Source organism: Streptomyces sp. NPDC033180 (assembly GCF_055577645.1).
This window is the reverse complement of sequence record NZ_JBVIPU010000022.1, coordinates 1-53,906: the sequence shown is the minus strand read 5'-3', so window position 1 is coordinate 53,906 and position 53,906 is coordinate 1. Positions and strand designations below refer to the sequence as shown.

Annotated in this window: 59 protein-coding genes and 1 riboswitch (1 of these 60 running past the window's edge); of the genes, 31 read left to right on the top strand and 28 right to left on the bottom strand. The window is 70.5% G+C overall.

The window, feature by feature from the left end; all coding sequences use genetic code 11:
- A protein-coding gene (locus tag ACZ5WE_RS36415; RefSeq protein ID WP_467695670.1) for a hypothetical protein crosses the window boundary here: on the bottom strand, positions 1–349 show its 5' portion. Its footprint begins 8 nt before the window's first position; only the first 349 of its 357 coding nucleotides appear in the window; it begins with the start codon at positions 347–349; the stop codon falls past the left edge of the window.
- 124 nt (positions 350–473) lie between these two features.
- Between ACZ5WE_RS36415 and ACZ5WE_RS36410 the strand changes: the two genes are divergently transcribed.
- The 4 genes from ACZ5WE_RS36410 (at position 474) to ACZ5WE_RS36395 (ending at position 4,428) form a co-directional block, all read left to right on the top strand.
- The gene (locus ACZ5WE_RS36410) at positions 474–1,397 is read left to right on the top strand and encodes a MurR/RpiR family transcriptional regulator (protein WP_399390403.1); all 924 of its coding nucleotides are present in this window, start codon (positions 474–476) and stop codon (positions 1,395–1,397) included.
- A gap of 57 nt (positions 1,398–1,454) precedes the next feature.
- Positions 1,455–2,447: an N-acetylmuramic acid 6-phosphate etherase gene (murQ, locus tag ACZ5WE_RS36405; protein WP_467695668.1), complete on the top strand. Its 993-nt coding sequence runs from the start codon at positions 1,455–1,457 to the stop codon at positions 2,445–2,447.
- A gap of 63 nt (positions 2,448–2,510) precedes the next feature.
- Entirely contained in the window at positions 2,511–4,034 is a 1,524-nt protein-coding gene (locus ACZ5WE_RS36400; RefSeq protein WP_467695666.1) for a PTS transporter subunit EIIC, read from the top strand.
- 118 nt (positions 4,035–4,152) lie between these two features.
- Positions 4,153–4,428, top strand: a complete 276-nt coding sequence (locus ACZ5WE_RS36395) for a type II toxin-antitoxin system Phd/YefM family antitoxin (RefSeq protein ID WP_467695664.1) — start codon at positions 4,153–4,155, stop codon at positions 4,426–4,428.
- A gap of 159 nt (positions 4,429–4,587) precedes the next feature.
- Here the strand turns inward: ACZ5WE_RS36395 and ACZ5WE_RS36390 are convergent, their stop codons facing one another.
- Positions 4,588–5,778, bottom strand: a complete 1,191-nt coding sequence (locus tag ACZ5WE_RS36390) for an MFS transporter (protein WP_467695662.1) — start codon at positions 5,776–5,778, stop codon at positions 4,588–4,590.
- A gap of 191 nt (positions 5,779–5,969) precedes the next feature.
- Between ACZ5WE_RS36390 and ACZ5WE_RS36385 the strand changes: the two genes are divergently transcribed.
- Positions 5,970–6,731: a polysaccharide deacetylase family protein gene (locus ACZ5WE_RS36385; RefSeq protein ID WP_467695660.1), complete on the top strand. Its 762-nt coding sequence runs from the start codon at positions 5,970–5,972 to the stop codon at positions 6,729–6,731.
- Between the two features lie 24 nt (positions 6,732–6,755).
- Here ACZ5WE_RS36385 and ACZ5WE_RS36380 read toward each other — a convergent pair whose 3' ends face one another.
- The 4 genes from ACZ5WE_RS36380 to ACZ5WE_RS36365 form a co-directional block, all read right to left on the bottom strand.
- A complete protein-coding gene (locus ACZ5WE_RS36380) occupies positions 6,756–7,181 on the bottom strand; it encodes a PIN domain-containing protein (RefSeq protein ID WP_467695658.1) in 426 nt (141 codons plus the stop codon).
- Positions 7,178–7,402, bottom strand: a complete 225-nt coding sequence (locus ACZ5WE_RS36375; RefSeq protein WP_399390417.1) for a type II toxin-antitoxin system VapB family antitoxin — start codon at positions 7,400–7,402, stop codon at positions 7,178–7,180. Before ACZ5WE_RS36375 ends, ACZ5WE_RS36380 begins: the two co-directional genes overlap by 4 nt.
- Before the next feature lie 86 nt (positions 7,403–7,488).
- Entirely contained in the window at positions 7,489–7,716 is a 228-nt protein-coding gene (locus tag ACZ5WE_RS36370) for a hypothetical protein (protein WP_367043201.1), read from the bottom strand.
- Positions 7,713–7,925, bottom strand: a complete 213-nt coding sequence (locus ACZ5WE_RS36365; RefSeq protein ID WP_367043204.1) for a hypothetical protein — start codon at positions 7,923–7,925, stop codon at positions 7,713–7,715. The genes ACZ5WE_RS36370 and ACZ5WE_RS36365 overlap by 4 nt, the downstream gene beginning before the upstream one ends.
- A gap of 115 nt (positions 7,926–8,040) precedes the next feature.
- On the opposite strand from ACZ5WE_RS36365, the gene ACZ5WE_RS36360 reads away from it, so the two are divergent.
- From ACZ5WE_RS36360 to ACZ5WE_RS36340, 5 genes are all read left to right on the top strand, one after another.
- Entirely contained in the window at positions 8,041–8,880 is an 840-nt protein-coding gene (locus ACZ5WE_RS36360) for a helix-turn-helix domain-containing protein (RefSeq protein ID WP_467695655.1), read from the top strand.
- Positions 8,864–9,127 (top strand): DUF397 domain-containing protein, encoded by a 264-nt coding sequence (locus ACZ5WE_RS36355; protein WP_467695653.1) that lies wholly within the window; start codon positions 8,864–8,866, stop codon positions 9,125–9,127. The genes ACZ5WE_RS36360 and ACZ5WE_RS36355 overlap by 17 nt, the downstream gene beginning before the upstream one ends.
- 234 nt (positions 9,128–9,361) lie before the next feature.
- Entirely contained in the window at positions 9,362–10,249 is an 888-nt protein-coding gene (locus tag ACZ5WE_RS36350; RefSeq protein ID WP_467695651.1) for a hypothetical protein, read from the top strand.
- A 59-nt stretch (positions 10,250–10,308) separates the two neighbouring features.
- The gene (locus tag ACZ5WE_RS36345) at positions 10,309–10,992 is read left to right on the top strand and encodes a Uma2 family endonuclease (RefSeq protein ID WP_467695649.1); all 684 of its coding nucleotides are present in this window, start codon (positions 10,309–10,311) and stop codon (positions 10,990–10,992) included.
- Positions 10,993–11,398: 406 nt separating this feature from the next.
- On the top strand, positions 11,399–12,652 hold the full coding sequence (locus tag ACZ5WE_RS36340; RefSeq protein ID WP_467695647.1) for an esterase/lipase family protein: 1,254 nt from the start codon (positions 11,399–11,401) through the stop codon (positions 12,650–12,652).
- Between the two features lie 104 nt (positions 12,653–12,756).
- Here the strand turns inward: ACZ5WE_RS36340 and groL are convergent, their stop codons facing one another.
- The 4 genes from groL to thrC form a co-directional block, all read right to left on the bottom strand.
- The gene (gene groL, locus ACZ5WE_RS36335) at positions 12,757–14,382 is read right to left on the bottom strand and encodes a chaperonin GroEL (protein ID WP_467695645.1); all 1,626 of its coding nucleotides are present in this window, start codon (positions 14,380–14,382) and stop codon (positions 12,757–12,759) included.
- 324 nt (positions 14,383–14,706) lie between these two features.
- Entirely contained in the window at positions 14,707–14,910 is a 204-nt protein-coding gene (locus tag ACZ5WE_RS36330; RefSeq protein ID WP_005315736.1) for a cold-shock protein, read from the bottom strand.
- A 423-nt stretch (positions 14,911–15,333) separates the two neighbouring features.
- Entirely contained in the window at positions 15,334–15,609 is a 276-nt protein-coding gene (locus ACZ5WE_RS36325; protein ID WP_453636630.1) for a MoaD/ThiS family protein, read from the bottom strand.
- Positions 15,610–15,713: 104 nt separating this feature from the next.
- The gene (gene thrC / locus ACZ5WE_RS36320) at positions 15,714–17,021 is read right to left on the bottom strand and encodes a threonine synthase (protein ID WP_467695643.1); all 1,308 of its coding nucleotides are present in this window, start codon (positions 17,019–17,021) and stop codon (positions 15,714–15,716) included.
- A gap of 17 nt (positions 17,022–17,038) precedes the next feature.
- A riboswitch (SAM riboswitch) is annotated at positions 17,039–17,173 on the bottom strand.
- Between the two features lie 168 nt (positions 17,174–17,341).
- On the opposite strand from thrC, the gene ACZ5WE_RS36315 reads away from it, so the two are divergent.
- From ACZ5WE_RS36315 to ACZ5WE_RS36305, 3 genes are all read left to right on the top strand, one after another.
- Positions 17,342–18,286: a glucosyl-3-phosphoglycerate synthase gene (locus ACZ5WE_RS36315; protein WP_467695641.1), complete on the top strand. Its 945-nt coding sequence runs from the start codon at positions 17,342–17,344 to the stop codon at positions 18,284–18,286.
- 70 nt (positions 18,287–18,356) lie between these two features.
- The gene (locus ACZ5WE_RS36310; protein ID WP_467695639.1) at positions 18,357–18,662 is read left to right on the top strand and encodes a hypothetical protein; all 306 of its coding nucleotides are present in this window, start codon (positions 18,357–18,359) and stop codon (positions 18,660–18,662) included.
- A gap of 109 nt (positions 18,663–18,771) precedes the next feature.
- The gene (locus ACZ5WE_RS36305) at positions 18,772–20,172 is read left to right on the top strand and encodes an alpha,alpha-trehalose-phosphate synthase (UDP-forming) (RefSeq protein ID WP_467695637.1); all 1,401 of its coding nucleotides are present in this window, start codon (positions 18,772–18,774) and stop codon (positions 20,170–20,172) included.
- Between the two features lie 140 nt (positions 20,173–20,312).
- Here the strand turns inward: ACZ5WE_RS36305 and otsB are convergent, their stop codons facing one another.
- The 3 genes from otsB to ACZ5WE_RS36290 are packed head-to-tail and all read right to left on the bottom strand — an operon-like array spanning position 20,313 to position 22,741.
- On the bottom strand, positions 20,313–21,173 hold the full coding sequence (gene otsB, locus ACZ5WE_RS36300; RefSeq protein WP_467695635.1) for a trehalose-phosphatase: 861 nt from the start codon (positions 21,171–21,173) through the stop codon (positions 20,313–20,315).
- A gap of 16 nt (positions 21,174–21,189) precedes the next feature.
- A complete protein-coding gene (locus ACZ5WE_RS36295; RefSeq protein ID WP_467695633.1) occupies positions 21,190–21,465 on the bottom strand; it encodes a DUF3263 domain-containing protein in 276 nt (91 codons plus the stop codon).
- 10 nt (positions 21,466–21,475) lie between these two features.
- The gene (locus ACZ5WE_RS36290) at positions 21,476–22,741 is read right to left on the bottom strand and encodes an ABC transporter substrate-binding protein (protein WP_467695709.1); all 1,266 of its coding nucleotides are present in this window, start codon (positions 22,739–22,741) and stop codon (positions 21,476–21,478) included.
- A gap of 132 nt (positions 22,742–22,873) precedes the next feature.
- Between ACZ5WE_RS36290 and ACZ5WE_RS36285 the strand changes: the two genes are divergently transcribed.
- From ACZ5WE_RS36285 to ACZ5WE_RS36265, 5 genes are all read left to right on the top strand, one after another.
- Positions 22,874–23,767, top strand: coding sequence for an SIS domain-containing protein (locus tag ACZ5WE_RS36285; protein ID WP_467695631.1), 894 nt, complete (start codon positions 22,874–22,876; stop codon positions 23,765–23,767).
- A gap of 144 nt (positions 23,768–23,911) precedes the next feature.
- A complete protein-coding gene (locus tag ACZ5WE_RS36280; RefSeq protein WP_467695629.1) occupies positions 23,912–24,886 on the top strand; it encodes an ROK family protein in 975 nt (324 codons plus the stop codon).
- Positions 24,886–26,028, top strand: a complete 1,143-nt coding sequence (gene nagA, locus ACZ5WE_RS36275) for an N-acetylglucosamine-6-phosphate deacetylase (RefSeq protein WP_467695627.1) — start codon at positions 24,886–24,888, stop codon at positions 26,026–26,028. The genes ACZ5WE_RS36280 and nagA overlap by 1 nt, the downstream gene beginning before the upstream one ends.
- Before the next feature lie 168 nt (positions 26,029–26,196).
- Positions 26,197–27,129, top strand: a complete 933-nt coding sequence (locus ACZ5WE_RS36270; protein WP_467695625.1) for a 1-phosphofructokinase family hexose kinase — start codon at positions 26,197–26,199, stop codon at positions 27,127–27,129.
- Positions 27,130–27,208: 79 nt separating this feature from the next.
- On the top strand, positions 27,209–28,057 hold the full coding sequence (locus ACZ5WE_RS36265) for a class II fructose-bisphosphate aldolase (RefSeq protein WP_467695624.1): 849 nt from the start codon (positions 27,209–27,211) through the stop codon (positions 28,055–28,057).
- A gap of 168 nt (positions 28,058–28,225) precedes the next feature.
- Here ACZ5WE_RS36265 and ACZ5WE_RS36260 read toward each other — a convergent pair whose 3' ends face one another.
- Positions 28,226–29,182 carry a carbohydrate-binding protein gene (locus ACZ5WE_RS36260; protein ID WP_467695622.1) on the bottom strand — a complete coding sequence of 319 codons (957 nt, stop codon included), beginning with the start codon at positions 29,180–29,182 and terminating at the stop codon, positions 28,226–28,228.
- Between the two features lie 75 nt (positions 29,183–29,257).
- Positions 29,258–30,931, bottom strand: coding sequence for a diguanylate cyclase CdgB (cdgB, locus tag ACZ5WE_RS36255; RefSeq protein WP_367043256.1), 1,674 nt, complete (start codon positions 30,929–30,931; stop codon positions 29,258–29,260).
- 405 nt (positions 30,932–31,336) lie between these two features.
- Between cdgB and ACZ5WE_RS36250 the strand changes: the two genes are divergently transcribed.
- Positions 31,337–31,861, top strand: a complete 525-nt coding sequence (locus ACZ5WE_RS36250; protein WP_467695707.1) for a flavin reductase family protein — start codon at positions 31,337–31,339, stop codon at positions 31,859–31,861.
- A gap of 66 nt (positions 31,862–31,927) precedes the next feature.
- Here ACZ5WE_RS36250 and arfB read toward each other — a convergent pair whose 3' ends face one another.
- On the bottom strand, positions 31,928–32,365 hold the full coding sequence (arfB, locus tag ACZ5WE_RS36245; protein ID WP_467695705.1) for an alternative ribosome rescue aminoacyl-tRNA hydrolase ArfB: 438 nt from the start codon (positions 32,363–32,365) through the stop codon (positions 31,928–31,930).
- 197 nt (positions 32,366–32,562) lie between these two features.
- Here arfB and ACZ5WE_RS36240 point away from each other — a divergent pair, with 197 nt between their 5' ends.
- Positions 32,563–33,138 carry a TerD family protein gene (locus tag ACZ5WE_RS36240; protein ID WP_249589187.1) on the top strand — a complete coding sequence of 192 codons (576 nt, stop codon included), beginning with the start codon at positions 32,563–32,565 and terminating at the stop codon, positions 33,136–33,138.
- Between the two features lie 123 nt (positions 33,139–33,261).
- The gene (locus tag ACZ5WE_RS36235) at positions 33,262–33,777 is read left to right on the top strand and encodes a GNAT family N-acetyltransferase (RefSeq protein WP_467695620.1); all 516 of its coding nucleotides are present in this window, start codon (positions 33,262–33,264) and stop codon (positions 33,775–33,777) included.
- A gap of 2 nt (positions 33,778–33,779) precedes the next feature.
- Here ACZ5WE_RS36235 and ACZ5WE_RS36230 read toward each other — a convergent pair whose 3' ends face one another.
- From ACZ5WE_RS36230 to ACZ5WE_RS36220, 3 genes are all read right to left on the bottom strand, one after another.
- Positions 33,780–35,228: a M1 family metallopeptidase gene (locus tag ACZ5WE_RS36230; RefSeq protein WP_467695618.1), complete on the bottom strand. Its 1,449-nt coding sequence runs from the start codon at positions 35,226–35,228 to the stop codon at positions 33,780–33,782.
- A gap of 24 nt (positions 35,229–35,252) precedes the next feature.
- The gene (locus ACZ5WE_RS36225; RefSeq protein ID WP_467695616.1) at positions 35,253–35,426 is read right to left on the bottom strand and encodes a hypothetical protein; all 174 of its coding nucleotides are present in this window, start codon (positions 35,424–35,426) and stop codon (positions 35,253–35,255) included.
- Between the two features lie 226 nt (positions 35,427–35,652).
- Positions 35,653–36,210, bottom strand: coding sequence for a GlcG/HbpS family heme-binding protein (locus tag ACZ5WE_RS36220; RefSeq protein ID WP_467695614.1), 558 nt, complete (start codon positions 36,208–36,210; stop codon positions 35,653–35,655).
- Positions 36,211–36,502: 292 nt separating this feature from the next.
- Between ACZ5WE_RS36220 and ACZ5WE_RS36215 the strand changes: the two genes are divergently transcribed.
- The 3 genes from ACZ5WE_RS36215 to ACZ5WE_RS36205 all read left to right on the top strand — a co-directional run bounded on the left by ACZ5WE_RS36215 (position 36,503) and on the right by ACZ5WE_RS36205 (position 38,983).
- A complete protein-coding gene (locus tag ACZ5WE_RS36215) occupies positions 36,503–37,717 on the top strand; it encodes a sensor histidine kinase (protein WP_467695703.1) in 1,215 nt (404 codons plus the stop codon).
- A complete protein-coding gene (locus ACZ5WE_RS36210) occupies positions 37,714–38,409 on the top strand; it encodes a response regulator (protein WP_467695613.1) in 696 nt (231 codons plus the stop codon). Before ACZ5WE_RS36215 ends, ACZ5WE_RS36210 begins: the two co-directional genes overlap by 4 nt.
- A 76-nt stretch (positions 38,410–38,485) precedes the next feature.
- Positions 38,486–38,983, top strand: coding sequence for a hypothetical protein (locus ACZ5WE_RS36205; RefSeq protein ID WP_467695611.1), 498 nt, complete (start codon positions 38,486–38,488; stop codon positions 38,981–38,983).
- A 439-nt stretch (positions 38,984–39,422) separates the two neighbouring features.
- On the opposite strand, the gene ACZ5WE_RS36200 is transcribed toward ACZ5WE_RS36205, so the two are convergent.
- A complete protein-coding gene (locus ACZ5WE_RS36200; protein ID WP_467695609.1) occupies positions 39,423–40,115 on the bottom strand; it encodes a pentapeptide repeat-containing protein in 693 nt (230 codons plus the stop codon).
- A gap of 113 nt (positions 40,116–40,228) precedes the next feature.
- Here ACZ5WE_RS36200 and ACZ5WE_RS36195 point away from each other — a divergent pair, with 113 nt between their 5' ends.
- Both ACZ5WE_RS36195 and ACZ5WE_RS36190 read left to right on the top strand, forming a co-directional pair.
- On the top strand, positions 40,229–41,410 hold the full coding sequence (locus ACZ5WE_RS36195; protein WP_467695607.1) for an FAD-dependent oxidoreductase: 1,182 nt from the start codon (positions 40,229–40,231) through the stop codon (positions 41,408–41,410).
- Between the two features lie 58 nt (positions 41,411–41,468).
- Positions 41,469–42,491, top strand: a complete 1,023-nt coding sequence (locus ACZ5WE_RS36190) for a zinc-binding dehydrogenase (RefSeq protein ID WP_467695605.1) — start codon at positions 41,469–41,471, stop codon at positions 42,489–42,491.
- Between the two features lie 18 nt (positions 42,492–42,509).
- Here the strand turns inward: ACZ5WE_RS36190 and ACZ5WE_RS36185 are convergent, their stop codons facing one another.
- Positions 42,510–43,016 (bottom strand): GNAT family N-acetyltransferase, encoded by a 507-nt coding sequence (locus ACZ5WE_RS36185; RefSeq protein ID WP_467695604.1) that lies wholly within the window; start codon positions 43,014–43,016, stop codon positions 42,510–42,512.
- A 43-nt stretch (positions 43,017–43,059) separates the two neighbouring features.
- The gene (locus tag ACZ5WE_RS36180; RefSeq protein ID WP_467695602.1) at positions 43,060–43,947 is read right to left on the bottom strand and encodes an aminoglycoside phosphotransferase family protein; all 888 of its coding nucleotides are present in this window, start codon (positions 43,945–43,947) and stop codon (positions 43,060–43,062) included.
- A 52-nt stretch (positions 43,948–43,999) separates the two neighbouring features.
- Between ACZ5WE_RS36180 and ACZ5WE_RS36175 the strand changes: the two genes are divergently transcribed.
- Positions 44,000–44,659 (top strand): rhomboid-like protein, encoded by a 660-nt coding sequence (locus ACZ5WE_RS36175; RefSeq protein WP_467695600.1) that lies wholly within the window; start codon positions 44,000–44,002, stop codon positions 44,657–44,659.
- On the opposite strand, the gene ACZ5WE_RS36170 is transcribed toward ACZ5WE_RS36175, so the two are convergent.
- Positions 44,637–45,395 (bottom strand): DsbA family protein, encoded by a 759-nt coding sequence (locus tag ACZ5WE_RS36170; protein ID WP_467695598.1) that lies wholly within the window; start codon positions 45,393–45,395, stop codon positions 44,637–44,639. The two genes, ACZ5WE_RS36175 and ACZ5WE_RS36170, sit on opposite strands and share 23 nt — an antisense overlap.
- 125 nt (positions 45,396–45,520) lie before the next feature.
- On the opposite strand from ACZ5WE_RS36170, the gene ACZ5WE_RS36165 reads away from it, so the two are divergent.
- Positions 45,521–46,915 (top strand): NAD(P)/FAD-dependent oxidoreductase, encoded by a 1,395-nt coding sequence (locus ACZ5WE_RS36165; protein WP_467695597.1) that lies wholly within the window; start codon positions 45,521–45,523, stop codon positions 46,913–46,915.
- On the opposite strand, the gene ACZ5WE_RS36160 is transcribed toward ACZ5WE_RS36165, so the two are convergent.
- Positions 46,912–47,487: a TetR/AcrR family transcriptional regulator gene (locus ACZ5WE_RS36160; protein ID WP_467695595.1), complete on the bottom strand. Its 576-nt coding sequence runs from the start codon at positions 47,485–47,487 to the stop codon at positions 46,912–46,914. The genes ACZ5WE_RS36165 and ACZ5WE_RS36160 overlap by 4 nt on opposite strands.
- A 158-nt stretch (positions 47,488–47,645) precedes the next feature.
- Between ACZ5WE_RS36160 and ACZ5WE_RS36155 the strand changes: the two genes are divergently transcribed.
- Positions 47,646–48,128, top strand: coding sequence for a DUF1453 domain-containing protein (locus ACZ5WE_RS36155; protein WP_467695593.1), 483 nt, complete (start codon positions 47,646–47,648; stop codon positions 48,126–48,128).
- Positions 48,129–48,221: 93 nt separating this feature from the next.
- On the opposite strand, the gene ACZ5WE_RS36150 is transcribed toward ACZ5WE_RS36155, so the two are convergent.
- From ACZ5WE_RS36150 to ACZ5WE_RS36140, 3 genes are all read right to left on the bottom strand, one after another.
- On the bottom strand, positions 48,222–49,004 hold the full coding sequence (locus ACZ5WE_RS36150) for a carbon-nitrogen hydrolase family protein (RefSeq protein ID WP_467695591.1): 783 nt from the start codon (positions 49,002–49,004) through the stop codon (positions 48,222–48,224).
- Positions 49,001–50,449, bottom strand: coding sequence for a class I adenylate-forming enzyme family protein (locus tag ACZ5WE_RS36145; RefSeq protein WP_467695589.1), 1,449 nt, complete (start codon positions 50,447–50,449; stop codon positions 49,001–49,003). The genes ACZ5WE_RS36150 and ACZ5WE_RS36145 overlap by 4 nt, the downstream gene beginning before the upstream one ends.
- Before the next feature lie 111 nt (positions 50,450–50,560).
- The gene (locus tag ACZ5WE_RS36140; protein ID WP_467695588.1) at positions 50,561–51,151 is read right to left on the bottom strand and encodes a thioesterase II family protein; all 591 of its coding nucleotides are present in this window, start codon (positions 51,149–51,151) and stop codon (positions 50,561–50,563) included.
- A gap of 417 nt (positions 51,152–51,568) precedes the next feature.
- On the opposite strand from ACZ5WE_RS36140, the gene ACZ5WE_RS36135 reads away from it, so the two are divergent.
- Positions 51,569–52,540 carry an ATP-binding cassette domain-containing protein gene (locus tag ACZ5WE_RS36135; protein WP_467695586.1) on the top strand — a complete coding sequence of 324 codons (972 nt, stop codon included), beginning with the start codon at positions 51,569–51,571 and terminating at the stop codon, positions 52,538–52,540.
- 2 nt (positions 52,541–52,542) lie between these two features.
- Complete coding sequence (locus ACZ5WE_RS36130) at positions 52,543–53,292, top strand: ABC transporter permease (RefSeq protein WP_467695585.1); 750 nt, start codon at positions 52,543–52,545, stop codon at positions 53,290–53,292.
- A gap of 105 nt (positions 53,293–53,397) precedes the next feature.
- Here ACZ5WE_RS36130 and ACZ5WE_RS36125 read toward each other — a convergent pair.
- Positions 53,398–53,906: acyl-CoA carboxylase biotin carboxyl carrier protein subunit (locus tag ACZ5WE_RS36125; protein ID WP_467695583.1), on the bottom strand; the 509-nt coding region annotated here is incomplete at its 5' end.

Sequence of the window (53,906 nt, the reverse complement as noted above, 5' to 3'; positions counted from 1 at the left end):
GGCCGCCCACCGGGGCCACGACGACGCCCGCCTTGCCGCACACCCAGTGCGGGTCGGCTCCCAGTTCGGGCTCCACGTCCAGGGCGTGCGGGTCGCCCGAGCCGCAGACCGGGCAGAGCGGCCAGCGGCCGTACCGCTCCAGGAGCGCGTCCTGGACGTCCTGGGCGACCAGGCCCGCGACGAACTCCACGCCCTCGGGCCACTGCTCGACCCACCAGCGGCGGTGCGCCACCGACTCCTCGACCAGCGAGACGACCTCGGCCTGGGCGACCTCGCGCGCCACGAGATCGGCGAGGACAAGTGCACGAGCGGCATGCAGCGCCTGCTCCAGGGGGTCGATCGCGTCCATGCAGCCATTGTCCACCCCACGCGCAACCCGCCGAAGATCCACCCGGACCGCGAGGCACACGGTGCGGCGAGATCGGGACCAAAGGGGTCTTGACCCGTTCGGGGTCCGAAAATATCTTTCAAGCGTGACCAATGACGTGAAGGAAATTTTCGCGGGCACGGCGCCCCCCGCCCCGGCCGCCCTGGCGGCCAAGGTGCGGACCCTGGCGCCGTCCATGACCCGCTCCATGCAGCTCGTCGCCGAAGCCGTCGCCGGCGACCCCGCGGGCTGCGCGGCCCTCACGGTCACCGGCCTCGCCGAGCTCACCGGCACCAGCGAGGCCACGGTGGTCCGCACCGCCCGCCTCCTCGGCTACCCCGGCTACCGCGACCTGCGGCTCGCCCTCGCCGGACTCGCCGCCCAGCAGCAGTCGGGCCGCGCGCCCGCCGTCACCGCGGACATCGCCGTCGACGACCCGATCGCGGACGTCGTGGCGAAGCTGGCGTACGACGAGCAGCAGACCCTCGCCGACACCGCGGGCGGCCTGGACACCGTCCAGCTCGGTGCCGCCGTCGCCGCGCTCGCCGTCGCGCCCCGCACCGAGATCTACGGCGTCGCCGCGTCAGGCCTCGTCGCCCAGGACCTCGCGCAGAAGCTGCTGCGCATCGGCCACATCGCCCACGCGCACTCCGACCCGCACCTGGCGGTCACGAACGCCGTCACCCTGCGCTCCAAGGACGTGGCGATCGCGATCACGCACTCCGGATCGACCGGTGACGTCATCGAGCCGTTGCGGGTCGCCTTCGAGCGCGGGGCGACGACCATCGCGATCACCGGACGCCCCGGCAGCCCTGTCTCGCAGTACGCGGATCACATACTGACCACCTCCACCGCCCGCGAGAGCGAGCTCAGGCCCGCCGCGATGTCCTCCCGCACGAGCCAGCTGCTCGTCGTGGACTGCCTGTTCGTGGGCGTCGCCCAGCGGACGTACGAGACGGCGGCCCCCGCACTCGCCGCCTCCTATGAAGCTCTCGCGCACCGCCACAGTCCCCGCGGCGGCACCCGCTGACCTCCCGCCACTAGAACGCCCCCTCACCCCCCGCCGCACACGAAAGAGCCGCACCTCATGACCTCCACGACCGACGCCACGGACTCCCCCGCCCCCGGAAGCGGATCCGGGGACACGTACGGCGAACTCCGCGCCCAGCTGGACACGCTCACCACGGAGGCGTTCCGCCCCGAGCTCTCCGAGATCGACCGGCAGCCCACGCTGGAGATCGCGAAGATCATGAACGGCGAGGACGCCACCGTGTCCGCGGCCGTCGCCGAGCAGCTCCCGGCGATCGCCGCCGCCATCGACGGCACCGCCGAGCGCATGGCCCGCGGCGGACGGCTCATCTACGCGGGGGCCGGGACTGCAGGACGGCTCGGGGTTCTCGACGCCTCCGAGTGCCCGCCCACCTTCAACACCGACCCGGCCGAGGTCGTCGGCCTCATCGCGGGCGGCCCGAGCGCCATGGTCACGGCGGTCGAGGGCGCGGAGGACAGCAAGGAGTTCGCGGCCGAGGACCTGGACGGGCTGCGCCTCACCGCGGACGACGTGGTCGTCGGGATCTCCGCCTCCGGCCGGACGCCGTACGCGATCGGCGCGGTGGAGTACGCGCGCTCCCGCTACGGAGCCCTCACCATCGGCCTCTCCTGCAACGCGGACAGCGGTCTCGCGGCAGCCGCAGACCACGGCATCGAGGTCGTCGTCGGCCCCGAACTCCTCACCGGATCAACCCGCCTGAAAGCGGGCACGGCCCAGAAGCTCGTCCTCAACATGCTGTCGACGATCACGATGATCCGCCTCGGCAAGACCTACGGAAACCTGATGGTGGACGTGCGCGCGTCGAACGAGAAGCTGCGCGCCCGCTCGCGCCGGATCGTCTCCCTCGCCACCGGCGCATCCGACCAGGAGATCGAGGCAGCACTCGCCGCCACCGACGGGGAGGTGAAGAACGCCATCCTCACCATCCTCGGATCGGTCGACGGCCCCACGGCCGCCGATCTGCTCTCGTCGTCGGACGGCCACCTCAGGGCGGCCCTCGACGCCGCGCGCACGACCCGTACTGCCTGACCCCAGCACCGCTGGAAGAACAGCGCCACCGTCACCCCGCACGCACAGCAAGGCACCCCGCACATGGCAACTGACAAGAACCGCGCCACAGCCGCCGCGATCCTCCCCCTCGTCGGCGGTGCCCAGAACGTTACCTCCATCGCCCACTGCATGACGCGCCTGCGCCTGAGCCTCGCCGACCGCTCGCTGGTCGACGACGAGGCCCTGAAGGCGCTGCCCGCCGTGATGGGCGTGGTCGAGGACGACACGTACCAGATCGTGCTCGGTCCGGGCACAGTCGCCCGCGTCACGCCGGAGTTCGAGGCCCTGGTGACGGAGGGCCGCACCGATGCCCCCTCCGAACTCACCCTCACCGCAGAGGAGTTGGCGGCACAGGGCGCGGCGATCAAGCAAGCCAGGAAGGCGAAGAACGCAACTCCCTTCAAGCTCTTCCTGCGCCGCATCGCGAACATCTTCGTGCCCCTGATCCCGGCCCTCATCGGCTGCGGCATCATCGCGGGCATCAACGGCCTGTTGATCAACCTGGAGTGGCTGCCGGGCATCACTCCGGCGCTCGCCGCGATCGCCTCCGGCTTCATGGCGCTGATCGCGGTGTTCGTGGGCTTCAACACGGCGAAGGAGTTCGGCGGTACGCCGATCCTGGGCGGCGCGGTGGCGGCGATCATCGTCTACGCGGGTGTCGCGAACATCGAGGCGTTCGGCCAGAAGCTGTCGCCCGGGCAGGGCGGCGTCCTGGGCGCGCTCGGCGCGGCAGTCCTCGCCACGTACATCGAGAAGTGGTGCAGGCGCTGGGTCCCGGAGGCGCTCGACGTCCTCGTCACCCCCACCATCACGGTCCTGCTCTCCGGCCTGGTCACGATCTTCGGCCTGATGTTCCTGGCGGGCGAGGTCTCGACGGGCATCGGCACGGCGGCGAACTGGCTCCTGGACAACACGGGCGCGTTCGCGGGACTGGTCCTCGGCGGACTGTTCCTCCCCCTGGTGATGCTGGGCCTGCACCAGGCCCTGATCCCCATCCACACCACCCTGATCGAGCAGCAGGGCTTCACGGTCCTGCTGCCCATCCTGGCGATGGCGGGCGCGGGCCAGGTGGGCTGCGCGATCGCGGTCTACAAGCGCCTGCGCCACAACAAGTCGATCCGTACGACGATCAAGTCGGCGCTCCCCGCAGGCTTCCTGGGAGTCGGCGAACCCCTCATCTACGGCGTCTCGCTCCCCCTCGGCCGCCCCTTCGTCACGGCGTGTGTGGGCGGCGCGGCGGGCGGCGCGTTCATCGGCTTCTTCTCGATGATCGGCGAGAAGGTCGGCTCCACGGCGATCGGCCCGTCGGGCTGGGCGCTGTTCCCTCTCCTGGACGGCAACAAGGGCCTGGGCCTGACGATCGCGATCTACGGCGGCGGCCTCCTGGTCGGCTACGCGGTGGGCTTCTTCGCGACGTACTTCTTCGGCTTCAGCAAGCAGATGCTGGTGGAACTGAACGCGGATGTGGACGCGGGCGAGTCGGTGGCGGCCCGGAGCGAGGCCGCCCCCTCGGCACCGACGCCCGCCGAAGGCGACGGCAAGGACAGGCAGCCGGCAGCGGTCTGATCCTCCCGGGCCCCTGGGCCCTCAACGCCCGAGGGCGGCACCCCGCACGTGACGGGGGCCGCCCACGGCCGATCTCGGGATCACGCCGCGTGTATCCGTTGATGCGTACGCTCGCGTCATGAGCGAGTACGTCACCGTCCGTGAAGCCCGCGCCCATCTCGCCGAGGTCGTCGACAAGGCCGAGGCGGGCGAAGTGACCGTGCTGACCCGTAAGGGGAAGCGCGTAGCGGCCTTGGTCCCCATTGAGGTCCTGGACGCACTCGACGAGGCGAGCGACGAGCAGGCCGCGCGCGAGGCCGAGCAGCATCGCGACGACCCCACCGTCAGCATGATCGAGCTCCTCGTGGACCTTTTCGAAGCGGACGGCGGCAAGGGCGAGGGCGACGCCGCGTGAACACGCCTTCCGCTTCACCCGCATCCTGACGACCCTCACCGCACTCGGTGACGACCCGCGTCGCGAAGACGCGGACAGCAAGAAATTCCCAGGCCATGACGGCCTGTACCGACTGCGCGGCGGTAGCCGGCGTGACGTCTACCGCAACCTGTAGCGCGCCTACGTCCCTGCGCCCACCGGCCGCCGCAGCAAGTAAACCCCCGCGCTGGACACCAGGACCGCCATGCAGGCGATGAACACGAGCCCCGCGCCCTCCAGGCCCATCGGCCCCGTCAGCAGGCCCACCCCGATGACCGGCAGCGAGATGCCCGTGTACGCGACCACGAACAGGGTCGAGATAACCGCCGCGCGCCGGTCCGCGGGCGATGCCGCGGCCACCGCCGACAGCGCCCCGCGGAACGCCAGACCTTGCCCGCATCCGCCGACCACCGCGCTGAGCACCACCAGGGCCAGCAGATCCCAGTGCAGCGCACCCGCGAGCAGCGCGAGGCCGGCGAGGAGTGCGGCGCAACCCAGTGGCAGCGATCGCGCCACCCCCACCCGGCCGATCGCCAACTGCCCGGCGGTCGAGGCGAAGAAGGCAAGCGCGACGACCAGGCCGCTCACGGCGTGGTTCTCCACGTTCAGGGACTCCGCGAGGAACGCCGGACTGACCGAGGTGAACACCCCGAACAGCGCGAACCCCACGAACGACGCGATCCCCGCGGGCACGAACACCGCCCGCACCTGCGGCGGCACCCCGGGCCGCTGCGGCCGTACCGTGCTCAGCGGCCTCGGCTCCCGCACGGTCTCCGGCAACCGCAGCAGGACGACGGCCGAGACGGCGACCAGCGCCAGGTGCACGGCGAACGGCAGGTACAGCGGCCAGTCCGCGTACTGCGCGAGCACACCTGCGAGCAGCGGCCCGCAGCCGAGGCCGCCCATGTTGGCGGCCGTCGCCACGAACGTGGCCCGCGAGGCGCCGACGTGCGGTGCCGTGTCCATCACGTACGCCGTGGCCGCCCCCGTGAACAGCCCGGCGGACAGGCCCGAGAGCAGCCGCCCCGCGTACAGCCAGCCCATCCCGACGGCGCACAGGAAGCAGACAGCGCTGGCCGCCGCGCAGCCCAGGCCCCACAGCAGGACCGGGCGTCTGCCCACGGTGTCCGAGACGTTGCCCGCGAGCAGCAGCACGCCGATGACCGCGAAGGCGTACACCGCGTACACGACGGTGACCGTCAGCTCGGAGAACCCGAACTTCTCCTGGTAGAGGCTGTAGAGGGGAGTCGGCAGCGTGGTGCCCGCCATACAGACGGCGAACACCGCCCCGCTGAGGAGACACTGCCGCCAACGTCGTTGATCAACGTCCATGCCGCCGACGCTAACCCCACCGGCCACCCCGCCCACGCCGCCGCTCGGAGTTGTCCGCGAACTTCCCCGGAATTGTTCTTGATCGGTAACGGACCGGCCCCTGACGCATCCCCGCGCCCCCGTTCCTCGTCCTGCCGGGTGGCCGCGAGTGACCGGGACGCGGCGCGGGACGGTACGCAAAGGGGCGGGCTATGGCACGGCACAGCGGTGGGCGGGGCTGGTACGGCAAGGTCATCGGAGCCGCGCTCGGGGTGACGATGCTCGCCACCGGCGCGGGGGTGTGGAGCGCCCAGGCCGGCACCACGGAGAGTTCCTCACCCGCGGCGAAGAAGCCGAGCGCCGTCAAACCGGTCTCCGCGGCCATCGCGCACTCCTCGGAGGCCGGGAAGCGCGGCATCAACCTCACCATCGACGACGGCCCCGACCCCAAGTGGACACCCGAAGTCCTCGCCGTCCTGCGGGAGTACGACGTGAAGGCCACCTTCTGCATGGTGGGTACGCAGGCCGAGGCGCACCCGGACATGGTGAAGAAGGTCGTCGCCGCCGGGCACCGGCTGTGCGACCACTCGGTGTCGCACGACACCGGCATGGACAAGGACTCCAAGGCCTACCAGTCCCGGCAGATCCTCGACGCCGAACGCATGATCACCAAGGCGTCCGGCGGCGTACGGCCCCTGTACTACCGCGCGCCCGGCGGCGCCTTCACCCCCCACAGCCGCAAGCTCGCCGCCGAGCGCGGCATGCGCCCCCTGGGCTGGAACGTCGACACCAAGGACTTCGAGCGCCCCGGCACGGACGCGATCGTCGCCACGGTCCAGCGGGAGCTGCCGAACGGGCCCACGCTCCTGTTCCACGACGCGGGCGGCGACCGCACCCAGACGGTCGAGGCCCTGCGCACACTCATCCCCCAACTGAAGGAGCAGGGTTACGCTTTCGGCTTTCCGGTGCGCTGAGCCGGGCCGCCCGCCCCGGCCGGGTCAGACCGCCAGGGGGCCTTCGCGTACGTTGCGCTGACGCATTTCCGCAGCGAACCTCTCGGCCGTCACGAAGTCGTTGTCGTCGTGCACGACGACGAGACCGTGGTGAGCGGCAGTCGCACAGACCTGGAGGTCGACCGCCGACAGCGACTTGTGCGCGCCCTGCTCGGCGGCGCGCAGCTGCACGGCGCCGACCCACTTCGCCGCGCTCTTGGGGACGGAGACATCCTCGTAGATCTCCGCGAACATCGACCTGTAGGCCTCGTACTCCCCCAGGTCGCGGGCCGAGAGCATGAATTCCACGCGCTGCGGATAGCACGAGCGGACCGTGCCGTCCATGAGCTCGGAGTGCCACGCCTTGTACAGCTCCTTGTCGCGCAGCAGCCGCCACAGCGCCGAGGAGTCCAGCAGATAGCCGCCGCTCACTCGCGTCCTGCCTCCTTCGCGGCACGACGCGCCGCCTCCGCACCTTCAAGATCCCAGCCTTGCGCGAGCTCGAAGTACTTCTCGAGCGCGGCGGCCCGCTTGAGCCGCTTGTTGTACTCCTCCAGCGCATGCGCGACAGCCGCCGTCTTCGTCCGGTGGCCGCCGAGACGCTTGGCGGTCTCCAAGGCCTCGTCGTCGATTTCGATGTGTGTCAGCGACATCTCGATCTCCCGCCATGTACATAGAGGGCCCACTTGTACCCCTCTGAGTGTACATAGCAGGGCCCCACCCTGCCGGTGCGAGCCGCTCACGGCAGCCGCCTCTCCCGGTTCAGCCTGCGCACCCGCTCCCGCAGCACGTCCCCCGCCGGCGCCTCCCCGATCGACTCCGGCGGGCAGTCCCACTCCCGGCCGCCACCGAGCGGCCTCAGCTGTACGAGGCCGCCCTCGCAGCCCATGACCTGGCCGACGCTGCCGTCCCGGTAATCGACGGCGTACGTACCCGCCTCCGGAACCCCGGGGTCCTCCTCGTTCACCGGGAGCCCTCCACCACGGCGGCCAGGCGCAACGCCGTGTCGAGATTGCAGCGCCCCAACTCCACCAGCGGCAAGGCCCCTTCCGCCGCCGCCGTCAGCGGGTCCATCCGCAGGGACGGCAACGTGACCCCGGCCTCTTCGAGCCCCGCCCTCAACTGCCGCACGACCTCCTCCACCGCCCGCACCCGTTCCTCCGCCGTCAGCGCCATGACCTCTGCCTCTCACACTGGGTGTTGCCGTTTCCTCACTAAGCGTGTCCGGTCGTGCGTAGCCTGAGAAGCAACGGCGTCCCAACAAACCGGCTTGTTGGATGAGGAGTTGCACATGACCCGCCGCAAGGACCTGGACCCCTCATCGAACCCCCGCGCACTCCTCGGCTGCGAGTTGCGACACGCGCGTGAGCGGAAGGGGATCAGCCAGGAGGCGCTGGGTGCGCCCCTGTTCGTCAGCGGCTCGTTCATCGGGCAGCTGGAGGCGGGCACGCGTCGCATGCACCTGGAGTACGCCCACCACTTCGACGAGGTGCTGGATACGGGGGGCTTCTTCGCCCGCAACTGCCGGGCGGTCGCCAAGTCGAAGTACCCGGATCATTTTGCTGAGGCGGCGGAGGCGGAGGCGGTTGCGACCGCCATCAGGGAGTACGCGCCGCAGTTGATCCCGGGGCTGTTGCAGACTCCGGAGTACGCAAGGGCGGTGTTCCGCGCGTACCGGCCAACCGCGACAGAGGACGTGGTCGAGGAGTTGGTGGCCTCCAGGCTGGAGCGTGCACAGATCCTGCGGGATCCAACAACGCCCCTGTTGTGGTCGGTACTTGACGAGGCGGTGCTGCGCCGGAAGGTGGGCAGCGCTGCCATCATGGCGGAGGCTTTGCGGCACGTCGCTGACCTCGCACGCAGCCATCGACTCATCATGCAAGTGTTGCCGTTCACCGTCGGGGCTCACCCGTCGATGGGTGGCTCGGTGAAGCTCATGACTTTCGAAGACGCTCCTACGCTCGTGTACTTCGAGGGCCCTGGCACAGGACGACTGGAAGACGATCCGCCCACTGTTGCCCGCCACGAACTGGCTTACGATTTGGTTGGGGCCAACGCAGCGTCACCGGCAGAATCCCTGGCCTTGATCGAATCAGTGGCGGAGGATTACGCCCATGAGGACCAGCCCTGAGTACGACCTGAGCGCAGCTACTTGGCACAAGTCCACGTACAGCGGCCCTGACGGAGGCAACTGCCTGGAGATGGCCTGCTGGCGCAAATCCACCTACAGCGACGGCAGCGGCGGCAACTGCCTCGAAGTGGCCGACGGGCACCCGAACCTCGTCCCCGTCCGCGACTCCAAGAACCTCGCCGGCCCGAAGCTCGTGTTCCGGGCCACGGCCTGGTCCGCGTTCCTCGCGGACCTCAAGGACAACTGACCCCGAAGCTCAAGCGCCGAGCCCCGAGCCCTCTTTTCAAGGAACGGGAGGCGGGCCTCAACCCGCCTCAACCCGCCCTCCCTCCCTAGGAGTTGGCACAGTCGATCACTTTCGGGCTTCGACTTGCCACGCAACGTGACGACGCTCTAGCGTGCCCGAATAACGAACAACCCCCGCCAGGTGCTGCGAACACCTGCGGGGGTTTAACCATCACGATCGAGAAAGAGTCGATCCATGGCTGACGCCAAGCTTAGTACCGCCCTCCGCCCCGCGCACGCAGACCCGCACCCTGCGGCCAACCCGGGTTACGGAAAGCGTTCGGCACCCGAACAACTCCCCCGCACAAACAACGACTTCACCCACCTCCCACCCCGCGAAGCCGCCATCGCAGCCCGCATCGACCGGCTTCCCGACGGCGCGGACATCTCCGTAAAGACCCTGGCCAAGCACCTCCCATACGGCCAGTGCGCCCTCCGTACCGCCCTCAACAGGCTCCAGGCGGCAGGGCACTTGAGGCGGGGCAGGGAACACGTATACGGAAGCGGCAGTGCTCGCTGGATCACCCGAACGTGGTTCTCGCGGACGGCGCGGGACGACACTTGGTGGGCGGCATTCACGCGCGGCGACGTACCGGAACCGAACCCCGAGCCGGGGCGGGAGCCGGACAGACCCCAACGCCCCACCCGCAGCCGCGCGTTCATCCTCCTCGCGGCCCTCGGCCGGACGGCCCCCGCACTGTCCCTCTCGTACGCGGACTGCGTCGCCCTGGAACCCCAGCTCACGGAGTGGTTCACGCGCGGCGCCACGGAGCCGGACATCCTCCGCGCCCTCACGGCAGGACTCCCCACCCCGGTCCACAGCCCGGCGGCCCTCATCCGCAGCCGCCTCACGACCAAGCTCCCGCCCGCACCAGCCCCCCGCCCCGCGCTCCGCGTCCTGGAGTGCGGGAGTTGCGGAGCCCCCGGCCGCCCGGAGGCCCTGCCCGGCGGCACCTGCGGCCCGTGCCGGGGCGAGCCGGGCCCCGCGAGGCCCGACCGGCCGCTGACGGCCGCAGCGGTCCGCGCCCACGCGAAAGTTGCCCGCGCGGCGACCAGCCGTCCCCAGGAAAGGACACACGCATGACCGCTCCATCGATCAGACGGCACTCAGCAGGGGCACCATGAAGAGGAGGAGGCAACAACATGACCCCTGGCACCGCCGAACGCCCGCAGATGTCCGTCGAGGAGTTCGAAGAACTCGTCCGCCGCGCCCCGGAGACTGTTCGCAACAAGCTTGAGTTCTACGGCGGCAGGCTGCATGTCAAGCATGGCCCCATCGACGTCGAAGACTTTGAAGAGCTCGCCCGCGTGGCGCCCGAGACGGTCACCCTCGAACTCATCAACGGAAAGCTTGGGGTCAAGCCCGTGCCGGACCATCTCCACGGGGCCATCGTCATGTGGCTGCTGCGGCAGTGCATGCAGCAGCGGCCCGAATTGGCCCTGTACCCGGAGCAGGGGCTCAAGGTTCCGACGTATCGCAAAGGGCGAGCCAGGCCGGACGGCACCCTGGCGCCGCTGGACCACTTCATCGCCCAGGACGGCGAATGGGCCTCCCCCGAGGGCGTCCTCATGACCGTAGAGGTCACCTCGCACGACAGCGACACAGACCGACGCGACCGCCAGGAAAAGGGCCGCGCCTACAGCTACGTCGGCATTCCCGTGTTCCTCCTCATCGACCGGGACAACGACACCCTGGTCGTCCACAGCCTTCCGCAGGACGGCGTCTACCAGAAGCGTCGCTCCTACCACTACGGCGCCACCGTCCGCCTCCCTGCCCCAGTAGCCATCACCCTCGAAACCGAAAAGCTCAAGGACTACGCCAACTGATCCCACTCCCTGGCCCCGGCAGGCAGGTCCCCGCCGTCCACCGAGGGCCCAGGCCGCGTCTGAGGAGTACGCGAGCGGTGGCGGCATGCGGCACAGTCAAGGACCCCCGCGCGAACGCTGAACCGGCCCCCTCCCCGGTCGCCTTCGCGACATACTTCCCCGGCCCCGGCAGGCCCCCTCAGGCCCCGCTGACCGAGTTCCGCCGCTGATACGACCGACGCCCGGCCGTCGACCACGCGGCCCTGAAGACTTCCCGGCCCACGCAGTGCAAATGCCGCCATTTCCCTTCTGTCCGAAAGGACCCCGCCCCCCGCGTGGAAACCCCGGACCACCTTCCGGCACCTACATGACGTAACGAGGATGACACCGAACGTCATCGAAGCGGCACAACCGGAGGGGACCCTTCATGACCGAGCTCAACGAGCCCAACGACCCCAACGCGCCCACCGAAGAGCAGATCATCGAGGCCTGGCGGTCCGCCGCCCACATCACCCTGGCACCCGGCCCCCAGGAGGTGTCCGAGGCGGCCCCCACCCCGGACCAGGAGTGGACGCTGCCGGGTGGCAGGGCCTGGGTGTACCTCGCCGATCCCCAGCAGGGCCTGACCCGGCCGGTGATCCTCGCCGACGGCTTCAGCACGGGACCGAGTGACCTGGACTTCCTCTACGAGGGCCTGGACCGGGGCGAGTACGCGCTCATCAGCGAGCTGCGGACGCGCGGCAGGGACGTCGTCATCCTCGGCTTCGACGAGCGCAGCGCCTCCATCCTGGACAACGCCGTGGCCGCACGGTCGGCGATCCAGGAGGCGATCGCGCGGCGCACCGGCGACCACCCGCTGACGGTCGGCGGGTTCAGCATGGGCGGTCTGGTCACGCGGTACGCGCTCGCCAGGATGGAGCGCGACGGTGTCGACCACCAGACCGCGCTGTACGTCTCCTACGACAGCCCACACCGCGGGGCCTGGATCCCGATCGCGCTGCAGTCGTTCGCGCACTACATCCGGCGGCTCAACGCGGCCTTCTCGAACCAGATGAACAGCCCGGCCGCGCGCCAGTTGCTCTGGCAGCACATCTCCGAGTGGGACGACAGCCCCGAGACCGACAAGGAGCGCGTCGAGTTCCTCGCCGAGCTGGAGCGGGTCGGCGGCTGGCCGAGGCGCCCGAAGAAGATCGGCGTCGCCAACGGCGTACGCAGCGGCGTGGCCAACGGCATCACCCCCGGGCAGCGGGCGTTCCGCGGCAAGGGCCTTGCCATCACCGGCACCCACCTCTACACGCAGTCGGTGGGCGAGGACCAACTCGTCGCGCAGCTGCGGGTGGTGACCCTGCGCAAGCCGCAGATCCACACGTCCGGCATGCCCGAGATCGACGGCGCCCCCGGCGGCACCCTGGAGGGCTTCGGCATCCTCGCCGACGAGCTGAACAAGATCCCCGCCATCATCGGTCTCGGCTCCGAGGCCGAGATCCGCGAGCACTGCTTCGTACCCGCCGTGAGCGCGGTGGCCCTGCGCGACATCGACACCCACGAGAAGCTGCACGACCCGCTCCCGGAGCAGTCCGAGGACAGCGAGTTGGACGAGTACCTCTGCGCCACCCACAACGAGGCCCACACCCTGATCACGCAAGAACTCTGCACCTGGCTGCTCGACCGCCTGCCGTAGTCACGCACGGCTCCTGAAACGCCCGAGGGCGGCACCCCTTCGTGAGAAGGAGTGCCGCCCTCGGTTCGCGTGAAGCGATGAACCGCTGATCAACCAGAGGTCGATCAGAAGTCCATGTCACCGCCCGGCATGCCGCCGCCGGCCGGGGCAGCGCCCGCCTTCTCCGGCTTGTCGGCGATGACGGCCTCGGTGGTGAGGAACAGCGCGGCGATGGACGCGGCGTTCTGCAGGGCAGAGCGCGTGACCTTCGCCGGGTCGAGGATGCCCTCGGCGATCATGTCGACGTACTCACCGGTCGCGGCGTTCAGGCCGTGGCCGACGGTCAGGTTGCGCACCTTCTCGACGACGACACCACCCTCGAGGCCGGCGTTGACCGCGATCTGCTTCAGCGGGGCCTCAAGGGCCAGCTTCACAGCGGCGGCACCGGTGGCCTCGTCGCCCTCGAGCTCAAGCTTCTCGAAGACAGCGGCGGCCTGGATGAGGGCCACGCCACCACCGGCGACGATGCCCTCTTCGACGGCAGCCTTCGCGTTGCGAACGGCGTCCTCGATGCGGTGCTTGCGCTCCTTGAGCTCGACCTCGGTCGCGGCACCGGCCTTGATGACCGCAACACCGCCGGCGAGCTTCGCCAGGCGCTCCTGCAGCTTCTCGCGGTCGTAGTCGCTGTCCGAGTTCTCGATCTCGGCGCGGATCTGGTTGACGCGACCCTGGACCTGGTCGCTCTCACCGGAGCCGTCGACGATGGTCGTCTCGTCCTTGGTGATGACGACCTTGCGGGCGCGGCCGAGCAGGTCGAGACCGGCGTTCTCCAGCTTGAGGCCGACCTCCTCGGAGATGACGGTGCCACCGGTGAGGATGGCGATGTCGCCGAGCATGGCCTTGCGGCGGTCACCGAAGCCCGGGGCCTTGACGGCGACGGACTTGAACGTGCCACGGATCTTGTTGACGACCAGGGTCGACAGGGCCTCGCCCTCGACGTCCTCGGCGATGATCAGCAGCGGCTTGCCGGACTGCATGACCTTCTCGAGGAGCGGAAGGAGGTCCTTCACGTTCGAGATCTTCGAGTTCAGGATCAGGATGTACGGGTCGTCGAGCGACGACTCCATACGCTCCATGTCCGTGGCGAAGTACGCCGAGATGTAGCCCTTGTCGAAGCGCATGCCCTCGGTGAGCTCAAGCTCGAGCCCGAAGGTCTGCGACTCCTCGACCGTGATGACGCCTTCCTTGCCGACCTTGTCCATCGCCTCGGCGATGAGCTCGCCGATCTGGGTGTCGGCGGCGGAGATGGAGGCCGTCGAAGCGATCTGCTCCTTGGTCTCCACGTCCTTGGCCTGCTCGAGCAGGGCGCCCGAGACGGCCTCGACGGCCTTCTCGATGCCACGCTTGAGGGCCATCGGGTTGGCACCGGCGGCCACGTTGCGAAGGCCCTCGCGGACCAGCGCCTGCGCCAGGACGGTCGCGGTCGTCGTGCCGTCACCGGCGACGTCGTCCGTCTTCTTCGCGACCTCCTTGACCAGCTCGGCGCCGATCTTCTCGTACGGGTCCTCGAGCTCGATCTCCTTGGCGATGGAAACACCATCGTTGGTGATCGTGGGGGCGCCCCACTTCTTCTCGAGGACGACGTTGCGACCCTTGGGGCCCAGGGTCACCTTGACGGCGTCGGCGAGCTGGTTCATGCCGCGCTCGAGGCCGCGCCGTGCCTCCTCGTCGAACGCGATGATCTTGGCCATGTGAAGTGGTCCTCCCGGACAGGGGTGGCATGCTCCGGATCGCGCCAGTGCCCGCGACGGACGGCCTGCAAACCTTGTGGTTCCTTGCCCCACCCGGCCTGCGGGCCTCACCGACCCGATCCAAGTTCTGTCACTCTCACTCGGAGAGTGCTAAGCCCAATGATTAGCACTCGACCCCTACGAGTGCAAGCGCCTCTCACGGATCCCCGACGTACGAGGGGGCGCGCGCCCGGGGGTGTGCCACGGGACGCACGGGGGGCCCGCACCCCTGTCGGGATACGGGCCCCTCGTCGCTCTCTAAGTCGCTGGCCGATCGCGCCGAGATCAGACGGCGAGCTTGACCATGTCCGCCTGCGGACCCTTCTGGCCCTGCGAGATCTCGAACTCCACTCGCTGACCTTCTTCAAGGGTGCGGTAGCCGTCCATCTGAATCGCGCTGTAGTGGACGAAAACATCCGCACCACCGTCGACCGCGATGAAGCCGTACCCCTTCTCCGCGTTGAACCACTTGACGGTGCCCTGAGCCATGCCTAACTCCCCTATTACTGGCCCTTGCACGGGCCCGCACTTCGCGGACCCGGGTCAGACCTCACCCCCCCAATGGGTTGTGGAGGCGTGCGCCGGAACGCGTCGACCGCGGCTGAATGTATCTGTCCAACTGCCCTCTGCAACAGGTCAATCGGACGAGAATTCTGGGCACGCCTGATCGGTAATATGCGGAGAATTCGCCGGAGTTCAGGGCAAGTCGGGCCAGACAAATGCCACGGAGAGGGCAAATGGGCAGTGCACTTTGGCTACTTCTTGTCGCCCTCGGGGCGACTTCGTATATGCGCTCGGCACAAACAGGAAGCTCGCTTCCCAACTGTACCGCGCTCAATCACATGGAATTGCCCCCTCCACTTCTCTCGCGGAGGGGGCAATTCAGATTACGCAGGGTATTTCTTTAAAGAATCAACCACCCGCGACGGCGGGGATGATCGAGACCCCGGCACCGTCCGGCGTCGCGGTCTCAAGACCCTGCTCGAAGCGGACGTCGTCGTCGTTCACGTAGACGTTCACGAAGCGCCGCAGCTTGCCCTGGTCGTCCAGGACGCGCGCAGCGATACCGGTGTGGTTCTTCTCCAGGTCGGCGATGACCTCGGAGAGCGTCGCCCCCTCGGCGGCGACCTCGGACTGACCGCCGGTGTAGGTGCGAAGAATGGTGGGGATACGGACGTTGACGCTCATGGGATCACCTCGGTAGATCGAGAGGGCGCCCCATCAGGGGGCGCCCCGAAGGGGCGCGGGAACTGCGCGACCAGCCACGACGGTCCCGCAGACAACAGCGATGCCTACTTGGCAAGACCCGCGGAGCGGAACGCGTCAAGGCTGGGCTTGATCGTCGCGGTCGCCTGAGACCTCTCGGCAACGGCATCAAGCGTCTTGAGCCCATCGCCGGTGTTCAACACCACCGTGGTGAGGGAGGGATCAATGAGCCCCGCCTCGACCAGCTTCTTCGTGACGCCCACCGTCACACCCCCGGCGGTCTCCGCGAAGATCCCCTCGGTCCGAGCGAGCAGCTCGATCGCGTCCACGACCTGCTCGTCGTTCACGTCCTCGACGGCCCCGCCCGTGCGACGCGCGATGTCCAGGACGTACGGCCCGTCGGCGGGGTTGCCGATGGCGAGGGACTTGGCGATGGTGTCCGGCTTCTGCGGGCGCACGACGTCGTGGCCCGCCTTGAAGGCGGTCGACACCGGCGAGCAGCCCTCGGCCTGCGCACCGAAGATCTTGTAGGGCTTGTCCTCGACGAGCCCGAGCGCGATGAGCTCCTTCAGACCCTTGTCGATCTTCGTGAGCTGCGATCCGGAGGCGATCGGAATGACCAGCTGATCGGGTAGGACCCACCCCAGCTGCTCACAGATCTCGTACGCCAGGGTCTTGGAACCCTCGCCGTAGTACGGCCGCAGGTTCACGTTCACGAAGCCCCAGCCCTCGCCCAGCGGATCGCCGATGAGCTCGGAGCAGAAGCGGTTCACGTCGTCGTAGTTGCCCTCGATGCCGACGAGCTCGCCGCCGTACACCGCGGCCATGACGACCTTGCCCTGCTCCAGGTCGTGCGGGATGAACACGCAGGAGCGGAAGCCGGCGCGGGCAGCGGCGGCGCCCACGGCGCCGGCGAGGTTGCCGGTGGAGGAGCAGGAGAGGGTGGTGAAGCCGAAGGCGCGCGCGGCCTCGATGGCCTGCGCGACGACGCGGTCCTTGAAGGAGTGCGTGGGGTTGCCGGAGTCGTCCTTGACGAACAACTTGCCCTGCTCGACACCGAGTTCACGGGCGAGGTTGTCGGCCTTGACGAGCTTGGTCCAGCCGGGGTTGATGTTCGGCTTCTCGGCGACGTTCGCGGGGACGGGCAGCAGGGGCGCGTAGCGCCAGATGTTGTCGGGGCCGGACTCGATCTGCTTCCGGAGTGCCTCGGGGTCACCGGTCGGCAGGTCGTACGCCACTTCGAGCGGGCCGAAACAGGCCTGACAGGCGAAGATCGGGCCGAGGGCGTAGAGCTCGCCGCACTCGCGGCAGGAGAGGCCGGACGCGGGGCCGAGATCCACGGAACCCGTGGTCGAAGAGGTGTTTTCGTTCGTTGCGACAGTCTGCGCAGCCATGGAGGCGAGGCCCTTTCTCCTCATCTTCCTCGCGGCGCATCTCGCCACGAGACGGAATTGGCACCTTCCCCACCGAGACCTCGCGTGCGTGGTCGGCGGGATGGTTGCCGGGGCTTCAACGGGCCGTATCCCTCTGCCCCTCTGGATGAGCGGTATGGCGCCGGGGCTTCATGGGCCCAGGGCATTTGTTACGCGATGGCCCCCGACGTGCGATGGTCATCCGCGTTGTTCAAGACTGTAACCGACGGCCTGGACCCTTGAGATAGTCGTCCGAACCGCGAGATGGATCACATGTAGGCCACACACAGGAGGAGCCACCCGTGCTGGAAGAGGCCGAGCGCTGGCTGACCAGGCGTTCCTGGTCCGTCGCCGACCGTCCGCTCAGCGCACTCGTCGCCGCCAAACGGGCGTCGGGGGCCTCGGTGAGTGTCGTCCTGCCCGCGCTCGACGAGGAGGGGACGGTCGGCGGGATCGTCGCCGAGATCCGCCGCGAGCTGGTCGAGAGGCAAGCGCTCGTCGACGAGCTCGTGGTGATCGACTCCGGCTCCCGGGACCGTACGGCCGAGGTGGCGCGGGAGGCGGGGGCACGGGTCGTGCACCGGGACGAGATACTGCCGCGCGTCCCGGCCGTGCCCGGCAAGGGCGAGGTCATGTGGCGCTCGCTCCTGGTGACCGGCGGTGACATCGTCGCGTTCGTCGACGCGGACCTGAGGGAGTTCTCGGCGGACTTCGTCACCGGCATCGTGGGCCCGCTCCTGACCGAGCCCGACGTGGACTTCGTGAAGGCGATGTACGACCGCCCCCTGGCCGGAACCGCCGATCAGGGCGGCCGGGTCACCGAACTGATGGCACGCCCGCTGCTCAACATGCACTGGCCCCAACTGGCGGGTTTCGTCCAGCCGCTGGGCGGTGAGTACGCGGCGCGCAGATCCCTCCTGGAGCGGCTGCCGTTCCCCGTCGGTTACGGAGTGGAGCTGGGTCTGCTCGTCGACGCGCTGCACACGGTGGGCCTGGACGCGCTCGCGCAGGTCGATGTCGGCGTGCGCAAGCACCGGCATCAGGACGGGCAGGCGCTCGGCCGGATGGCGGCGGCGATCTACCGGACGGCACAGCTGCGGCTCGCGCGCGGCCATCTCGTACGGCCCGAGCTCACCCAGTTCGAACGGGGCGAGCAGGGGTTCGAGCCGCGGACCCATTCGGTGGACACGGAGGAGCGTCCGCCGATGTGCGGCATCGCGGAGTACGCGGCACGCCGCGTGGCGTAACCACCCAAGCCGGGCATTTTGTCTACATTCCCCACTTATGAGGGTCAGACAGGTGAGGGTCAGACAGGTAATGGGAAGCGCGCGACGCGTCGGTGGCATGGCCATGGCCACGGCCGTCCTCGCGACAGGAGCACTCGGCGCCGCGGCCGTACCCGCCGCGGGCATGGACACCGCATACGGATCGCGCACCGGCCAGGTCGCGATCCCCGCCGGTGAGCGGGCGGAGCAGAGCGGGCCCGCGAGGCCGGCGAGCGGTCCGGGTGAACTCGCCAAGAGCGGCAGCGACTCGGACACGATGCTGTACGCGGGCCTGGCGATCGCCCTGTGCACGCTGGGCGCACTGGCGGTGGCGGCGGCAAGGAGCAGACGCCACTGACAGTCGGCGACCGGTCGCCGGTCGCCGGTCGCCGAAGGTATACGGCCGGGCCCCCACCAGGGCCCGGCCGTACGTTTGAGTCCTCCCCCGAAGGGCTAGGTTTCGCCACATGGTCTCCGAGCACGCCGCCGCCCAGGTCCTCGTCGCGTCCAACCGCGGCCCCGTCACGTACACCCTGGAGGAGAACGGGGAACTGACGGCCAAGCGGGGCGGAGGCGGACTCGTCTCGGGTCTGAGCGCGATCGGCGACGACGCGGATGCCCTGTGGGTCTGCGCGGCGCTCGGCGACGGTGACCGGGAGGCCGTGCGGCGCGGGGTCGGCGAGCCCGGCGTGCGGATGCTCGACATCGACGCGGGGTCGCACGAGGGCGTGCACGCCGACGCGTACAACGGGATCGCGAACTCGGTGCTGTGGTTCGTCCACCACATGCTCTACCAGACCCCGCTCGAACCGGCCTTCGGACCGGAGTTCCGGGCGCAGTGGGCGTCGTACGAGACGTACAACCGCGCCTTCGCCGAGGCGCTGGCCGAGAGCGCCGGAGCGGGCGCGGCGGTCCTCGTCCAGGACTACCACCTGGCGCTGGTGCCGGGGATGCTGCGTGAGCTGCGCCCCGACCTGCGCATCGGCCACTTCTCGCACACGCCGTGGGCGCCGGTGGACTACTTCCGGATGCTGCCTGACGACGTCGCGGAGCAGCTGTTGCGCGGCATCCTCGGGGCCGACCGGGCGGCGTTCCTGACGGGCCGGTGGGCGGACGCGTTCACGGAGTGCTGTGTGGCCGTCCTCGGCGGTACGACCGGTACGCGGATCGGCGTGCACGGGCTCGGGGCGGACGCGGACTTCCTGCGTGAGCGGTCGCGGCGGGCGGACGTGGAGGAACGCCTTGTCGCGCTGCGGGAGCAGGTGGGTGCCGGGCGGAAGGTGATCGTCCGCGTCGACCGGACGGAACTGTCGAAGAACATCGTGCGGGGGCTCCTCGCGTACCGGGAGCTGCTGGCCTCGCGGCCCGAGTGGCGGGAGCGGGTGGTGCATGTCGCCTTCGCCTACCCGTCGAGGCAGGACCTCGCGGTGTACCGCGACTACACGGCGTCCGTGCAGACGCTGGCCGACGAGATCAACTCGGAGTACGGCGTGGAGGGTTGGACCCCGGTCGTCCTCCACGTGAAGGACGACTTCGCGCGCTCCCTGGCGGCGTACCGCCTGGCGGACGTGGCGCTGGTGAACCCCATCCGGGACGGCATGAACCTCGTGGCCAAGGAGGTTCCGGTCGTCTCCGACGACGGGTGCGTTCTTGTCCTGTCGCGGGAGGCGGGGGCGTACGAGGAGCTGGGCGAGGACGCGGTCGTCGTCAACCCGTACGACGTGACGGGCACGGCTGCCGCGTTGCACGCGGGGCTGACGATGCCGGTCGGCGAACGCGCCGAACGCACGAAACGCCTCGCTGCGGCGGCGACGGCATTGCCCCCGGCCCAGTGGTTCCTGGACCAGCTGCGGGCACTGGGGTCCTGACGGCTCCGCCCCAGACCCCGCTCCTCAAACGCCGGAGGGGCTGATTCTTCAGCCCGGCCCTCGCGCCGAGCGAGTCTTCGGGAAGGGGCGGGGTCGGGGAAAGATCACTGAGTAGGCGTCCAACCCGACCTCGGCGCCGATCAGCTCAGTTGAGCCGTGATGGCGGACAGCAGCTCCACCACGCCCTGGGGCCCGTCCACCACCAAGTCAGCCCGTTCCGCCAACTCCGCCACCTCCGCACTGCCACTGCACACCAGCAGCCCCCGCACCTGGTCCGAGCGGAGCTTCTCCACGGCCGCGAAAGCGGGCAGGTCGCCCAGGTCGTCGCCCGCGTACAACACACTCTCGGCGCCGACCTCCCGTACGTAGTCGGCAAGGGCCACGCCCTTGTCCATGCCCGGAGGGCGCAACTCCAGGACCATGCGGCCCGGTTCGACGATCAGGCCGTGGCGGGCGGCCAGCTCGCCCAAGGGCTCCCGAAGTGCTTCGAACGCGGCCTGCGGGTCGCGTGCGCGGCGGGTGTGGACGGCGACCGCGCGGCCCTTCTCCTCTATCCACGTGCCGCGCCAGGCGCCGATCGTGTCCAGGAAGCCGGGCAGTTCGGCGCGCACGGCGGCCACGCCGGGGTGCGGCTCGGCCGCGTGCACGGCGCAGGAGACGGCGTCCCAGCGCTCGGCTCCGTAGTGCCCGAGCACGACGAGGTGCTCAAGGCCCTGGACGCCCGCCAGGCCGCCGTAGCGCACCGCCACGCCCGCGGGGCGCCCGGTGACGACGGCGACGGACAGCACCTTCGGCGCGAGCGCGGCGAGGGCCGGGACGGCGTCGGGGTGGGCGCGGGCCTGCTCGGGGTCGGGCACGATCGGGGCGAGCGTGCCGTCGAAGTCGAGCGCGATCACGGCTTTCCCGGGCCGCGCGAGGAGCGCCGCGAGCCCCTCGCGCCCGGCGGCGGTCACGGGCTCGGGCAGCTCGGGAGAGTACGGCGAGTACACAGGGTCACCCATGGGCCCGACCCTACGCTCAACGCTCCTCGCGCCGGGACTCCCTGACCCGCCGAAGCCGGTTGACGGTGACCGGATCGTGCGCGAGGGCACGCGGATCGTCGAGCAGGGCGTTCAGGAGCTGGTAGTAGCGGACCGGCACCAGGCCCAGCCGCTCGCGCACGGCCCGCTCCTTGGCGCCGGGACCGGTCGCCCAGTCGCGGCGCTCAAGGGCGAGGATCGCGCGGTCCCGCTCGGAGAGGCCGGTGTCGGGGAACGCGTCGTCCCTCGCGTCGTCGTCCGTGGCGTCCGTCATGCCCGTCACGCTATTCCGAGTTCTCCTCGGTGGCCGCCTTGGCCTGGATCTGGCTGAGGATCGACGCCGGATCGCCGTTCGCGTCGACGGCCTTGCCGATGTACTTCTTGACCTCGACGGAGACCTGCGCCCAGGACGTCTTGCCCACGGGGTACAGCTGCGAGGTGGAGAGCTCGTCGAGGAACTCGGCGAGCGCCTTGTCGTTCTTGTTGCCCGTCATCTCCTCGGTGGCGGAGTTCGTGACGGGCAGCAGGTCGTACTCGCGCGAGAAGTCCAGGACGTTCTTGGTGCTGTAGGCGAAGTCGAGGAACTTGCCGATCTCCTCGCGGTGGCCCTTCTGCCTGAAAGCCATCATCCAGTCGGCGACACCCATCGTGGCCTGGGCCTTGCCGTTCACCCCGGGCATCGGCACCATGCCGTACTTCACGCCCTTCTTCGCGGCCATCTGCATCAGCGTGGGATGGCCGTTGAGCATGCCGACGTCGCCGCGCGTGAAGGCGGCGAAGGCCTCGGCGCGGTCGAGCTTGGCGGGGGGCGTGGGGCCCGTCAGGCCCTTGCCGACGAGCTCGTCCTTCAGCCAGCTGAAGGTCTTCACGTTCTGCGCGGAGTCGATGTCGTACGTGCCGACGTTGTCGGTGTAGCCGCCGCCACCGCTGAGCAGCCACTGCATGGTCTCGGCCTGCGCCTCTTCCTTGCCGAGCGGCAGGGCGTAGGGGATCTTCACGCCGCGCGCCTTGAGCGTCTTGGCGGCGGCCGCGAGCTCGCTCCAGCTCTGCGGCGGGGTGAGGCCGGCGTCCTTGAAGATCTTCTCGTTGTAGAAGAGCAGACGCGTGGAGGAGGCGAACGGCATGCCGTACTGCACGCGCTTGACCTCGCCCGCCTCGGAGAGGGGGGCCATGAAGTCGGCCTGGGTGGAGATGGAGACCAGGTCCTCGGTGCGGTACAGCTTGTCCTGCGCGGCGTAGTCGGCGTAGGCGCCGATCTGGGCCATGTCGGGGGCGTCGCCGGCCTTGACCATGTCCTTGACCTTGCGGTCCACGTCGGTCCAGGAGTAGACGTCGACGTCGACCTTGATGCCGGGGTTCTTGGCCTCGAACTGCCTGGCGATCTTGTCCCAGTACTTCTGGGAGCTGTTGGCCTTGGAGTCGCCGTAGTCGGCGGCCACCAGCTTGAGGGTGACGTCGCCGGAATCGCCCGGACCGCCGCAGCCGGCGAGTACCCCCGCCATGCCCAGTACGGCTATCGCCGCGGTCAGTCCTGTCGCGCGCCGCTGCACAGCTGTTCCCACCCTCGATGATCTACGTGAACTGCGATTTTCCCTCGCGTATGGACACGAGGTCTACACCACCTCAGTATCGCTTGTGCAACGGCGTACCAATGACGTCCCACCGGCAAGGAGCCTTGACGCATGTCGCGTACCGCAGCAGAGATAGCAACCCAGCCCGCCTGCTGGCACCGGGCGGCCGAGGCCGCTCTCACCTTCGACGGGCTGCCGCGGCCGGGCGAGCGGGTGGCTGTCACCGGGTGCGGGACGTCGTGGTTCATGGCCATCGCGTACGCGGCGCTGCGCGAGGCGGCCGGGCAGGGCGAGACGGACGCGTTCGCGTCCTCGGAGTTCCCCACGGGGCGCACGTACGACCGGGTGGTCGCCATCACCCGCTCCGGTACGACGACGGAGGTCCTTGAGCTCCTCGGCGAGCTGAAGGGCGTGGTCCCGACCACGGCGCTCACCGCCGATCCGAAGACGCCGATCATGGACGCGGCCGACTCGGTGGCGGTCCTGGACTGGGCGGACGAGGAGTCGGTCGTCCAGACCCGCTTCGCCACGACCGCGCTCGCCTTCCTGCGGGCCGGGCTCGGTGACGTCCCCGGCGTGAAGTCGGTCCCCGAAGCGGCGGTGGACGCGGAGCTCGCGGTGACGGAGCCGCTGCCCGCGTCGGTCGTGGCCGCCGAGCAGTGGACGTTCCTGGGGCGCGGCTGGACGTACGGGCTCGCCCTGGAGGCGGCGCTGAAGATGCGGGAGGCGGCGGGGGCGTGGACGGAGTCGTACCCCGCGATGGAGTACCGCCACGGGCCGATCTCCATCACCGGCCCCGGCCGCGTGGCGTGGATGTTCGGAACGCTCCCCGAGGGCCTCGCGGGGGACGTGGCCCGGGTGGGCGGGGAACTGGTCGCCCACCCGGACGCGGACCCTCTGGCGGACCTGATCCGCGCCCAACGGCTCGCGGTGGCCCTCGCGGAGACACGCGGCTACGACCCGGACCGCCCCCGCAACCTGACGCGGAGCGTCATCTTGGGCTAGTCCGGCACCGCGGGGTGATCGGGTGGGTGGGTGGGAGACATCCGCCGCGAAGCGGCGGTTTGGGTCACCCACCCCCCGGTGGAGCCCGGCGATTTACCCGAAGTGGACTAGACCTCTCGCGGCGTAGGCGCGACACTGTCCCCCGTGAGACATGTCATCGCCCTCGATGTGGGCGGCACCGGAATGAAGGCCGCCCTGGTCGGGGCGGACGGCGCGCTCCTGTACGAGGCGCGGCGGGCCACCGGCCGGGAGCGCGGGCCCGACGCCGTGGTCGAGTCCATCCTCGACTTCGCCGCCGACCTCCGCGCCCACGGGATCAGGGAGTTCGGTGAGCCCGCCGCCGCGGCCGGCGTCGCGGTCCCCGGGATCGTCGACACCGAGCGCGGCATCGCGGTCTACGCCTCGAACCTCGGCTGGCGCGACGTCCCGATGCGCGACCTCCTGAGCCGCAGGCTGGAAGGCGTGCCCGTGGCCCTCGGCCACGACGTCCGCACCGGCGGCCTCGCCGAGGGGCGGATCGGCGCGGGCAAGGGCGCCGACCGGTTCCTGTTCGTGCCGCTGGGCACCGGGATCGCCGGGGCCATCGGCATCGGCGGCGGCATCGAGCCCGGCGCCCACGGCTCCGCGGGCGAGATCGGGCACATCATCGTGCGCCCCGGCGGTCCGCCCTGCGGCTGCGGCCAGCGCGGCTGTCTGGAGCGGCTCGCCTCCGCGTCCGCGGTGAGCGAGGCCTGGGCGGCGGCGAGCGGCGACCCGGAGGCGGACGCCGCGGACTGCGCGAAGGCCGTGGAGTCGGGCGACCCGCGGGCCCTTGAGGTCTGGCAGAACGCCGTCGACGCGCTCGCCGACGGGCTCATCACCGCCCTCACCCTCCTGGACCCGCACACCCTGATCATCGGTGGCGGTCTCGCCGAGGCCGGGGAAACCTTGTTCACACCCCTGCGGGCGGCCATGACGGAACGGATCGTCCAGTTCCAGACCCAGCCCCTGGTCGTCCCCGCCGCCCTGGGGGACACCGCAGGGTGCCTGGGCGCGGGCCTGCTCGCCTGGGATCTGCTCAGCGAACCCGACCCCACCGACCCCACCGACCGCACCGACCCCCCGGAGGTAACCGCCTGATGGCCGCTAGCAAAGTTCTCGCCGGTGCTCAGGTGGTACTTCCCACCGGGACGCTCACCAACGGCCGTGTGATCGTCGACGGCACGCGCATCTCGGGGAGCGCCCCGGCGGATGCCGAGACCGTCGACCTCGCTCCCGGCCACTGGGTGGTCCCGGGCTTCGTCGACATCCACAACCACGGCGGCGGCGGTGCCTCCTTCACCTCCGGCACGGTCGAGGACGTGCTCGAGGGCGTCCACACGCACCGCCTGCACGGCACGACGACCGTCGTCGCCTCCACCGTCACCGGCGAGATGGACTTCCTCGCCCAGCGGGCAGGGGTGCTCTCCGAGCTGGCCGAGCAGGGCGACATCGCGGGCATCCACTTCGAGGGCCCCTTCATCTCGCCGTGCCGCAAGGGCGCGCACAGCGAGGCGCTCCTGCGCGACCCGGACCCCGCCGACGTCCGCAAGCTGATGGACGCGGCCCGCGGCCGGGCGAAGATGTTCACGCTCGCCACGGAGCTGCCGGGCGGCATCGACTCCGTACGCCTCCTCGCCGAGCACGGCGTGATCGCGGCCATCGGGCACACGGACGCGACGTACGAGCAGACGGTGGAGGCCATCGACGCGGGCGCCACCGTCGCGACGCACCTCTACAACGCGATGCCGGGCCTCGCGCACCGCGAGCCCGGCCCGATCGCCGCGCTCCTGGAGGACGAGCGGATCACGGTCGAGCTGATCAACGACGGGACGCATCTGCACCCCGCCTCGTTCGAGCTGGCCTTCCACCACGCGGGCGCCGCCCGCACCGCGCTCATCACGGACGCGATGGACGCGGCGGGCTTCGGCGACGGGCGGTACATGCTCGGCCCGCTGGAGGTCGAGGTGAAGGACAGCGTCGCGCGGCTCGTCGAGGGCGGTTCGATCGCGGGCTCCACGCTCACCCAGGACCGCGCGTTCAAGCGCTCGGTGAGCGTCGACGGTCTTCCGGTCGACGACGTCGTGCGGGCCATCTCCGCCAACCCGGCCAGGCTCCTCGGGATGTACGACAAGGTCGGCTCGCTTGAGCCCGGCAAGGACGCCGACCTGGTGGTCCTCGACGCGGCTTTCGACCTGGTGGCCGTCATGCGCAAGGGTGAATGGGTGGTAGCGCCCCATTAGGTGCAACTCGGGTGATTTCACCACCCGTTGCGGTCACGTTGAAGTGGCAACAAACAGAAGGCGGTTGGCCGTGACCCCTGGGCCAACCGCCTTCTGTTTGGCATGATCAGCCCCGGAAAGAGACCGTCGGCAAGCGCGTTCTCCAGCGACCTCGGGGGTGAGTGGCGAGTGATCCTCACAGTGACGCTGAACGCCGCCCTGGACATCACCTACCGGGTCCCCGCCCTCATCCCGCACGCCTCGCACCGCGTCACCGAGGTCGTCGAACGGCCCGGCGGCAAGGGCCTGAACGTCGCGCGCGTCCTCGCGGCCCTCGGCCACGACGTCACGGTGACCGGCTTCGCGGGCGGCGACACGGGCCGCGTCCTGCACGAGCGCCTCGCCCGCGAGCCCCGCGTCACGGACGCGCTCGTGCCCGTCGACGGCGCCACCCGCCGCACGCTCGCGATCGTCGACGCGGCGACCGGCGACACGACGCAGCTGAACGAGCCGGGCCCCGCGGTCGCGCCCGCCGAATGGGCCGCGTTCCAGGAGTCGTACGAGGACCTGCTGCGCCGGGGTGCCGCGGCGGTGGCGCTCTGCGGAAGCCTGCCGCCGGGGGTCCCGGTCGGCGCGTACGCGACGCTCGTACGCGCCGCACGCGCGGCCAAGGTGCCCGTGCTCCTGGACACCAGCGGGGAGGCGCTGCGCCGTGGCATCGCCGCCCGCCCCGACATCGTCAAGCCGAACGCCGACGAACTGGCCGAGCTGACCGGCTCCCACGAACCCGCCCAGGCGGCCCGTGACGCCCGCCGCAGGGGCGCGCACGCCGTGGTGGCGTCCCTGGGCCCGCAGGGCCTGCGCGCCGTCACGCCGGAGGGCACCTGGCAGGCGGCCCCGCCCACCCGCGTGCGCGGCAACCCGACCGGCGCCGGCGACTCCGCGGTGGCGGGCCTGCTCTCCGGCCTGGTGGAGGAACTCCCGTGGCCGCGGCGCCTCGCGCGGGCCGTGGCGCTCTCCGCGGCGACCGTGGCGGCCCCGGCGGCGGGCGAGTTCGAGCCCTCGACGTACGAAGACCTGCTCGCGCGGGTCGCGGTGGCCGGGGAGGCCACCGCGGCGTGAGACCACGCGTCACCGCGTGGGCGACGCGCGACGCGACGCACAACGGGCCGTGCCGGCCCAGGAATTGGGGACATTCATCGTGCCACTCGTATCCACCGGCGACCTGGTATCCGACGCGCGCGCGGCGGGACGCGGGGTCGCCGCGTTCAACGTGATCACGCTGGAGCACGCGGAGGCGATCGCCGCGGGCGCCGAGCGTGCGGGCTCCCCCGCGATCCTCCAGATCTCCGAGAACGCCGTGAAGTTCCACGGCGGCAGCCTGTCCGCGATCGCCGCGGCGACGGCGGCGGTGGCGAAGGCGTCGTCGGCCCCGCTCTCCCTGCATCTGGACCACGTCATGGACCCGGAGCTCCTGCGGGCCGCGCACCCCGAGGGCTTCAGCTCGGTGATGTTCGACGCGTCGAAGATGCCGTACGACGAGAACGTCAAGGCGACCGCGGAGGCCGTGCGTTGGGGCCACGAGCGGGGCATCTGGATCGAGGCCGAGCTGGGCAAGGTGGGCGGCAAGGAGGGCGAGGCCCCGCTGGACGCGCACGCCCCCGGGGTGCGGACGGACCCCGCGGAGGCGGCGGCGTACGTGGCGGACACCGGCGTCGACGCCCTGGCGGTGGCGGTCGGCTCCTCCCACGCGATGACATCCCGCACGGCGACCCTGGACCACGAGTTGATCGCCGCGCTCACGACGGCCGTCCCCGTGCCTCTCGTGCTGCACGGCTCAAGTGGCGTACCGGACGCGGAGATCCGGCAGGCCATCGCGTCGGGCATGGTGAAGATCAATGTCGGCACGGCCCTCAACACCGCGTTCACCGGTGAGGTGCGCGCGTACCTGACCGCTCACGAGAAGGGCGTGGACCCCCGGAAGTACCTCACCCCGGCTCGCGAGGCGATGGCCGGGACGGTGGCGGGGTTCCTGGGGCTCCTCGCATGAGGGCGTCGTAGCGACGTAACGTGATCAACGACACCGCTGCTCCAGCTCCAGCCCCTAGAGGGGGTGGGGTCGCGTCGCCTGGCCGAGGGCTTCGCCTCGGCGCCCGGCATCACACGGCAGGAGGCGTCGGGGGCACCGTCCGCGGACGGTGCCCCCGACGCCTGCGCGTCACTTCTTCAGCGTCAGCAGGTCGAGGTTGGCGTTGCACTGATTGCCCTCGGCGCACTCCAGCTGGATCACGTTGGTCCCCTTGGTGAGATCGACGGGGGCCCACGTCGTCTGCCAGCCCTTCTCCCAGTCCCCCTTGGGGGACGGGATGAAGTTCTTCATGCCGAGCGGCTGCGAGTTCGGCTTCCCGTTGACGTTGAGCGTCGCGTCGGCGTCCTCGCCGGGAATGCCGTACCGCACGTACAGCCGGTAGCTGCCCGCCTTCTTGATGCTGACGGTCCAGGAAACCTTGGCACCGACCTGGTTGAAGCCCGCGACGTAGTAGCCGCCCGAGGCCTTCGCGCCCTTGATGTCCGAGGACGTGGACGTCCCGCCCTCGAGCTTCAGCGCCTTGGCGTCCGTCTTCGGGAGGTCGGCCGGATCCGCCGGGCTGTTCGTCGGCTTGTCGGTGGGCTTCACCGTCTCGCCCTGCGTCGAGCCGCCACTCGCTTCGTCCTTGCCGCCCTCGTCGTCGCCGCCGAACATCATCGCGGCGCCGATCCCGACGGCGACGACCGCGACGACCGCGATGGCGGCGATCAGGAGGCCCTTCGTGTTGGGGCCGCCACCGCGACCGCCCGAGCCGCGGGACGCCGGGGTGTACTGCGGCGCGGGGGCCCCGCCGGGCTGCGTCTCCGGAGCGGCGTAGTGCGCGTTCGGCTGGCCGTAGGCCTGCTGCTGCGGCGGCACCTGCTGGCCGTACGCGGGCGCGGCCTGCGTGCCGTAGGCATTGGGACGGCGGTCGCCGACCGCACGCACCTGGTTGTACGAGGACCGGGAACCGGGGTACCCGTAGCCGCCCCCGCCGCTGGGCGGGGTGGCGCCGGCCGCCTGTCCGTCCTCGTACAGATAGCCGAACGGATCGTCGTCGCCCTCCGGCGGGTTCGGCGTGTGGTCGCCGTTATTGCCGGGCGTCATTCCCAGGTCACTCCCTCATATCGCTGACCGGGGGAGCCTACCCGCTCCGGGTGGGCCCAAGGGGTGGCGTAGACCTCATCCGGCCCGCCTGTGCTGCTTGGCACGTGACCGCTTCTCCACGTACATCCGCTGGTCAGCGGAGTGCAACACCTCGTCTGCCGACATCCCGCAGTGCGCCCAGCCGATGCCGAAACTGGCACCTACCCGAACCGCACGGCCGTCCACCCGGATCGGCGGGATGATCGCGTTCCGCAGCCGCACCGCGAGGTCCTGCGCGTCGGCGCGGCCGAGCCCGTCGGCGAGGACGACGAACTCGTCACCGCCGAGCCTGGCTACCGTGTCCCCGTCGCGAACGCCGCTGGTCAGCCGCCTGGCCACCTCGATGAGGACGGCGTCACCGGTGTGGTGCCCGAAGCGGTCGTTGATCGACTTGAAGCCGTCGAGGTCGCAGAAGAGCACCGCGAGGCCCTTGGTGCCGTCGTCCGTGTCCCCGTGCCCCTCGGGCGGCGCGACGGTGTGCACGTGGTGGTCGAAGCCGTCGGCGCCCTGCTGCAGGGCGTGCGCGTTGTTCGAGCCGTAGTCGAAGCTGTGCTGCCCGTCCGCGTCATAGACGCCGTCGTACGCCGCGTCCAGCGAGTCCACCGCACTGGGCTGACCCGCGTGCGGCCTGCGACAGAGACGGGCGCTGAGGCGCGAGCGCAGCTCGGCGGAGTTCGGCAGGCCGGTGAGGGAGTCGTGCGAGGCGCGGTGCGCGAGCTGGAGCTCTCGGCGCTTGCGCTCCTCTATGTCCTCGACGTGGGTGAGCAGGAAGCGCGGCCCGTCGGCGGCGTCCGCGACCACGCTGTTGCGCAGGGAGACCCAGACGTACGTCCCGTCGCGGCGCGCGAGGCGCAGCTCAGCCCTGCCGCCCTCGGCGGAGGTCCGCAGGAGCGTGCCGATGTCCTCGGGGTGGACCAGGTCGGAGAACGAATAGCGGCGCATCGCGGAGGCGGGACGGCCCAGGAGGCGGCACAGGGCGTCGTTCGTGCGCAGGATGCGGCCGTGCTGGTCGCCGCCCATCTCGGCGATGGCCATGCCGGAGGGCGCGTACTCGAAGGCCTGGCGGAAGGACTCCTCGCTGGCCCGCAGCGCCTGCTGCTCGCGCTCCAGGCGGACCAGGGCGCGCTGCATGTTGGCGCGAAGACGGGCGTTGCTGATCGCGATGGCGGCCTGGAAGGCGTACATCTGCAGGGCCTCGCGGCCCCAGGCGCCGGGCCTGCGGCCGTTGCGGGGGCGGTCCACGGAGATCACGCCGAGCAGCTCGCCGCCGGCGGCGCCCGTCGCGTACATCGGGGCGAAGAGGCGGTCCGCCGGGTGCCACTCGTCCTCGAAGCGGGGCTCGGGGCCGTCGGTGTACCACTGCGGGACGTCGTCCTCGTCCAGGACCCAGCCCTCGGTGTACGAGATGAAGCGCAGGGCGCCCCAGGCCTCGCCCATGGCGAGGCGCTTCTCCCAGGCCTCGCGGGAGCCGACGCGGCCGGTGATGAGGGCCTCGGCGGCGGTGTTGCCCGCGAAGGCGGCGACCACGAGGTCGCCGTCCGGGCGCACGAGATTGACGCACGCCAGCTCATAGCCAAGGCCGTTGACCACGCCGTCGGCGACCGTCTGCAGCGTGTCCGCCAGGCTCCGGGCCGTGTTGAGATCCGCCACCACCTGATGCAGCTGCCGCAGGGTCGCAAGACGGACGTACGGCTCCGACTCGGTCTCCATTGCTCGCTCTCCCCGAGACCTCGACAGCAACTCCAGGATTCGCAGCGCCCTTACTGTTCTCGTCGTACCTGAGTTCTCTCAGTGTCCGATTGCCACCGTCACTGAATCACAGCGAGCAGCTCACTCGGTACACAGGGTCAACAAAATATGGGTCCTGTGACTCAAGTCACAGATGGGAAGCCTTCGTTGGTCCAGTCCACTTCCCCGACGCACACCTTGCCAGGGCGCCGCGGGCCTCGGCCATCGGTCCTAGGCCCGGTCTCGGCCCTGGGCCCGATGTGGCGACAGAGGCGGCGGGCTAGCGTCACTCCCGTGGTTCCCGTACTGAAGACAACTCCCGAGAGCGCTTCCGCGACTCCCCCTGCCCCGCCCTCCCCCCGTGCCCCGTCTCCCGACGGGCATCCTGTGGGGGTGAGCAACGAAGAGTTCCGCGCCGCCATGTCCCGGCTCGCCGCGGGTGTGGTCCTGGTGACCGCCCGCGAGCCGTCCCTGGACGCGGACGACCCGCAGGCGCCGGTCGGCGAGGACGTCGGCATGACCGCGACGGCCTTCCTTTCCGTGTCCCTCGATCCGCCGCTTGTGCTGGTCAGCCTGCGTGAGGGCTCCCGGATGGACGATCTGCTCGCCGAGCAGCCGCTGTGGGGCGTCTCGGTGCTCTCCGAGAGCCAGCGCCACATCGCGGGCCGGTTCGCGATGAAGGGAAGGATCAGCGACCGGCTGCTCTTCGAGGACATTCCCTATGCCCGGGGGGAGACGTCAGGGGCGCCGTTGATCGGCGGCGCGCTCGCGACGCTGGAGTGCCGGACCGAACAGACAGTGACAGCGGGTGACCACACCCTCATCATCGGGCGAGTACTTTCGGCTGATCTGCCGAGCGCCGACGGTGGCCCGTTGACGTACTTCAAGGGGAAGTACCGACAGCTGGGCTGATGGTTTTCGCTTCAACCGACTTTGCTGGCGCACCTTTGCGCTCCGGGGCGCCGACCCGGCCGGGGCTCAGCCCCAGCCATCCCCCGAGCGGCCACGCTTGGTCTGGCTGCGCTGCTTCTTCTCGCGCAGCCGCCGTTCGTTGATCCCCCGGGGGATCTTCGTGGCACGGCGGGGCCGCGGCGGCGGAGCGGTGGCCTCCGCGAGCAGCGAGGCGAGGCGGGTGGCGGCCATCTCGCGGTTGCGCCACTGGGAACGGTGCTCGGAGGCCCGCACGCTGACGACGCCGCCGACGAGCCGTCCCGCGAGCCGCTCCAGGGCGCGCTCCTTCCACACCGGAGGCAGCGCTTGCGTGGTGGCCAGGTCGAATCTCAGCTCCACCTGTGAGTCGCTGGTGTTGACGTGCTGACCGCCCGGCCCCGAGGACCTGGAGAAGCGCCACATGAGCTCGGCCTCGGGCAGACAGACGGAGCCGCGGATGACATAGGGACCGGACATGGGTCCTATGGTCCCGCGTCTGTCCGGTCCACGTCACCCGCATTTACGGCGTGCCAGGCTTGCGTCGGGAGGGACTCGAGAGACGAGTAAAGAAAGTAAAAGGAGCTGGAACCTCTGGGACCCCGGTCGACGTTCATAGGGGTGACGGTAGCTTCGTCCCCAGTACGAAGCCCGTTCGTACGCAACGAGGGAAGGGACTCCCAACAATGGCAGTAAGCCTGTCCAAGGGTGGCAACGTCTCGCTCACCAAGGAGGCTCCGGGCCTGACCGCCGTCACCGTGGGCCTCGGCTGGGACGTCCGTACCACCACTGGCACCGACTTCGACCTGGACGCCTCGGCCATCGCGGTGAACCCGCAGGGCAAGGTCTTCTCGGACCAGCACTTCGTCTTCTTCAACAACAAGGTGACGCCGGACCAGACCATCGAGCACACCGGTGACAACGTCACGGGTGAGGGCGAGGGCGACGACGAGCAGATCAAGGTCAACCTGGCGGGCCTCCCGGCCGACATCGACAAGATCGTCTTCCCGGTCTCGATCTACGACGCCGAGAACCGCTCGCAGAACTTCGGCCAGGTGCGGAACGCCTTCATCCGCATCATCAACCAGGCCGGCGGCACGGAGATCGCCCGCTATGACCTGAGCGAGGACGCCGCCACCGAGACCGCCATGGTCTTCGGCGAGCTGTACCGCAGCGGCGCGGAGTGGAAGTTCCGCGCGGTCGGCCAGGGGTACGCCTCCGGCCTCGTCGGCATCGCGCAGGACTTCGGCGTCAACGTCTGAGGTTCGCAAGGCCAGTTCAGCTGAAGTTCACAGCCCAGTTCACGAGGGCCCCCGGCGGATTCTCGCCGGGGGCCCTCGTGGTTCGTCGCCGCCCGCCACGGACCGGCGGCTAACCTGCGCCGAATGATCCTCGAACCGCTCGCCCCCGCGGAGGACGGCGCGCTCCCCGGTGAGCTGCTCACCGAGCTCACCGCCCTGTACGCGTCGAACCGCGTCTTCCACGCCCTCTCCGGGGACTTCCCCGACCCCGACGACATCCGCCCCGAGCAGGTCGCCGCGGCGCTCGCGGACGAGCTGGCGGCGCCGGGGGCACAGGTGCTCGTCGCGCGGTCCGAGGGGCGGGTCGTCGGGATCGCCGTCACGCTGGAGCGCCATCCCGACCCCTCCGACCCCGATCCGTGGATCGGGCTGCTCATGGTGAATGCCGGGTGGCAACGCAAGGGGTACGGACGGGAGTTCGCCGGCAAGATCGAGGAGCGGTTCCGGGGGGACGGGCACGGCGGGGTGCGGATCGCCGTTCTGGAGGGAAACGAAGCGGGGCTCGCCTTCTGGAGCGCGCTCGGTTACGAGGTCATCGACCACCGCCGCGATCTTCAGGCGGGCCGCCCCTGCGCGGTACTCCGCAAGCCGCTCTCGTAGGTCTACGGGCGGGCCGGCTTCCCGTCCCCGTACAGCCACGGGCCCCAGATGGCGCGCACCTTCTTGCGCGCCGCCTCGCTGCCCGCGTGCTTCTCCACGTACCGCGTGAAGTCCGCGGTGTCCGCGTTGCCGTGGCGGTGAGTCCTCGTCCAGCCCTGCACGATGTCGTAGAAGGTGTCGTCGCCCACCGCCTGGCGGATCTTGTGGATGACCATGCCGCCCCGCTCGTACACCGGACTGTCCGAGATGTCCGCGGCGGACGGTGGCTTCGCGGGCGGGAAAGCCCAGATGGCGTCGTTGTCCTCCTTGGCCTCGTAGTAGTCGCCCGCGTAGATCTGGTCGAAGATCTCCTGCACGCTGTCGCCGTCGTTGTCCTCCTGCCAGAGCCACTCGGCGTACGTCGCGAAGCCCTCGTTCAGCCACATGTCCCGCCAGGACTTGGGCGTCACGGAGTTCCCGAACCACTGGTGGGCCAGCTCGTGCACGATGAGCTGGGGTTCGGGGGCGCCGGGGTAGGTGGGGCGGGTCTGGGTCTCCAGGGCGTACCCCGCCTCCCCCTCCCCGGCGACGATCGCGCCGGTCGACGAGAAGGGGTAGGGGCCGAAGTTGAGCTCCTGCCACTCCATGATCTCGGGGATGCGGGCGAGCGCCTTCGCACTGGCCTTGGCCTCGGAGGGTTCCACCGCCGTGAGCACCGGGATGCCGGACTTCGTCGTTGACTTCTTCACCTCGTACGGCCCGATCGCGACCGTCGCGAGATAGCTCGCCATCGGCTCCGCGCCGTGCCAGGCGAAGGTAGTGCGGCCGTTCTTGGTCGACTCGCGGGTCAACTCACCGTTGGAGATGGCCTTCAGGCCCTGGGGGACAGTGACGCGTATGTCGTACGAGGCCTTGTCCGACGGGTGGTTGTTGGCGGGGAACCACGCCATCGAGCCTGACGGCTCACCCAGCGCGATGGCGCCCTCCTCCGTGCGCAGCCACCCTTCCTCGGAGTCGTCCGGATCGGTGATGGTCTCCGGGTTGCCGGAGTAGCGGACGACCGTGCGGAACGTCTCGCCCTTGTCGAGGTCGTCCGCGGGCCGGATCGTCAGCTCCTGCCCGTCGCGGTGGAAGGAGGCGTCCTTGCCCTCGACGCTCACGCCCTTCACCTCCAGACCCTTGAGGTCGAGGTTGAAGGCGCTGAGGTCCTGGGTCGCGCGCGCGGTGACCTCGGCCGTGCCGGTGAGGTGACGCGCGTCGGGGTCGTACCCGATGGCCAGGTCGTAGTGCGCGACGTCGTAACCGCCGTTGCCCAGCTTGGGGAAGTACGGGTCACGTACGCCGTCGGCTCCGGGCGTGCCGTGCACTCCGGAGCCGCTGCAGGCGGTGAGGACGAGGGCGGTGAGGGCGGCGGCGGATGTGCCGCGGAGCGCCGTGGATCGTGGGTGCACGCCTGTGATCTTATGCGGCATATGTTCGGTGTGGCCCGGTGGGCTTCACCGAGAGCCGCTGCCGGGCAGCGCGGGCCAGTAGTGCTCGGTGAACAGCCGGGCGACCAGCTCGCCGCGGCTGGAGACGCGGGCCTTGGTGAAGACGGTCCTGAGGTGGTCGCGGACCGTGTGCGGGGAGGTGAAACCCCTGTCGCCGCCCAGGCCTCCCGCGCCGCCCAAGCCCTCTGTGCGGCCTGAGCCCTCTGTGCGGCCTGAGCACGGGCCCTACAGAACCGCGATGCCCAACGGGCGTTCCCCTGCCGGGAGTCGGTGGGTGTCGCCGCTCTCCAGGTCGATGACGGTGATCCCGTTCCAGAATCCGTCGCGGGTGATGCCGCCGGTGACGTAGGCGGTGCCGCCGATCCGGTGGCTTCGGCAGCGCGGCGGTGTCAGCGGCCCCAGAGCCTTATCGGCCGAGCGCCGCGACGCCCGCCTTCGCGAACTTCTCGTCCAGGTCGCCGCTCGGGGCGCCCGCGACACCGATGCCCGCGACGGGGGCGCCCTTGGCGGTCACCGGCGCACCGCCCCCGAGGAACAGCGTGCCGGGGATGTCCTTCAGGTTCGGGGTCTGCTCCAGACGCTTGGTCAGCTCGGAGGTGGGCGCGTTCCAGGAGACGGCGGTGTACGCCTTCTTCACGGCGGACTCGGGGGACTGCGGTCCCGCGCCGTCGCCGCGCAGCTCGACGATGGTGTTGCCGTTGCGGTCGACGACGGCGACGGAGACGCGCTGGTTCTCCTTCTTCGCGGCGTCGAGGGTGGCCTGAGCGGCCTTGGTCGCGGCCTCGACGTTCAGGTGCGTCGACTGCGTGAGGTTCTTGTTGCCCGCGTCGGCGGCGACGGCGGCCCTGGGAGCGGCGGCCGGGGCCTCGGCGCTGGCGGAGACGGCACCGAAGGTTCCGGCGCCGAGGACGGCGGCGGTGGCGGCGATGGTCAGGACGCGGGTGCGGCGGGAGATCTTCTTCATCGGGGGCTCCTCGGGGTGAAGGCGGGGATCGGGGGAGGTTGTTTCCTCTGCGATCAATCCTCCGGCCGCCACCGGCCCGACCCGGTCGACGTACCGGCTGCCACCTGCCCGCGGCTCGGTCGACACGAGGGTCAGCCGATCGGTTGACCCCCTGGTGATCCCGCCGGGTCACAATGAGGTTGTTTGCGCAGTTCAGCAGCGAGCCGGAAGGAGCGAAGCCGTGGAGCAGGCCGAAGGCGCCCCGCAAGAGGCCGCCTCACGAGACCCCGACTCACGCTGGCTCGCCGCCGTCATGCACACGGCGTTCTTTCTGCTCCTGGGCTCGTCGCTGACCCGCTTCCTGATGCGGCACCCCGGCGAACCGCGCACCCCGTGGATCATCGCGCTCTCGGTCTCCCTCGCGCTCCTCTACGTGCTCGGCCCCGCCATCGGCGCCCGCCCCACCGCGCCACGCCGCCTCAGCTGGCTGATCCTCGTCGTGGCCGTCTGGGTCGTGCTCGTCATACTCGCGCCGAGCTTCGCGTGGTGCGCGGTACCGCTCTTCTACACCGGCCTGCGTACGCTGCCGCTGCGCGCCGCCCTGTTCCTGGTGGCCGTCCTGACCGCCTTCGTGGTCGTCGCGCAGTTGCGGCTCGCGGGCGGCTTCGACCCGAACCTGCTGCTCGCGCCGCCCGCCTGGGCCGCGGTCGCGACCGCCGTCTTCCTGTACATGCAGCGCCAGGCGGCCCGTCAGCGCACGCTCATCGACGACCTCATCCGCACCCGCCGCGAACTGGCCGCCACCGAGCGGCGCGAGGGCACGCTCGCCGAGCGCCAGCGGATCTCCATGGAGATCCACGACACCCTCGCCCAGGGCCTGTCCAGCCAGCAGATGCTGCTCCAGGCCGCCGACCGCGTCTGGGACACGGACCCGGCCAAGGCCCGCACCCATGTCCGTACCGCCGAGTCGATCACCGAACGCGGCCTGGCCGAGGCCCGCCGCTTCGTGCACGACCTCGCGCCCGCCGACCTCGCCGACGGCGGGGGCCTGGACGAGGTGTTGCGGACGCTGGCCGCGCGCACCGCGCTGGACGCGGGCCTCACGGTCCGCTTCCACTGCGAGGGCGTGCCCGCACCGCTCCCCGACCGGACGCAGTCCGCGCTCCTGCGCATCGCGCAAGGCGCCCTCGCCAACGTGACGGAGCACGCCGCCGCGACGACGGCGGCGCTGACGCTCACGCATCTGGACGACCAGGTGGTGCTCGACGTCGCCGACGACGGCCGCGGCTTCACCCCCACCGCCTCGCCGCCCGCCCCCGACCGGCGGGGCCACGGGCTGCCCGCGATCCGCGCCCGCGCGGGGCAGCTCGGCGGGACACTGACGATCGAGTCGGCGCCGGGCGAGGGCACGGTGCTCTCGGTGGCGATCCCCCTCTCCCCCCAGGAGCCCGCATCCCCCCAGGAGTCCGCATCCCCCCAGGAGTCCGCATTTCCCCAGGAGTCCGGATTTCCCCAGGAGTCCGCATGACGACCCCCGCACCTCCGGTCCGCCTCCTGGTCTGCGACGACCACATCGTCGTACGGGCCGGACTGCTCGCCCTGCTGGGCAGCGCGCCGGACATCGAGGTGGTCGGTGAGGCGGGCACCGGCGAGGAGGCGATCGCGCTCGCCGCGAAGCTGGCGCCGGATGTGGTCCTGATGGACCTGCAGCTGGGGGAGGGAATGGACGGCGTGGAGGCGACGCGCACCATCACGTCTGCGTCTTCCTCCTCTGCTCCTTTCTCCTCCGCTCCTTCCTCCTCCGACTCCGATGCCCCCGCCCCACCACCCCACGTCCTGGTCCTGACGACGTACGACACGGACGCGGACATCACCCGCGCGATCGAGGCGGGGGCCACGGGCTACCTTCTGAAGGCCGAGCGCCCCGAGGAGCTCTTCGCCGCGATCCACGCCGCGGCGCAGGGCCGCACCACCCTCTCCCCGCCGGTCGCGTCCCGTGTGATGGCCCGCATGCGCAAGCCGCTGCCGACCCTCACCGACCGCGAGCTCGACATCCTCGCGCAGCTCTCCCAGGGCCTCGGCAACCGGGAGATCGCCCGGGCGCTGTTCATCAGCGAGGCCACGGTGAAGACGCACCTGGGCCGGATCTACGACAAGCTCGGGGTGGACACGAGGGCGGGCGCGGTGGCGGTGGCCAAGGAGCAGCGGCTGCTGCCTTGAGCGGTTGCTGCCTCGGGCGGTTGTTGTCTTGGGCGGCGGCGGCCGGCCCCTTCGGGGCCGTGACACCATCGACCACGTGCTCGACATCGGCTACGCCCTCTCCCACCGCTTTCCCGACCCCCCGCAGTTCGACTACCGCGGCGCGGATGTCCACGCGCTGCGGCACGACCTGTTCTGCGGGGACGTGTATCTCGCGGACACGAAGGCGGACCGGGAGCTGTCCACAGCCTGGGGATGGGTTCCCGTCCTGGACTTCGCGTGGGCGCTGTGCGACATCGTCGAGCAGGTGGACCAGGATCCGCGCGGCAGCCGGGCCTCCCGCCCCCAGTACGCGGAGCTCGACTTCACGGAGTCGTCGGACCGCATGCTGTTCACCCGGCGCTTCGGGTGGGTGGACATCGAGGCGGACTGGATGCGGGCGGAGGAGCCTCCGCTGACGTTCTCCCACTCCGAGCTGCGGCGCGAGGCGCGGGACTTTCTCCAGGACCTCCTGGCGGACCTCATCGACCTCCACGAGTCCCTGGGGGACAACCCGGCGATCTGGTCGCTCCAGTCCCGCTTTCCCCGGGCGTAGGCGCCCAGCGGAGCCCCCCGCATCCGCCCCTGCCCGAACAACCTCTCCCACCCACCCGCCCGATTACCCCGCAGCCTCCCCTGGACGAACAAGCCTTTCCACCCACCCGCCCGATTGCCCCGCGGGGAAGGGGGAGAAGGCGGGTGGGTGGGTCAGGGAGCAGCCCGGCAGGGAGGGGACCGACATAGCCGGAGGGTGGGGAGTGCCACGTGCCCGCAGTCGGCAGCGCTCGGGAGGGGACGTGCCGGTATGTCCGCCCGGAGCACGGCTCGCGGCGCTCCGGTGCCGAAGCAGCCCCGCGGCCACCGGACGATAGCGAGGACGGACATACCGGCGCGGCCCCGCACCCAACAGGCGGGCTATGCCGCCGTTCCGACGCGCCCGCAGTCGAAGCAGCCCCGCAGCCCGCACCGCCCCCCCCCACCGCCAAAGCCGGACGCTAGTCCACCCGTACGCCCGCCTGGGCGGCGAACGCCGGTGCCAAGTCCATCAGTTGCGCCGTACTGATCACCGCCCCCGCCAAGCAGTCGAGCCCCCGCAGAATGTCCACCTCGGCAGCCGACCGCAGGTCGACGTCCTTCATGCGGGCCCCGCTGAAATCCGCCCCCTTCAGCACGCAGCCCACGAACTCCACCCGCTCCAGCGCCGCCTGCCCGAAGTCCGGCTCCACCAGCACGCAGCCCTCGAAGACGACGTCCTTCAACCGCGCCTTCCGCAGGTTCAGATAGTCGATCTTCCCGCCCCGCACGACCACCCGCTCCAGCACACTCCCGTGCAGCTGGACACCGCCCAGCCGCGCGTCCACCACCTCCACGTCCCTCAGCGACGCCTCCGCCAGCTCGGTGCCGACCCCCCGCGGCTCCGTCAGCACGGAGTCCACGAAGCGTGCCCTGCTGAGCCGCGTCTCCGTCACCCCGCAGCCCGTCACCGCGCAGTCCAGGAACAGCGCTCCCCCGCCGTCCTGCCCCGCGAGATCGAGATCCCGGAACTCGACCCCGTCATAGTCCCCGTCGGGCTCCAGCCCGGGCCCCTCGAACCCCCGCAGCGCGGGCAACCGCACCTCCGGCCGCCGAGCCTTCTTCACCCCTGCCGCATCCCTCTGACCATTCCTCTGACCATCCCTCTGTCCCATACGCCCATCCTGCACCCGCCCACTGACAACGCCGCAGCCCGCCGATGTCACATCCCGGGCACCCCCATCCGTCGTACCGAGTAGACGCACGGACCACGACAGGAGCCCAGCCCATGCCCACCCACCGAAAGCCCCTCACCGTCATCGGCGGCGGCTTCGCCGGCCTCACCGCTGCCATCAGCGCCGCGGAATCCGGCGCCCGGGTCACCATCCACGAGGCCCACCACACCCTCGGCGGCCGGGCCCGCACCGCCGAAGGCGCGTACCGCACGAACGAAGGCCCGCACGCCCTCTACAACGGCGGTCCCCACTGGACCTGGCTCAAGCAGCGCGACCTCATCGGCCCCCTCTCCCCCCTTCCGCCCCTCGAAGGCACCCGGCTCCGCCTCCACCACCAGGGCAGGCTCCGCCGCACCCCACCCCTCGCGATGCTGAGGCTCCTGCGCCGCAAGCCCGAACAGGCTCCGGTGGACGTGGACTTCATGACCTGGGCCACCGGCGAGGTGGGCGAGGAAGGCGCGCGCGCCGCCGCGCACTACATCGCCGTGGCGACGTTCCACCACGACCCCGGCTCCCTCTCCGCCCGGTTCGTGCACGAGCGTCTGCGCCGCGCGACGAAGCTGCCCCCGGAGGCGCACTACCCGAGTGGCGGCTGGGGCTCGGTCATCGACCGCATGGCGACACTGGCCTGGAACCTGGGCGTACGCGTGGAGACCCTGTCCCGCGTCGACGCCCTCGCATCCCTCCCCGCCGCAGGCCCCGTCGTCGTCGCCACCTCCCTCCCCGCGGCCCGCCATCTCCTCAAGGACGACAGCCTCCACTGGGACAGCGCCCGCACCACCCTCGTCGACATGGCCCTGAACTCCCGCAAGGGTGACCCCTTCGCCATCTCCGATCTGGACAGCACCGGCTGGATCGAGCGGTTCACCACCCAGGACCGCAGCCTCGCCCCCGCGGGACAGGAGCTCATCCAGGGGCAGATCCCACTCTCCCCCGAAGAGTCCAAGGCGGACGGCGCGGCCCGCGCCGACCATCTGCTCGACCTCGGCTTCCCGGGCTGGCGCGACCGCCTGGTCTGGCGGCGCGACGCCGTGTCCAACGGCCGCACCGGGGCGGTGGACCTGCCGGGCACCACCTGGCGCGACCGCCCGGCCATCGATCGCGGCGACGGCGTCTACCTGGCCGGCGACCAGGTCGCCGCGCCCGGTCTGCTCTCCGAGGTCTCCTTCAACAGCGCCCTGGAGGCGGTGACGCTCGCACTGACCTCCACGAGGCTTGACCTCAAGTCCGCTTGAGGTACGAGGGTGGCGGCAACACCGGAAGAACGCCCCCAAAGCCCAAGGAGCGAACCCCATGCACGCCATCCGCCTGCACACCTTCGGCCCGGCCGAGCACCTGACGTACGAGGAGGCTCCGGACCCGGCACCTGCCCCAGGTCAGGTCCGCATCGCGGTGACCGCGGCGGGTGTGCACCTCCTGGACACCGCGATCCGCGAGGGGTTCAAGGGCCCGCTGCCCGAACTCCCCGAGCTGCCCACGATCCCGGGCCGCGAAGTGGCCGGCACGGTCGACGCCCTCGGCGAGGGAGTCGACGGCAGCTGGCTCGGCAAGCGCGTCGTCGCCCACATCGGCTTCGCCCCCGGGGGCTACGCCGAGCTCGTCGTCACGGAGGCCTCCCGCCTGCACGAGATCCCCGAAGTCCTGGACGACGCGGAGGCCGTTGCCCTGATCGGCACGGGGCGTACGACGATGGGAATCCTGCAGTTCGCCGAGCTGACCCCGGACTCCGTGGCCGTCATCCCCGCGGCGGCGGGCGGCATCGGCACACTCCTGGTCCAGTACGCCGAGCACATGGGCGCCACGGTGATCGGCCTGGCGGGCGGCCCGGAGAAGACGGCCGTGGTCGAGGCGAACGGCGCCGACCTGGCCGTCGACTACAGGAACCCGGACTGGCCGGACGAGGTCCGCGCGTACCTGGCGAAGCTCGGCGGCAGTGGCGTGCCGGGCGCGACCGTGGTGTTCGACGGAGTGGGCGGCGATGCGGGCATGGCCGCCGTGGACCTCCTCGCCCCCGGCGGCGCGCACGTCGTCTTCGGCTGGTCGGGCAAGGGCCTGCGCGACGGCGGGCCCCTCACGTTCACCGACGAGCAGCTCGCGGCCCGTGGAATCACCCAACTCAACGTCCTCGGCCCGGAGATGATGCGCAGGGCGGGCAGCGACAACCCGGTCCGCACCCTGGAGCGCGCGGCCCTCGCCGAAGCGGAGAAGGGCCACTTCACCCCGGCGGTGCAGCGCTACCCACTGGCGCAGGCGGCAGCCGCCCACGCCGACCTGGAGAACCGCCGCACCACGGGCAAGGTGGTACTGATCCCCTGAACCCTGAACAAGGGCCCCCTACGACGCGGCGGAAGCAGCCCCCGGAGCTCCCGGAGCTCCCAGCCCGGCCAACGCCCCATCGGTCAGCCGATACACGGTCCACTCGTCCTGCGGCAGCGCACCGAGCGACTTGTAGAAGTTGATCGACGGCTCGTTCCAGTCGAGCACGGACCACTCGAGGCGCTCATAACCCCGCTCCACGCAGATCCGCGCGAGCTCGCCGAGCAGTGCCCTGCCGTGCCCGCCGCCGCGCGCCTCGGGCCGTACGTACAGGTCCTCCAGGTAGATCCCGTGCACGCCGCGCCACGTGGAGAAGTTCAGGAACCACAGCGAGAACCCGACGATCTCCCCCGAAGCGTCGTCCTCGGCGATGTGCGCGAAGGCGGCGGGCCGCTCCCCGAAGAGCGCTTCACGCAGCTGCTCCTCGGTGGCTCTGGCCTCGTCGAGTGCCTTCTCGTACTCGGCGAGGTCGCGGACCATGGCGTGGATCACCGGGACATCGGCAGGGGTGGCGTGACGAATCATGGCCGCAGGCTAACCAGACCGCCTGCCGGGGCCAACCCGCGTCTCACGCCCCGAGCAGCCGCCGCGCAAGCTCCAGATCCTCCTCGTCCGGCTCCTCGCCGTCCTCGATCTCCCACAGCGTGTTCTGCAGTACCCGGGCCAAGGTCCAGGCGCGCGCCCGCTCCCTGTCCAACCCCAGCACCTCGCTCATCGCGTCGAACCGCCACAGCAGGTCCTGTGGGTCGAAGCGGTTGTTGAGCGCGGGCCAGAGGTCGAAGCCGGGGTCGCCGGCCAGCGGCTTCGGGTCGATGGCGAGCCACGGCTCGCGCTCGGCCGCGAGGACGTTCTCGAAGTGCAGGTCCCAGTGCAGCAGCCGGTCGCCGGGCTCCCCCATGACCTCGCGCATCGCGCCCCCGCACCGCTCCACGATCGCGCGCTGGGCCGGGTCGGGGATCGCCTTCAGGGCCCCGGGCAGGTCGTCGAGCATCTCCCCCGCGATGTCCGCGAGCCGCCGCATGCCCTCGGGCGCGGGCACCGAGGTGAGCCGGGCGAGCAGCTCGGCAATGACGAGCACGGCCTTGTGCGTGTCCTCCACCGTCGACAACATCCGCCCGGAGTCGAGGCGTTCGAGCAGCATCGTGCCGGTGCGGTCGTCGTGGTCCAGCAACCGCACCGCGCCGTCGCCGTCCCACACCCGCAGCCCGACCGGCTCCCCCTCGGTCTCCTCGTCGAGCACCTGGAACTTGACCGCGGCGGGGGTGCCGTCCCGACGCACCACGGGCAGCACGAGCGCGGCCATGCCGTGCATCGAGGGCCCGTCGACCCTCAGGTCCCAGCGCTCGACGAACTCCGCCACGCGCGCGGGCAGCGCCGCGATGAAGGCTCGGCCGGGTTCGCCCACGTACCGGTACTGCGACTCGATCAGCTCGTCCGGAATGCGAATGTCGATCACGCCGGCGACGCTACCGGCGTGGGTGAATCGCCGCATGGGGATTATTCCGGCCATGAGGGCTGCGGGGCTGGCCGTCCTGGCCTACATCCGCAGCGCTCCCGGGACGTACGTCTGGCTCGCGGTCCTGTTCGTCACCACGGTCGCGATGCACCACATGTCGCCGGAGTTCGAGAAGGAGTTCCTGCGGCAGCGCTCCACGAACATCCACGAGCTGTCGCACAACCCCGTGCGCGTCCTGGTCTCCAGCGTGCTCTGGATCGACGGCGGCACCTGGCTGTCGTACGCCGTGCTCTACACGGTCTTCCACGCCACCGCCGAGCGCCGGCTCGGCACCGCACGCTGGCTCGCGGTGGCCGCGGGCGCGCACGTCGTGGCCACGCTCATCAGCGAGGGGGTCCTCGCGCTCGCGATCCACCACGGCGCGGCCCCGACCGCCTCGGTCAACACCCTGGACGTGGGCGTGAGTTACGCGCTGGCGGGCGTGGTCGCGGTCCTCACCTACTGGGTGCCGAGCCCCTGGAGATACGCGTATCTCGGGATCGTCCTCGCCGTGTACGGCACTCCGCTGATCACCGGCAGGACCTTCACCGACCTGGGCCACTTCACATCGGTCCTGATCGGCCTGGCCTCCTATCCGCTGACCCGGAGTGCCGTACGCCCGGCACCGGGGAGCTGGAGCCTGCGAAGGATCAGGAAATCCCGGAGGCCTTGAGCTCCTTGGCGAACGTGTCCTGGTCGAACAGCGCGTTGCTGTCCGCCTTCTTGCCGTCGATGACGACGGTCGGCGTGCCCTGCATACCGTCGTCGCTGAAGGCCCGCATCGCCTCACCGACCCACTTCTTGTACGTCCCCTTCTGCACGGCCTTGTCGAACTCGGCGCCCCGCAGCCCGTCCACCCGGTCGGCGATCTTCAACAGGAAGGCGGGCGTGAAGGCGTCCTCGGTCTCGTGCTCGGGCTGGTTGGCGAAGACCGCGGCATGGAACTGCGGGAACTTCCCCGCATCCACCGAGGCCCGCAGCGCGTTCGCCGCGTTCACCGAGCCGCTGCCGCCGAGGTTCTTGTCGAGGAACGAGGCGAGCGTGTACTCGACCTTCACCTTGCCCGCGGCCACCGGCTCCACCAGGGCCTGCGCGCCCGTCTCCTCGAACTTCTTGCAGATCGGGCAGCGCGCGTCCTCGTACAGCTTGACCGTGTGCGCGGCCTTCGGGTCACCGACCGTGATCACGCCGCCCTTCACGGAGGCGGGCGCCTTCGCGAGCGCGTCGGTACCGGCCGGCGGCTCCTTCGCCTCGGGGCCCCCGGTGGCCCCGGACTCCGAAGCCGACCCCGACTGCTTGTTGTCGCCCCCGCCCGTGAGGTCGTCGGGCCCGCAGGCGGCTGCGCCCCCGGCGACGAGTGCGGTGGCGGCCACCGCGGCGACGATGCGCCCGGCCTTGCGTACGGCCATCTGAACAGTCCTCCAGGATCTCGGCACCTGACGCTTCGACATCGCCACGTGCCGGATCAACGTATCGGAACGCTCTCCTCCGAACCCCTCCCCAAAGTCCCCACCAGCGCAGTAACGTCCGGCTCATGAGCAGCACGATCAACGGCGGCATCTCGTTCTGGTACGCGGACAACGGCACCCCGGGCCCCCGTGAGCCCCTGCCGGGCGACGAGAGTGCCGACGTCTGCATAGTCGGCGGCGGCTACACGGGCCTGTGGACCGCGTACTACCTGAAGAAGGCCGCCCCCTTCCTCCGCATCACCGTCCTGGAGCAGAAGTTCTGCGGCTACGGGGCCTCCGGCCGCAACGGCGGGTGGCTCTACAACGGCATCGCGGGCCGCGACCGTTACGCCCGGCTGCACGGCAGGGAGGCGGCGGTCCGCCTCCAGGAGGCGATGAACGAAACGGTCGACGAGGTGATCCGCGCCGCTGCCGAAGAGCAGATCGACGCGGACATCCACCACGGCGGCGTACTCGAAGTGGCGTACACCCCCGCCCAGTTGGCCCGTCTGAAGGAGTTCCACGCCACGGAGCTGGCGTACGGCGAGAAGGACCGGACCCTGCACGGCGCACGGGAGACGGCCGACCGGGTGCGCGTGGCCGGCGCCGTCGGCTCCACCTGGACCCCGCACGGCGCACGCCTGCACCCGGTGAAGCTGGTGAAGGGCCTGGCGGCGGCGGTCGAGGCGCTCGGCGTCACGATCCACGAATCGACCCCGGTCACGGAGATCAGACCGAAGCACGCGATCACCCCGTACGGCACGGTCCGCGCGCCGTACATCCTGCGCTGCACGGAGGGCTTCACGGCCTCCCTGAAGGGCCAGCGCCGCACCTGGCTCCCGATGAACTCCTCAATGATCGCGACGGAACCACTCACCGACGCCCAGTGGGAGTCGGTCGGCTGGGAGGGCCGCGAGACGCTCGGCGACATGGCGCACGCCTACATGTACGCGCAGCGCACCGCCGACGGCCGCATCGCGCTCGGCGGTCGCGGAGTCCCCTACCGCTTCGGCTCGAAGACGGACAACGACGGCCGCACGCAGCCGGCCACGATCGAGGCCCTGCGCGAGATCCTCACCCGCTTCTTCCCGCAACTGGCCGGAGTGCGGGTGGCCCACGCCTGGTCCGGCGTACTGGGCGTCCCGCGCGACTGGTGCGCCACGGTCACCCTGGACCGCGCGACGGGCCTCGGCTGGGCGGGCGGCTACGTCGGCTCGGGCGTCGCCACCGCCAACCTCGCGGCCCGCACCCTGCGCGACCTGGTCCAGCAGGACTCGGGCCAGTCGGGCCCCTCGGATCTGACGTCCCTGCCCTGGGTCAACCACAAGGTCCGCAAGTGGGAGCCGGAGCCGCTGCGTTGGATCGGCGTCCAGGGCATGTACGCGACGTACCGCAGCGCCGACCGCCACGAACTGACCACTCCGACCGCCAGGGCCCCCCGCCTGGCCCGCATCGCGGACCGCCTGTCGGGGCGCCACTAGGAGAGCGGGGAGCCCCCGTCGCCGGGGGCCACGAGGGCACCCAGATGCCGGCGGAGGATCGCGCGCGCGGCGTCGGGCTCCAGCAGATCGGGGTGCAGCACCGCGCCGAGGGTCAGGCCGTCCAGGAGAGCGGCCAGCCGCTGGGTCTCCAGCTCGATGCCGAGGTCGCCGGGGATGCCTCCGGAGCGCTGGGCCTCCAGCAGCACCCGCCCGATCAGCTCGCGGGCCTCCTCGTGCATCCGGCGCGCGCAGGGCCGGAACTCCGGGCGGGTGCGCGCGGCGCTGATGAACGCCAGCCAGAGCACCGCCTCCTCGCGGCGGGTCTCGTCGAGGGGGAGGAACTCGGCGAACAGTTCCTCGGTACGGGTACGGCGGTCGATGCCCGTGTCCGGGCCGAGGAGCTGCTCGGCATGGCCCCGGATCCGGCCGTCGATGCGGCGCCGCAACTCTTCCATAGTGAAGATCATCAGCTCGGTCTGGCTGGCGAAGTAGTGCCGCACAGAACCGATGGCGAGCCCGGCCTCCTGGGCGACGTTCCGCAGTGAGGCGCTCTCGAGACCCTCGCTGCCCACGATGCGGAGAACAGCCCGGGCAACATCCTGGCGCCGGGTTTCGGCTACGACGACTCTTGGCATATTGCTGTTATAGCACGGGCGCGCTAAATTAACTCCGTGCCCTGCTGGGGCACGGACAGGGCTGGCAACAAAGGGGTGCAGTGGTGGACACGTGGATGCTGGTAACGATCATCGCCGTAGGTGCGGTCGCAGTGGTGATCAAGCGCCTGCTGGGCGAACCACTCAACGCCCGTGACCTGTTCGCGCCCCCGCTGGTCCTCACCGGCCTCGGGATCTGGGCACTGACCGAGGTGAAGGGCCTGACCGGCACGGACATCGGCTGGGTCATCGCCGGTTCGGTGCTCGGTGTCGGCCTCGGCGCGGTGCGTGGCGCCACCATCCAGGTCTATCCCAAGGAAGGGATCCTGTACCAGCGCTACACCGGCAAGACGTTCCTCGTCATCATCGGGTCCCTCGTGGTGATGGCCGCCTTCGGGTTCCTCGCGGTGCACATGGGCATGCAGTCGGAGGCCCGGCCCATCAACCTCTCCATCGGCGTCGGATTCCTGGGCGAGGCGCTGGTCGTCGGCGCCCGCGGGCTCTCCACGGGGGTTCCCTTCGCCCCCGAGAAGCCGCGCTTCGAGAGGCCCCGCATCTGACACCCGCCCGTCACGGCAGCGTGAAGAGGGCCCGGAGACAGTGACGGTCTCCGGGCCCTCTTCATGCCCGGGTGAGGCGGTCGGGACGACGGGTTACGGGTAGAGCTCCGGGCGCCGGTCGCGCAGATACGTCGTGGCGGCACGGGCGCGCTTGAGGACCAGCGGGTCGACGTCGACCACGAGCAGATCCTCGCGGTCCTCGGTGACGGCGTGCGTCGTGCCGTCCGGCGCCGCGACCGTGGTGTGGCCGCAGAAACTGAGGCCCCCGTGGTCGCCGGTCCAGTTCGCGTACGCGATGTAGAGCTGGCTCTCGAAGGCGCGGGCCGGCACCAGCGTGCGGGCCACGAACTCCCAGGGGCGCATCAGCCCGGTGGGCACGAGCAGCAGATCGGTACCGGCCAGCGCGTGCGCCCGCACGGCCTCCGGGAACTCCACGTCGTAACAGATCAGCATGCCCAGCGTCAGACCGCCGAAGGACGCCTGCACCACCCCTTGCGCCCCGGGTGTGAACCGGGCCCGCTCGGCACGCCCGTACAGGTGCGCCTTGCGGTAGACGGCGAGCGTCTCACCGCCGGGCGCGACGAGACGCGCGGAGTTGTACACGGCGGAGCCGTCCGTCTCCGGCCAGCCGTGGACGATGGCGATGCCGAACTCCCGGGCGATGGCCGAGACCTCCGCGCACCGCGCTCCGTCCACGGGACCCGCGGCCTGCGCGAGGTTGCCTGCCTGCAGGGGATAGCCACCGATCGAGATCTCGGGGGTGACGAGCAACTCGGCCCCCTCATCGGCAGCGCGGCGCGCTCCTGCCCGCAGCTTCTCCAGAAGCCGCGGCACATCGGTCGCGCCGCACGCCGCCTGCAGACAAGCGATCCTCACTGAGTGTTTCCTCCGGGGGAATCACCGGGCCCGCCGGCCTGCGGTTCCCGCGCGAGCCGCTCCAACTGCCGCTTGTCCGGCTTGCCGTTGCGGTTGAGCGGGAACCGGTCCAGGACGACGACCCGGTCGGGGTGCTCAAAGGTGGCAAGCATCCCACAGAGCCTGTCCCGCCAGTACGCGGCCGCCTGCCCCCGCTCGTCCTCGACGAAGAACACCAGCTGCGCCCCGCGCCGTTCGTCGGGCAGCGGCACGATCCGGGCCGAGCAGTCCAGGGCGGCCACCTTGCGTTCGATCAGCTCCGGATAGAGCGTGTAACCCATCCGGTGCACGGCGAACTTGCGGCCGAGCGGGAACACGTTGCCGTGCTCGTCCAGGTGACCGAGGTCGCCCGTGCGCTGCCAGCCGGCATCCGCGGGGAGCAGGATGCCGTCCTCGTCGAGATGGCCCTCCATGCCGTCCGGGGTGTCCACCTCGATCTCGCCCGCCACGCCCGGCGCCACCTCGAGGCCGTCCTCGTCGACCACGCGCAGCCGGATGCCCTCCATCGTCCGGCCGCAGGCGATCGGGTTCTCGATGGTGGCGAAGGCGATGTTGCCCAGTTCGGTACTGCCGTAGCTGTCCAGCAGCGGTCGCCCGAACTCCGCGACGTAGCGGTCGACGAGCGGCCCGTCCAGGGGCGCCGCGCCGACACAGAACATGCGCACCTGCTCGACGTCGGCGCGCAGCGCGGGCTTGCGGCCGATCAGGTTGAGCATGCTGCGGTAGCTGGAAGGCGTCGCGTCGATCACCGTGACCCCGGTCTCGCCCGCCATCCGCAGGGCCCGGTCCAGCCGCTTGTAAGGCGCGATCACCAGCGAGGACCCGGTGATCCAGGCGATGAGGACCATGGAGAGCCCGTACTGGTGGGAGAAGGGCAGCAGCGGCATGAGCACGTCGTCGGCGACATGTCCGACCTGATCGGCGTTGCGCCGCAGGTTCGTGAGGAACTTGGCGCCCGACTTGACGACTCCCTTGGGGGAACCGGTCGAGCCCGAGGTCCACATGATCAGGCCGTCGGGCCGCTCGCCCCACTCGTCGAACGACAGCCGCTGCTCGGCGACTTCGCGGCCCGCCGCGGCCACCAGGATCTCGTAGAGGTGGATGGCGTCCAGGTCGTCGTCGATCGGCGCGTCGTCGTCGACGAGGATGACTTTGGCGCCGGTGCGCCGGACGATGCGCCGGGTCTCCTCCGCGTGCTCCTGCTGGTCGACGAGCACGATGGAGGCGCCGAGGTGCATCAGCCCCAGCAGCGTCCCGACCCAGCCCGCCGAGTTGCCTGCCTTGAGCAGGACGCGCTGGCCCGGGCCGACGCCTCGATCGCGGAGCGCGTCGGCGATGCGCAGGGCTCCCTGCTCCGATGCGGAGAGGGTTTGAACCGAGTCGTGGGCGAAAATCTTCGAGGTCACTGTCGGGAGGTTCCTTCCTCGGGAGGGAACCGTGCCGCTACTGATGCGTAACACGGGCCCCACCAAGGAAGTTAGGCAGTATGCCCCCACCCGGGAACCCTTAACTTCCCCCTAGGCTCCCTTGTTCTCCGCGACGAGGAGCTGATCGTGGACGAGGTTGGCGACCTGCCGGCGGCTGACGTCGAGATAGCCCCGCGCACCCGGGAACACCTCCAGGTCGAAGGTTCCGCTGGTGCGGTGGCGCCAGTTCCGTACGGCTGACACCGGCGCCCTTCGGTCCGTCTCGCCGGTGAGCGCCACGATGGGGCAGCGCAACTCGGGCCCGTTGTCGCAGGCTTCGGTCCTCTCGGCGCCCGCGGCCCCCGAGACGAACAGGGTCGCGGGCACGGTCCCCGTCTCCCGCTCGAGCCTGTGTGCCACCCGGTACGCCAGGTCGGCGCCCCTGCCGTGCCCGAAGAGCGCCAGCGGCCGGTCCGTCCACTCCGCGAGGGTCTCGAAGGCGTCGTCGGCCAGGTCCGAGAGGTCTCCGATCCGCGGGGGCACGCTGCTGTCGAAGGCGTAGGAATGCTGGAACACCAGCACCTCGACGGTCGGCAGCAGGAGTTCCGCCAGGCAGAGGAACGAAGACGTCGATTCGACACTGTGCGGAAAGCCGGCCAGCCTGTATTTACTGGAGATCGAGGCGTGCCGGATGCTTATCAAATCGAGATCGGCACACACATTTGACACCAATGACCTTCCCCTTTCGAATCGATAAGTACATGTCGCATGCATCGAGTGGTGCGACATTACGGCGAGGCGAAACCGGCAACCTCGACCCCATGGTTGAGGTCCGGGTGGAGATACTGGCATCCTAGGGCTGATTTCGGCCACTGTTGGCGGACCAGGGCTCCGACCTGCCCTCCCCTGCCCCGCGCCCCCTCACCCCAGTTGTGGCCCGCAGGGGAGACTAGGGGTTGTCGACCGAATTCGTCGCGCAATACATTCTTCCTGCACGTACGCGAATCCGCGTGACACTGCATCTGCCACATCGCGCCGCTCTCGACATTCCCATCGATGGACACGGCGCACTTTTCCCTGCACTCAGCGCATCATGCGAGACCGGATGAGGAACCGCCGATGATCAAGGTACGAGACCTTGCTAAAACGTTCCGCAGCCGAAAAAACACCGTAGCGGCCGTCCGGGGCGTGGACATCGACGTCGCAGAAGGCGAACTGGTCGGATTCCTCGGCCCCAATGGCGCGGGAAAGTCCACCACTTTGCGGATGCTCTCCACGCTGCTGCGCCCCACATCTGGCGTGGCGATGGTCGCCGGCTGCGACCTGCTCGACGACCCCGCCGGAGTACGCCGCCGCATCGGCTACGTGGGGCAGGGCAACGGCGCCGGAGGCGACCAGCGCGTCGGCGACGAACTGATGACACAGGCCCAGCTCTACGGCATCTCCCGCGGCCGGGCCCGCGGGCGGGTCGAGGAGCTCCTCGCCCAGTACGACCTCACGGGCATGGAGACCCGGACCGTGTCCACCCTCTCCGGAGGCCAGCGGCGGCGTCTCGACATCGTGATGGGCGTGCTGCACCGGCCCCAACTGGTCTTCCTCGACGAGCCGTCCACCGCCCTCGACCCGCAGAGCCGCAGCAATCTGTGGGACCACATCAGGTCGCTGCGCGACCTGCACTCCACCACGGTCTTCCTCACCACGCACTACCTCGACGAGGTGGACGCCCTCTGCGAGCGCATCCTGGTGATCGACGGCGGGCAGATCATCACCGAGGGCACCCCCGACGGCCTCAAGAGCGAGGTCTCGGGCGACCTGCTCGTCCTGGAGACCTCGGACCCGTCGGGCACGGCCGCGATGGCGGCACGCTTCCCGGGCGCCCGCGAGATCACCGTCGACGGCTGGACCGTACGGTTCCGGGTGCCGCTCGGCGGTTCCGTCCTCCCCGTGCTCCTGCGGGAACTCGACCGGATCCAGATCCCCGTGACGTCCGTACAGACCCACCGCCCGACCCTGGACGACGTGTTCCTCACCCTGACGGGCCGCAGTCTGCGGGACACGGACACCAACCCCACCGACGATCAGGGAGAGTGACGGTGCACTACCTGAAGCAGACGCGCCTCATCTTCATCCGCTCCACCCGCCCGTGGGCACGCAGCCCGCTCCAGCTCATCGTCGGAATATCCGGCCCGCTGGTCTATCTCGTGCTCTTCGGCCCTCTCCTGAAGAACACGCTGCCCGGCGACGTGGACGCCTGGCAGTGGTTCGTGCCCGGCATGCTGATGCAGCTCACCCTGTTCGGTGCCGCCTACGCGGGCTTCTCGCTCACCCCCGAGCTGCGCTCCGGGGTCATGGAGCGGCTGCGCGTCGCCCCCGTCAGCCGCGCCGCGCTGCTCTCCGGCCGCGTCCTCAGCGACCTGGCCCAACTGGGCATCCAGGGCGTCATGCTGCTCGCCGCGGCCACGGCCTTCGGCTTCCGCGCCCCCCTGCCCGCGGTCCTGCTGCTGCTCGCGCTGTCCTCCGTGCTCGCCGCCGGGATCAGCTCGGCCTCGTACGCGCTGGCGCTCATCCTCAAACAGGAGAACCGGTTCGCCCCGCTGCTCAGCATGGTCCTTGTGCCGCTCATGCTGCTCTCCGGCGTGCTGCTCCCGATGAGTGCGGCGCCGGACTGGCTCTACGACCTGTCGCGGGCCAACCCGCTGTCCCACGTGGTCGACGCGCTGCGCGCGATCACCGCCGGGGAGTACGCCTCCTCCACCACGCTGACCGGCGCCCTGGCCGCCCTCTCCCTTGTGGTCATCTTCGGCGCCTGGGGCATGCGGACCATGAACCGCGAACAGGGCTGAGGCCCGCGCGGCGCCCGGCCTGGCGCCCGCCGCGGACACATGAGCCGGCCTCCCCACCCAGTCGGGCGGGGAGGCCGGCTCCGTCGTACGCGCCGCGGCAGCGGGTCAGTCCTTGATCTCACAGATGACCGCGCCCGCCGCGACCGTCGCGCCCACCTCGGCCGACAGGTCCTTGACGGTCCCGGCTCGGTGGGCGGTGAGCGGCTGTTCCATCTTCATGGCCTCCAGGACCACGACGAGGTCGCCCTCCTGAACCTGACTGCCGTCCGCGACGGCGAGCTTCACGATGGTTCCCTGCATCGGGGAGGTCAACGACTCTCCGGAGGCCGCCGCCGACGCCTTGGAGCCGCCCTTGCGCCGCGGGGCCTTCTTGCCGCCACCGGAGACGCCGCCGGCGACCGCGGCCCCCAGCGACTCGGGGAGCGAGACCTCCAGACGCTTGCCCGCGACCTCGACGACCACCGTCCTGCGGGCCGTGTCCACGGCGTCCGCGCCTGCTCCCGCGTCGGTGGGGACCGTGAACGCGGGGATGTTATTGGCGAACTCGGTTTCGATCCAGCGGGTGTGGGCCGTGAACGGGTCGGTGGAGCCGGTGAGTTCGGGGGCGAAGGCGG

Bases quoted from the DNA above. Each gene is read 5' to 3' on its own strand.
- ACZ5WE_RS36340 (WP_467695647.1), top strand. From the start codon at position 11,399: ATGACCGAGCTCAACGAGCCCAACGACCCCAACGCGCCCACCGAAGAG.
- ACZ5WE_RS36285 (WP_467695631.1), top strand. From the start codon at position 22,874: ATGTCGCGTACCGCAGCAGAGATAGCAACCCAGCCCGCCTGCTGGCAC.
- ACZ5WE_RS36155 (WP_467695593.1), top strand. From the start codon at position 47,646: ATGCTGGTAACGATCATCGCCGTAGGTGCGGTCGCAGTGGTGATCAAG.
- ACZ5WE_RS36215 (WP_467695703.1), top strand. From the start codon at position 36,503: ATGCACACGGCGTTCTTTCTGCTCCTGGGCTCGTCGCTGACCCGCTTC.
- ACZ5WE_RS36230 (WP_467695618.1), bottom strand. From the start codon at position 35,228: ATGCCGCATAAGATCACAGGCGTGCACCCACGATCCACGGCGCTCCGC.
- nagA (WP_467695627.1), top strand. From the start codon at position 24,886: ATGGCCGCTAGCAAAGTTCTCGCCGGTGCTCAGGTGGTACTTCCCACC.
- ACZ5WE_RS36375 (WP_399390417.1), bottom strand. From the start codon at position 7,402: ATGTCGCTGACACACATCGAAATCGACGACGAGGCCTTGGAGACCGCC.
- ACZ5WE_RS36390 (WP_467695662.1), bottom strand. From the start codon at position 5,778: ATGGACGTTGATCAACGACGTTGGCGGCAGTGTCTCCTCAGCGGGGCG.
- ACZ5WE_RS36310 (WP_467695639.1), top strand. From the start codon at position 18,357: ATGGGAAGCGCGCGACGCGTCGGTGGCATGGCCATGGCCACGGCCGTC.
- ACZ5WE_RS36295 (WP_467695633.1), bottom strand. From the start codon at position 21,465: ATGACGGACGCCACGGACGACGACGCGAGGGACGACGCGTTCCCCGAC.
- ACZ5WE_RS36360 (WP_467695655.1), top strand. From the start codon at position 8,041: ATGACCCGCCGCAAGGACCTGGACCCCTCATCGAACCCCCGCGCACTC.
- ACZ5WE_RS36395 (WP_467695664.1), top strand. From the start codon at position 4,153: ATGAGCGAGTACGTCACCGTCCGTGAAGCCCGCGCCCATCTCGCCGAG.
- ACZ5WE_RS36175 (WP_467695600.1), top strand. From the start codon at position 44,000: ATGAGGGCTGCGGGGCTGGCCGTCCTGGCCTACATCCGCAGCGCTCCC.
- ACZ5WE_RS36240 (WP_249589187.1), top strand. From the start codon at position 32,563: ATGGCAGTAAGCCTGTCCAAGGGTGGCAACGTCTCGCTCACCAAGGAG.
- ACZ5WE_RS36235 (WP_467695620.1), top strand. From the start codon at position 33,262: ATGATCCTCGAACCGCTCGCCCCCGCGGAGGACGGCGCGCTCCCCGGT.
- otsB (WP_467695635.1), bottom strand. From the start codon at position 21,173: ATGGGTGACCCTGTGTACTCGCCGTACTCTCCCGAGCTGCCCGAGCCC.
- ACZ5WE_RS36305 (WP_467695637.1), top strand. From the start codon at position 18,772: ATGGTCTCCGAGCACGCCGCCGCCCAGGTCCTCGTCGCGTCCAACCGC.
- ACZ5WE_RS36355 (WP_467695653.1), top strand. From the start codon at position 8,864: ATGAGGACCAGCCCTGAGTACGACCTGAGCGCAGCTACTTGGCACAAG.
- ACZ5WE_RS36330 (WP_005315736.1), bottom strand. From the start codon at position 14,910: ATGGCTCAGGGCACCGTCAAGTGGTTCAACGCGGAGAAGGGGTACGGC.
- groL (WP_467695645.1), bottom strand. From the start codon at position 14,382: ATGGCCAAGATCATCGCGTTCGACGAGGAGGCACGGCGCGGCCTCGAG.
- ACZ5WE_RS36190 (WP_467695605.1), top strand. From the start codon at position 41,469: ATGCACGCCATCCGCCTGCACACCTTCGGCCCGGCCGAGCACCTGACG.
- ACZ5WE_RS36170 (WP_467695598.1), bottom strand. From the start codon at position 45,395: ATGGCCGTACGCAAGGCCGGGCGCATCGTCGCCGCGGTGGCCGCCACC.
- ACZ5WE_RS36365 (WP_367043204.1), bottom strand. From the start codon at position 7,925: ATGGCGCTGACGGCGGAGGAACGGGTGCGGGCGGTGGAGGAGGTCGTG.
- cdgB (WP_367043256.1), bottom strand. From the start codon at position 30,931: ATGGAGACCGAGTCGGAGCCGTACGTCCGTCTTGCGACCCTGCGGCAG.
- ACZ5WE_RS36195 (WP_467695607.1), top strand. From the start codon at position 40,229: ATGCCCACCCACCGAAAGCCCCTCACCGTCATCGGCGGCGGCTTCGCC.
- ACZ5WE_RS36350 (WP_467695651.1), top strand. From the start codon at position 9,362: ATGGCTGACGCCAAGCTTAGTACCGCCCTCCGCCCCGCGCACGCAGAC.
- ACZ5WE_RS36400 (WP_467695666.1), top strand. From the start codon at position 2,511: ATGGCAACTGACAAGAACCGCGCCACAGCCGCCGCGATCCTCCCCCTC.
- ACZ5WE_RS36185 (WP_467695604.1), bottom strand. From the start codon at position 43,016: ATGATTCGTCACGCCACCCCTGCCGATGTCCCGGTGATCCACGCCATG.
- murQ (WP_467695668.1), top strand. From the start codon at position 1,455: ATGACCTCCACGACCGACGCCACGGACTCCCCCGCCCCCGGAAGCGGA.
- ACZ5WE_RS36345 (WP_467695649.1), top strand. From the start codon at position 10,309: ATGACCCCTGGCACCGCCGAACGCCCGCAGATGTCCGTCGAGGAGTTC.
- ACZ5WE_RS36260 (WP_467695622.1), bottom strand. From the start codon at position 29,182: ATGACGCCCGGCAATAACGGCGACCACACGCCGAACCCGCCGGAGGGC.
- ACZ5WE_RS36210 (WP_467695613.1), top strand. From the start codon at position 37,714: ATGACGACCCCCGCACCTCCGGTCCGCCTCCTGGTCTGCGACGACCAC.
- ACZ5WE_RS36200 (WP_467695609.1), bottom strand. From the start codon at position 40,115: ATGGGACAGAGGGATGGTCAGAGGAATGGTCAGAGGGATGCGGCAGGG.
- ACZ5WE_RS36220 (WP_467695614.1), bottom strand. From the start codon at position 36,210: ATGAAGAAGATCTCCCGCCGCACCCGCGTCCTGACCATCGCCGCCACC.
- thrC (WP_467695643.1), bottom strand. From the start codon at position 17,021: ATGGCTGCGCAGACTGTCGCAACGAACGAAAACACCTCTTCGACCACG.
- ACZ5WE_RS36385 (WP_467695660.1), top strand. From the start codon at position 5,970: ATGGCACGGCACAGCGGTGGGCGGGGCTGGTACGGCAAGGTCATCGGA.
- ACZ5WE_RS36165 (WP_467695597.1), top strand. From the start codon at position 45,521: ATGAGCAGCACGATCAACGGCGGCATCTCGTTCTGGTACGCGGACAAC.
- ACZ5WE_RS36325 (WP_453636630.1), bottom strand. From the start codon at position 15,609: ATGAGCGTCAACGTCCGTATCCCCACCATTCTTCGCACCTACACCGGC.
- ACZ5WE_RS36135 (WP_467695586.1), top strand. From the start codon at position 51,569: ATGATCAAGGTACGAGACCTTGCTAAAACGTTCCGCAGCCGAAAAAAC.